This window comes from Burkholderia paludis, assembly GCF_000732615.1.
In the GTDB taxonomy this organism is placed as follows: domain Bacteria; phylum Pseudomonadota; class Gammaproteobacteria; order Burkholderiales; family Burkholderiaceae; genus Burkholderia; species Burkholderia paludis.
On the sequence record NZ_JPGL01000075.1, the window covers coordinates 1 to 49,226 of the forward strand.

42 protein-coding genes are annotated in these 49,226 nt (G+C 68.2%); 19 read left to right on the forward strand and 23 right to left on the reverse strand.

Annotated elements, in window-relative coordinates; genetic code table 11:
- The coding region (gene rsxB, locus GQ56_RS0133575; RefSeq protein ID WP_043301720.1) for an electron transport complex subunit RsxB at window positions 1–685 on the reverse strand (685 nt) is incomplete at its 3' end.
- Window positions 686–840: 155 nt separating this feature from the next.
- Between rsxB and GQ56_RS0133580 the strand changes: the two genes are divergently transcribed.
- A complete protein-coding gene (locus GQ56_RS0133580) occupies window positions 841–1,473 on the forward strand; it encodes a TetR family transcriptional regulator (RefSeq protein WP_031402828.1) in 633 nt (210 codons plus the stop codon).
- A gap of 105 nt (window positions 1,474–1,578) precedes the next feature.
- Here the strand turns inward: GQ56_RS0133580 and GQ56_RS0133585 are convergent, their stop codons facing one another.
- Window positions 1,579–3,051 carry a polyhydroxyalkanoate depolymerase gene (locus GQ56_RS0133585; RefSeq protein WP_031402829.1) on the reverse strand — a complete coding sequence of 491 codons (1,473 nt, stop codon included), beginning with the start codon at window positions 3,049–3,051 and terminating at the stop codon, window positions 1,579–1,581.
- Between the two features lie 212 nt (window positions 3,052–3,263).
- Entirely contained in the window at window positions 3,264–5,093 is a 1,830-nt protein-coding gene (locus GQ56_RS0133590) for a glycoside hydrolase family 15 protein (RefSeq protein WP_031402830.1), read from the reverse strand.
- A gap of 167 nt (window positions 5,094–5,260) precedes the next feature.
- On the opposite strand from GQ56_RS0133590, the gene GQ56_RS0133595 reads away from it, so the two are divergent.
- Window positions 5,261–6,505 carry a lactonase family protein gene (locus GQ56_RS0133595; protein ID WP_152601939.1) on the forward strand — a complete coding sequence of 415 codons (1,245 nt, stop codon included), beginning with the start codon at window positions 5,261–5,263 and terminating at the stop codon, window positions 6,503–6,505.
- A gap of 96 nt (window positions 6,506–6,601) precedes the next feature.
- On the opposite strand, the gene GQ56_RS0133600 is transcribed toward GQ56_RS0133595, so the two are convergent.
- Entirely contained in the window at window positions 6,602–11,299 is a 4,698-nt protein-coding gene (locus GQ56_RS0133600) for an FtsK/SpoIIIE family DNA translocase (RefSeq protein ID WP_031402832.1), read from the reverse strand.
- Between the two features lie 177 nt (window positions 11,300–11,476).
- On the reverse strand, window positions 11,477–12,022 hold the full coding sequence (locus GQ56_RS0133605) for an META domain-containing protein (RefSeq protein ID WP_031402833.1): 546 nt from the start codon (window positions 12,020–12,022) through the stop codon (window positions 11,477–11,479).
- 202 nt (window positions 12,023–12,224) lie between these two features.
- Between GQ56_RS0133605 and purT the strand changes: the two genes are divergently transcribed.
- The 4 genes from purT to GQ56_RS0133625 all read left to right on the forward strand — a co-directional run bounded on the left by purT (window position 12,225) and on the right by GQ56_RS0133625 (window position 16,081).
- Window positions 12,225–13,439, forward strand: coding sequence for a formate-dependent phosphoribosylglycinamide formyltransferase (gene purT, locus GQ56_RS0133610; protein ID WP_031402834.1), 1,215 nt, complete (start codon window positions 12,225–12,227; stop codon window positions 13,437–13,439).
- An 18-nt stretch (window positions 13,440–13,457) separates the two neighbouring features.
- A complete protein-coding gene (locus GQ56_RS0133615) occupies window positions 13,458–13,643 on the forward strand; it encodes a DUF6726 family protein (RefSeq protein WP_031402835.1) in 186 nt (61 codons plus the stop codon).
- 79 nt (window positions 13,644–13,722) lie between these two features.
- Window positions 13,723–14,103 (forward strand): MliC family protein, encoded by a 381-nt coding sequence (locus GQ56_RS0133620; RefSeq protein ID WP_031402836.1) that lies wholly within the window; start codon window positions 13,723–13,725, stop codon window positions 14,101–14,103.
- Window positions 14,104–14,506: 403 nt separating this feature from the next.
- The gene (locus GQ56_RS0133625) at window positions 14,507–16,081 is read left to right on the forward strand and encodes a DEAD/DEAH box helicase (RefSeq protein ID WP_043301719.1); all 1,575 of its coding nucleotides are present in this window, start codon (window positions 14,507–14,509) and stop codon (window positions 16,079–16,081) included.
- Between the two features lie 189 nt (window positions 16,082–16,270).
- Here GQ56_RS0133625 and gluQRS read toward each other — a convergent pair whose 3' ends face one another.
- Together gluQRS and GQ56_RS0133635 are read right to left on the reverse strand one after the other, a co-directional pair.
- A complete protein-coding gene (gene gluQRS / locus GQ56_RS0133630; RefSeq protein ID WP_200878017.1) occupies window positions 16,271–17,167 on the reverse strand; it encodes a tRNA glutamyl-Q(34) synthetase GluQRS in 897 nt (298 codons plus the stop codon).
- A 19-nt stretch (window positions 17,168–17,186) separates the two neighbouring features.
- Window positions 17,187–18,041: a sulfurtransferase gene (locus GQ56_RS0133635; RefSeq protein WP_031402839.1), complete on the reverse strand. Its 855-nt coding sequence runs from the start codon at window positions 18,039–18,041 to the stop codon at window positions 17,187–17,189.
- Window positions 18,042–18,257: 216 nt separating this feature from the next.
- Between GQ56_RS0133635 and dnaE the strand changes: the two genes are divergently transcribed.
- Genes dnaE through GQ56_RS0133650 form a run of 3 tightly spaced genes read left to right on the forward strand, consistent with a single transcriptional unit; the run spans window position 18,258 to window position 23,958 of the window.
- Entirely contained in the window at window positions 18,258–21,791 is a 3,534-nt protein-coding gene (dnaE, locus tag GQ56_RS0133640) for a DNA polymerase III subunit alpha (RefSeq protein WP_031402840.1), read from the forward strand.
- 57 nt (window positions 21,792–21,848) lie between these two features.
- Window positions 21,849–23,027: a glycosyltransferase family 9 protein gene (locus tag GQ56_RS0133645; RefSeq protein ID WP_031402841.1), complete on the forward strand. Its 1,179-nt coding sequence runs from the start codon at window positions 21,849–21,851 to the stop codon at window positions 23,025–23,027.
- Complete coding sequence (locus tag GQ56_RS0133650) at window positions 23,020–23,958, forward strand: glycosyltransferase family 2 protein (protein ID WP_031402842.1); 939 nt, start codon at window positions 23,020–23,022, stop codon at window positions 23,956–23,958. The genes GQ56_RS0133645 and GQ56_RS0133650 overlap by 8 nt, the downstream gene beginning before the upstream one ends.
- 18 nt (window positions 23,959–23,976) lie before the next feature.
- On the opposite strand, the gene GQ56_RS0133655 is transcribed toward GQ56_RS0133650, so the two are convergent.
- Both GQ56_RS0133655 and GQ56_RS0133660 read right to left on the reverse strand, forming a co-directional pair.
- Window positions 23,977–24,822: a glycosyltransferase family 17 protein gene (locus GQ56_RS0133655; RefSeq protein ID WP_031402843.1), complete on the reverse strand. Its 846-nt coding sequence runs from the start codon at window positions 24,820–24,822 to the stop codon at window positions 23,977–23,979.
- Window positions 24,823–24,824: 2 nt separating this feature from the next.
- Window positions 24,825–25,628 carry a glycosyltransferase family 2 protein gene (locus GQ56_RS0133660; protein ID WP_052001261.1) on the reverse strand — a complete coding sequence of 268 codons (804 nt, stop codon included), beginning with the start codon at window positions 25,626–25,628 and terminating at the stop codon, window positions 24,825–24,827.
- A 255-nt stretch (window positions 25,629–25,883) separates the two neighbouring features.
- Here GQ56_RS0133660 and GQ56_RS0133665 point away from each other — a divergent pair, with 255 nt between their 5' ends.
- The 4 genes from GQ56_RS0133665 to GQ56_RS0133680 all read left to right on the forward strand — a co-directional run bounded on the left by GQ56_RS0133665 (window position 25,884) and on the right by GQ56_RS0133680 (window position 30,508).
- A complete protein-coding gene (locus GQ56_RS0133665; protein ID WP_235212808.1) occupies window positions 25,884–27,218 on the forward strand; it encodes an O-antigen ligase family protein in 1,335 nt (444 codons plus the stop codon).
- Window positions 27,137–28,222: a hypothetical protein gene (locus GQ56_RS0133670; protein WP_235212809.1), complete on the forward strand. Its 1,086-nt coding sequence runs from the start codon at window positions 27,137–27,139 to the stop codon at window positions 28,220–28,222. The genes GQ56_RS0133665 and GQ56_RS0133670 overlap by 82 nt, the downstream gene beginning before the upstream one ends.
- Before the next feature lie 56 nt (window positions 28,223–28,278).
- A complete protein-coding gene (msbA, locus tag GQ56_RS0133675; protein WP_031402847.1) occupies window positions 28,279–30,063 on the forward strand; it encodes a lipid A export permease/ATP-binding protein MsbA in 1,785 nt (594 codons plus the stop codon).
- Between the two features lie 94 nt (window positions 30,064–30,157).
- A complete protein-coding gene (locus GQ56_RS0133680; RefSeq protein ID WP_031402848.1) occupies window positions 30,158–30,508 on the forward strand; it encodes an RcnB family protein in 351 nt (116 codons plus the stop codon).
- Window positions 30,509–30,572: 64 nt separating this feature from the next.
- Here the strand turns inward: GQ56_RS0133680 and GQ56_RS0133685 are convergent, their stop codons facing one another.
- The 13 genes from GQ56_RS0133685 to upp all read right to left on the reverse strand — a co-directional run bounded on the left by GQ56_RS0133685 (window position 30,573) and on the right by upp (window position 42,033).
- Window positions 30,573–31,139: an FUSC family protein gene (locus GQ56_RS0133685; protein WP_031402849.1), complete on the reverse strand. Its 567-nt coding sequence runs from the start codon at window positions 31,137–31,139 to the stop codon at window positions 30,573–30,575.
- 41 nt (window positions 31,140–31,180) lie between these two features.
- A complete protein-coding gene (locus GQ56_RS0133690) occupies window positions 31,181–32,449 on the reverse strand; it encodes an MFS transporter (protein WP_031402850.1) in 1,269 nt (422 codons plus the stop codon).
- On the reverse strand, window positions 32,446–33,408 hold the full coding sequence (locus tag GQ56_RS0133695) for a PRC-barrel domain-containing protein (RefSeq protein ID WP_031402851.1): 963 nt from the start codon (window positions 33,406–33,408) through the stop codon (window positions 32,446–32,448). Before GQ56_RS0133695 ends, GQ56_RS0133690 begins: the two co-directional genes overlap by 4 nt.
- A gap of 296 nt (window positions 33,409–33,704) precedes the next feature.
- A complete protein-coding gene (locus GQ56_RS0133700) occupies window positions 33,705–34,040 on the reverse strand; it encodes a YggL 50S ribosome-binding family protein (RefSeq protein WP_031402852.1) in 336 nt (111 codons plus the stop codon).
- Window positions 34,041–34,166: 126 nt separating this feature from the next.
- Window positions 34,167–35,636 (reverse strand): ribonuclease G, encoded by a 1,470-nt coding sequence (gene rng, locus GQ56_RS0133705; protein WP_031402853.1) that lies wholly within the window; start codon window positions 35,634–35,636, stop codon window positions 34,167–34,169.
- Between the two features lie 8 nt (window positions 35,637–35,644).
- Window positions 35,645–36,277 (reverse strand): Maf family protein, encoded by a 633-nt coding sequence (locus tag GQ56_RS0133710; RefSeq protein ID WP_031402854.1) that lies wholly within the window; start codon window positions 36,275–36,277, stop codon window positions 35,645–35,647.
- A gap of 51 nt (window positions 36,278–36,328) precedes the next feature.
- Window positions 36,329–36,799, reverse strand: a complete 471-nt coding sequence (rlmH, locus tag GQ56_RS0133715; RefSeq protein WP_031402855.1) for a 23S rRNA (pseudouridine(1915)-N(3))-methyltransferase RlmH — start codon at window positions 36,797–36,799, stop codon at window positions 36,329–36,331.
- Window positions 36,800–36,816: 17 nt separating this feature from the next.
- Window positions 36,817–37,269, reverse strand: coding sequence for a ribosome silencing factor (rsfS, locus tag GQ56_RS0133720; RefSeq protein WP_031402856.1), 453 nt, complete (start codon window positions 37,267–37,269; stop codon window positions 36,817–36,819).
- Window positions 37,270–37,273: 4 nt separating this feature from the next.
- A complete protein-coding gene (locus GQ56_RS0133725) occupies window positions 37,274–37,999 on the reverse strand; it encodes a nicotinate-nucleotide adenylyltransferase (protein WP_200878018.1) in 726 nt (241 codons plus the stop codon).
- 14 nt (window positions 38,000–38,013) lie between these two features.
- Window positions 38,014–38,937, reverse strand: a complete 924-nt coding sequence (gene hemF / locus GQ56_RS0133730) for an oxygen-dependent coproporphyrinogen oxidase (RefSeq protein WP_031402858.1) — start codon at window positions 38,935–38,937, stop codon at window positions 38,014–38,016.
- Between the two features lie 118 nt (window positions 38,938–39,055).
- Window positions 39,056–40,333: a phosphoribosylamine--glycine ligase gene (gene purD, locus GQ56_RS0133735; RefSeq protein WP_031402859.1), complete on the reverse strand. Its 1,278-nt coding sequence runs from the start codon at window positions 40,331–40,333 to the stop codon at window positions 39,056–39,058.
- Between the two features lie 104 nt (window positions 40,334–40,437).
- A complete protein-coding gene (locus GQ56_RS0133740; RefSeq protein WP_031402860.1) occupies window positions 40,438–41,166 on the reverse strand; it encodes a YebC/PmpR family DNA-binding transcriptional regulator in 729 nt (242 codons plus the stop codon).
- Between the two features lie 216 nt (window positions 41,167–41,382).
- On the reverse strand, window positions 41,383–42,033 hold the full coding sequence (upp, locus tag GQ56_RS0133745; RefSeq protein ID WP_011352740.1) for a uracil phosphoribosyltransferase: 651 nt from the start codon (window positions 42,031–42,033) through the stop codon (window positions 41,383–41,385).
- Between the two features lie 204 nt (window positions 42,034–42,237).
- On the opposite strand from upp, the gene GQ56_RS0133750 reads away from it, so the two are divergent.
- Window positions 42,238–43,017: an SDR family oxidoreductase gene (locus GQ56_RS0133750; protein WP_031402861.1), complete on the forward strand. Its 780-nt coding sequence runs from the start codon at window positions 42,238–42,240 to the stop codon at window positions 43,015–43,017.
- Window positions 43,018–43,063: 46 nt separating this feature from the next.
- Window positions 43,064–43,456 (forward strand): methylglyoxal synthase, encoded by a 393-nt coding sequence (locus tag GQ56_RS0133755; protein WP_031402862.1) that lies wholly within the window; start codon window positions 43,064–43,066, stop codon window positions 43,454–43,456.
- A gap of 252 nt (window positions 43,457–43,708) precedes the next feature.
- On the opposite strand, the gene GQ56_RS0133760 is transcribed toward GQ56_RS0133755, so the two are convergent.
- On the reverse strand, window positions 43,709–44,104 hold the full coding sequence (locus GQ56_RS0133760) for a Rap1a/Tai family immunity protein (RefSeq protein WP_152601940.1): 396 nt from the start codon (window positions 44,102–44,104) through the stop codon (window positions 43,709–43,711).
- Between the two features lie 464 nt (window positions 44,105–44,568).
- On the opposite strand from GQ56_RS0133760, the gene GQ56_RS0133765 reads away from it, so the two are divergent.
- From GQ56_RS0133765 to kdpB, 4 genes are all read left to right on the forward strand, one after another.
- Window positions 44,569–45,543 (forward strand): quinone oxidoreductase family protein, encoded by a 975-nt coding sequence (locus GQ56_RS0133765; RefSeq protein WP_031402864.1) that lies wholly within the window; start codon window positions 44,569–44,571, stop codon window positions 45,541–45,543.
- A 300-nt stretch (window positions 45,544–45,843) separates the two neighbouring features.
- Window positions 45,844–45,936 carry a K(+)-transporting ATPase subunit F gene (gene kdpF, locus GQ56_RS0133775; protein WP_006752209.1) on the forward strand — a complete coding sequence of 31 codons (93 nt, stop codon included), beginning with the start codon at window positions 45,844–45,846 and terminating at the stop codon, window positions 45,934–45,936.
- Window positions 45,933–47,738 carry a potassium-transporting ATPase subunit KdpA gene (gene kdpA, locus GQ56_RS0133780; protein WP_031402866.1) on the forward strand — a complete coding sequence of 602 codons (1,806 nt, stop codon included), beginning with the start codon at window positions 45,933–45,935 and terminating at the stop codon, window positions 47,736–47,738. The genes kdpF and kdpA overlap by 4 nt, the downstream gene beginning before the upstream one ends.
- 54 nt (window positions 47,739–47,792) lie before the next feature.
- The coding region (gene kdpB / locus GQ56_RS0133785) for a potassium-transporting ATPase subunit KdpB (RefSeq protein WP_043301722.1) at window positions 47,793–49,226 on the forward strand (1,434 nt) is incomplete at its 3' end.

Consider the following 49,226-nt stretch of genomic DNA (forward strand, 5'->3'; position numbering starts at 1 on the left):
GGGGGCCGGGCTGTGCGGCGGCGGCGGGCTTCGCTGCGCCGGACGCGCGGCGGGCAGCCGCGCGCGCTTCGGCGGCGTCGCGTTCGCGGCGCTGACGGGCGAGCCGCAGGTCGTGGCGTTCGCGCGCGGCATCGGCCTGTTCCTGCGACCACGCGTCCCAGCCGGTGCGCTCGCCGGTCACCGGCAGCATCGCGATGCAGTCGACGGGGCAAGGCGGCACGCACAGGTCGCAGCCCGTGCACAGCGACGCGACGATCGTGTGCATCTGCTTCGGCGCGCCGACGATTGCGTCGACCGGGCACGCCTGCATGCACAGCGTGCAACCGATGCACAGGCTTTCGTCGATGAAGGCGACGGCGCGCGGATGCTCGCTGCCGTTGACGGGGTTCAGCGGAATCACCGGTTTGCCGAGCAGACCCGCGAGGCGCGCGATGCCTTCGGCGCCGCCGGGCGGGCACTGGTTGTAGTTCGCGTCGCCGGCGGCGATGGCCTCGGCGTACGGGCGGCAGCCGTTATAGCCGCACTTCGTGCATTGCGTCTGGGGAAGCAGATCTTCGATGCGATCCGCGAGTATTTTGGAATCGGTCACGGTGACTACGGGCGCGGCAGCGCCGAATGGCTCTCGGCCACGTCGGGCGCGGCCGGAAAGGTTTGCCAAAGCTCGATTATCGCCGATTTCCCGCATTGCGCTGGACGCCGTCTGTGCGCATAATCGAACCGCTTTTTTGCAGGGGCTCAGCAGGAGGGCGGCCGCCCGCGGCGCGCCCGTTCCCGGGCGGCCGGCGCCGAGGCGGTGGGGTGCCGGTCCGGATCACGCGGCTCACATAGCAAAACGCCACCATGAATCAGCCAAAAATCAAAAGAGATCCTGAAGGTACGCGGCGCCGCATCCTGATGGCGGCAGCCGAAGAGTTCGCGAGTGGAGGGCTGTTCGGCGCGCGCGTCGACCAGATCGCGCGCCGGGCCGAAACCAACGAGCGCATGCTCTATTACTATTTCGGCAGCAAGGAGCAGCTGTTCACGGCCGTGCTCGAACACGCGTTCGCCGCGCTGACCGAAGCCGAGCGCGTGCTCGACCTCGACGGCGTCGCGCCGGTCGAAGCCGTCACGCGGCTGGCCCATTTCGTTTGGGACTACTACCGCGACCACCCGGAGTTGCTCCGGCTCATCAACAACGAGAACCTGCACGAAGCGCGCTACCTGCACAAGTCGACGCGGATCCGCGAGATGATGTCGCCGATCGTCGCGAAGCTCGGCAACGTGCTGACGCGCGGCCAGAAGGCCGGCCTGTTCCGCACCGACGTCGATCCGCTGCGCTTCTACGTGACGCTGTCGGGGCTCGGCTACTACATCGTGTCGAACCGCTTCACGCTTGCCGCGACGCTCGGCCGCGACTTCACCGACGCCGACGAGCGCGCCGAGATGGTCCGGATGAACACCGAGGTGCTGCTCGCATATCTGCTGCGGCGCTGACCGGCGTCCGTTACCGGCGTGAACCGGCGGCCCGGGCGGGCGCCGGATGCAAAAACGCCGCCGTGCGCAGGCAACGGCGGCGTTTTGTCGTCGGGGCGCGCGGCGTCAGGCGGCCTTGCGCGCGCGTACGGTCTTGGCGCGGGCGCCGCTGCCGGCGCGCTTCGTGGCCGGTGCTGCCTTGGCGGGCACGGCGGCAGCCGGCGCCTTCGCGCGCGTGCGCTTCGCCGCGGCGGCCCGCGTCGTTTCGGTCGGCGCGTCGCCGGCCGCCGGCACGGCCGCGAGCGTCGCGGTGGCCGGCGCTTCCGGGCGATCCTTCGCGGCGCCGTGCTTCGGCTCCGGCTCGTGTTCGCGGATGAAGTCGCGCAGTTGCGGGTAAATGATCGTGCGCCAGCGGCGGCCCGAGAAGATCCCGTAGTGACCGCACTTCTCGGCGGTCAGGCTGCGGCGCTGGTCTTGCGGAATGCCGGTGCACAGCTCGTGCGCGACGTGCGTCTGGCCGCTGCCCGAGATGTCGTCGAGTTCGCCCTCGACCGTCATCAGCGCGGTGTGCCGGATGTCCTGCGGGCGCACGCGCTCGCCTGCGACGTCCCACGTACCCTCGGCCAGCCGGAATTCCTGGAACACGACGCGGATCGTTTCGAGGTAATACTCGGCGGCCATGTCGAGCACCGCGTTGTATTCGTCATAGAAACGGCGGTGCGCCTCGGCGTCGTCCTCGTCGCCGCGCAGCAGGCTCTGGTAGAAATCCCAGTGCGACTGGGCATGCCGCTCCGGGTTCATCGCGACGAAACCGGTGTGCTGCAGGAAGCCCGGATACACCTGGCGGCCTTCGCCCGGATAGTTCGCCGGCACCGTGTGGATCACGTTGTTCTCGAACCACGCGGTGGAGTGTTGGGTGGCGAGCGAGTTGACCGACGTCGGGCTGCGGCGTGCGTCGATCGGGCCGCCCATCATCGTCATCGTGAGCGGCGTATCCTCGCCGCGGCTCGCCATCAGCGAGATCGCCGCGAGCACCGGCACCGTCGGCTGGCACACCGAGATCACGTGCAGGTTGCGCGCGCCGATGTGGCGGATGAATTCCTGGATGTAGGCGATGTAGTCGTGCAGGTGGAACGGGCCGACCTCGACCGGCACCATCCGCGCATCGATCCAGTCGGTGATGTAGACCTTGTGATCCTGCAGCAGCGTGCGCACGGTGTCGCGCAGCAGCGTCGAGTGGTGGCCCGACAGCGGTGCGCAGACCAGCACGACCGGCTCGTCCTTCAGTTGCGTGACGGCGTCGGCGTCGTCCGAATAGCGTTTGAAACGCAGCAGCCGGCAGAACGGCTTCTCGACGATCGTCTGCTCGACGATCGGGATGTTGTGGCCGTCCTTGACGATCTGATGAATGTTGAATTCGGGCTTCTCGTAATCCTTGCCGAGCCGGTACATCAGTTCGTAGGCGGCGGCCATCCGCGTCGCGCCCGGCATCAGCGAGAACGGGCTCGACGGATTGGCGAACGATTTGGACGCGGCCTGGGCCCAGGCCGTCAGCGGGCTCAGCATGGCCCGCTGGAATTCGTGCAGTTGGTAAAGCATGCAGGCTACTCCCGCGTGGGGGACGGTGCGCAAGGGCGGCGTGGGGCGTCGCGGCGTGCCGTATGGGTCAGCGGCCGGCCATGTTGCACTGCGGCCGGACAATCGCGACGATCATATCGGACAAAGATGGGTGGTGCAATGCAACATTTCCCCGATTTTTCATCAAAGTTTTGCGATTTGACGTTCTCTGAACAACCCGGCCGCGCACGCGTTCAGCGCCCCGTGGCGACGGCCGGCGCGGGCTGGCCTGCCGCGCGCGCCATCGCGTCCTCGTGGTGCATCAGGTTCATCGCGGTATGCACGAGCGCCACGTGGGAGAACGCCTGCGGGAAGTTGCCGACCTGCCGTCCGGCCACCGGGTCGTATTCCTCGGCGAGCAGCCCGAGGTCGTTCGACAGCGCGAGCAGCCGGCTGAACAGGCGGTGCGCGTCGTCGATGCGGCCGAGCAGCGCGTAGTTGTCGACCAGCCAGAAGCTGCACGCGAGAAACGTGCCTTCGCCGGGCGGCAGGCCGTCGTCGTAATCGGTCGTGCGGTAGCGCATCACGAGCCCGTCGTGCAGCAATTCGCGCTCGATCGCATCGACCGTGCCGGCGATGCGCGGGTCTTCCGGCGGCAGGAAGCCGAGCAGCGGCATCAGCAGCACGCTCGCGTCGAGCTCGTCGCTGCCGTAGCTCTGGGCGAACGCCTGCTTGCCCTCGTGCCACGCGTTGTCGCATACGTCGGCGTGGATCCGCTCGCGCAGCGCGCGCCAGCGGTCGAGCGAGCCGGGCAGCCGGAACATCTCCGCCGACTTGATCGCACGGTCGAACGCGACCCACGCCATCACCTTCGAGAACGTGAAATGGCGGCGCCCGCCGCGCGTTTCCCAGATGCCTTCGTCGGGTTCCTGCCAGATCTTCTCGAGGTGATCGAGCAGCGCGCATTGCACGGACCAGACGGTGTCGTCGGCCTGCAGGCCGCCCACGCGCGCGAGGTGCAGCGCGGCCATCACCTCGCCGAACACGTCGAGCTGGAGCTGGTTCGCGGCGCCGTTGCCGACCCGGACCGGCTTCGAGTCCTGGTAGCCGGGCAGCCAGTCGAGCTCCATTTCCGGCAGCCGCCGTTCCCCGGCGATTCCGTACATGATCTGGATCTGCTCGGGCGACCCGGCCATCACGCGGCCGAGCCACGTGCGCCATGCGCGCGCCTCGTCGTAGTAGCCGCCGCGCATCAGCGCGAGCAGCGTGATCGTCGCGTCGCGCAGCCAGCAGTAGCGGTAGTCCCAGTTGCGGTTGCCGCCGATCTTCTCGGGCAGCGACGTGGTCGGCGCCGCGACGATGCCGCCGGTCGGCTCGTAGGCGAGCGCCTTCAGCGTGATCAGCGAGCGGCGCACGGCGGCCGCGTAGCGGCCCTGCACCTGGCAGCGGCCCGACCATTCGAGCCAGTAGTTCTCGGTGCGCGCGAGCATCGACAGCGGGTCGCGGGCCGGCGGCAGCCGCAGGTGCGACGCCGCGTAGCCGAGCGAGAACGGCACGCGCTGGTCGGCGCTCACCGTGAATTCCGCGAGCGTATGGAGGTTTTCCCCGGTGAGCGGCACCGGCGTGCGCAGCACGACGGTGTCGGGGCCCGCGATCGCCTTCATGCCGTCCTCGCGGGTCAGTCGCGTGACCCACGGGATCGAGAAACCGTAGTCGAAGCGCAGCACGAGCTCCATGCGCATCTTCATCTTGCCGTGGCGGCCGACGACGATCCGCACCAGTTCGGACCAGCCGTTGCCGGGCGGCATGAAGTCGATCACGGTGACGGCGCCGTCGGCGCTCTCGTAATCGGTTTCGAGAATCAGCGTGTCGCCGCGATAGCGGCGGGTCGTGTGCGTGACCGCGGCGTCGGCGGCCGGCGCGAGCAGCCAGCGGCCGTGCTCGGGCGTGCCGACGAGCGCCGCGAAGCAGGCGCCCGAATCGAAGCGGGGCCAGCACAGCCAGTCGACGGAGCCGTCTTTTGCGATCAGCGCGGCCGTGTGGCCGTCGCCGACGAGGGCGTAGTCTTCGATCAGGGCGGGCATGGGCAGGCGATCCTTTGGTATTCGCGTTCACGATGCGGACGGCAGCGGCCGGGCTGAGCGCGCCGGCGTCGCGCCCCGCGTATACTCGGCCGGGCGGCGGAGCGCATGAACGGCCGGCGCTTCGTCCTATCTCAACACTTGAAGCGACTCGATGCAAGGAGGATTCAATGCCCAACCGTTTACGTGAGCGTGACGCACGCGCTTCGACACGAGGGTTCCCGCTCAGGTTCGCTCACTGGATGAAAGGTTTCGCAATCGTGCTCTCCTTGTCCGCGACCCATGCAATGGCGCAGCAGCCGGCCGCGCCGGCCGACGGCGTCTACAACCTGCTCGTCGGCACCTACACGGGCGGCGGCAGCGACGGCATCTATGTTTACCGCTTCGATACGAAAACCGGCAGCGTCGCGCCCGTGTCGTCGGCGAAGACGGTGAATCCGTCGTACCTGTTGCCGAGCCGCGACGGTCGCACCGTCTACGCGGTCAACGAACTGCCCGGCGACGACGGGCCGGCGTCGCAGCGCGGCGGCATCAGCGCATTCCGCTTCGACGCGAAGACGGGCGCGCTGAGCTTCATCGACCGCGTGTCGTCGGAAGGGAACGATCCTTGCTACCTCGCACTGTCGCCGGACGGCAAGTACCTCGTGACCGCGAACTACTCGGTCGCGGCGGATCCGGGCGGCAGCTTCGCGGTGTTCCCGCTGCGTGACGACGGCGCGGTCGGCCAGGCCGTGCTGACCGTGCACCACGAAGGCACCGGGCCCGTGAAGGGCCGCCAGGACGGTGCGCACGTCCATTCGACGGTGTTTTCGCCGGACGGCCGCTACCTGTTCGTGCAGGATCTCGGCGCGGACAAGATCTACGGCTACCGCTACACGGTGGACGGCAGCCGCGGGCTGATCGGCCCGACCGACACGCGCTACACGCCGGTGAAGGCCGGTTCGGGCCCGCGTCACATGGTGTTCGGCGCCGACGGCCGGTTCGCGTACGTGACGAGCGAGCTCAACGCGTCGGTCGAGGTGTTCGGCTACCACGACGGCAGGCTGACGCCCGTCGAGACCGTGTCGATGACCGCGCCCGGTTTCAAGGGCAAGGTCGGCGGCGGCGCGATCCACCTGTCGCCGGACGGCCGCTTCCTGTACGTGAGCAACCGCGGCGATGCGAACGACCTCGTGATCTACGCGGTCGACCAGGCCGACGGCCGGCTGAAGCAAGTCGGCCGCCAGCCGAGCCTCGGCAGGACGCCGCGCGAGTTCCTGATCGATCCGACCGGCAAGTGGCTGATCGTCGGCAACCAGGACAGCGATACGTTCTACGTGTTCCGCCGCGACGTCGCGACCGGGGAGCTCGCCTCGGATCCGCGGAAGGTGGCGGTCGGCAAGCCGGTCGACTTCAAGCTGGTGCCGGTGCAGTAAACGAACGAGGGCGCTGCGGATGCAGCGCCCTTCGGGTTTCGGGGCGGCCGGTTTCCCGGTGCGCCCGTATCAACCGGCGGCGGCCGGCCGGCGTGCTCAGTCGGCCGCGGCCGGCACGAGCACCTCGCGGCTGCCGTTGATGCCCATCGGCGAGACCAGGCCGGCGGCTTCCATCTGCTCGACGAGGCGCGCGGCGCGGTTGTAGCCGATGCGCAACTGCCGCTGCACCGACGAGATCGACGCGCGCCGCGTGCGCACCACGAACGCGACGGCTTCGTCGTACAGCGGATCGGCTTCCGCGTCCGGCGCATCGCCGAACAGATCCTGCGTCGCGCCGTCGGCGGCCGGGCCGTCGAGGATCCCCTCCTCGTATTGCGGCTCGCCGAACTGCTTCAGGTACTCGACGATCCGGTGCACTTCCTCGTCGGCGACGAACGCGCCGTGCACGCGCTGCGGATAGCCGGTGCCCGGCGGCAGGAACAGCATGTCGCCCATGCCGAGCAGCGATTCGGCGCCCATCTGGTCGAGAATCGTGCGCGAATCGATCTTCGACGACACCTGGAACGCGACCCGCGTCGGGATGTTCGCCTTGATCAGGCCGGTAATCACGTCGACGGACGGACGCTGCGTCGCGAGGATCAGGTGGATGCCGGCCGCACGCGCCTTCTGCGCGAGCCGGGCGATCAGTTCCTCGATCTTCTTGCCGGCGACCATCATCAGGTCGGCCAGCTCGTCGATCACGACGACGATCAGCGGCAGCGTCGACAGCGGCTCGGGATCGTCGGGCGTCAGCGAGAACGGGTTGCCGATCTTCTTTTCCTTCGCTTCGGCGTCGCGGATCTTCTGGTTGAAGCCCGCGAGGTTGCGCACGCCGACGGCCGACATCAGCCGGTAGCGCTTCTCCATCTCGCCGACGCACCAGTTCAGCGCGTTCGCCGCGAGCTTCATGTCGGTGACGACCGGTGCGAGCAGGTGCGGAATGCCTTCGTAGACCGACAACTCCAGCATCTTCGGGTCGATCATGATGAGCCGCACGTCCTCGGGCGTCGCCTTGTACAGCAGCGACAGGATCATCGCGTTGATCGCGACCGATTTGCCCGAGCCCGTCGTACCGGCGACTAGCATGTGCGGCGCCTTCGCGAGATCGGTGACGATCGGGTGGCCCGTGATGTCCTTGCCCATCGCGATCGTCAGCTGCGAGGCCGAGTGCTGGTACTGGCGCGATTCGAGGATCTCCGACAGGCGGATCATCTGCCGCTTCGCGTTCGGCAGTTCGAGGCCCATGCAGGTCTTGCCGGGAATCGTCTCGACGACGCGGATCGACGTGAGGCCGAGGCCGCGCGACAGATCCTTCATCAGCCCGACGATCTGGCTGCCGCGCACGCCGAGCGCGGGTTCGATCTCGAAGCGGGTGATGACCGGGCCGGCCGACGCGCCGACCACCGTCACCGGCACCTTGAATTCCTGCAGCCGCTGTTCGATCACCTGCGCGGTTTGCGCGAGGTGCTCGTCGGTGATCGTTTCGACGTCGCCGGACGCGGGCTCGAGCAGGTCGAGCGTCGGCAGTTCGACGTTGAACGACGCGGGTGCGTGGAATTCGAACGCGTTCGGGCGCGGCGGGCGCGCCGGCGTATCGGGGGCGGGCTGCGGCGGGGCTTCGGCCGGCTCGGTCGGTTCGGTTGGCTCGGTCGCCGCCATGGCGGTTGCCTCGACAAGCGGAGCGACGGGAAGCGTCGGCACGACGGTGGCAGCAGGCGGCGCGGCGAGATGCGCGCCAGGGAGCGTGGCTGCCGGCTGCGGTACCGCGGCCGGCACGGCTGCCGGTGCGGCGGAAACATTCAGTACGGACCAGCCGGCCGGCGACGGGGGCGTCGTGGGCGTGGGCGAGGCGGTGAACGTCGTGGCGGCGATGGCGGCCGGCGCGGATGCGGACGGCGGGGCCTGCGTCGCGGCGGCGGCGCCGAAGGGCGGCGGGGAGCCCGCGCCCGGACGCGCCGGAGCTGCCGCCGCCGTGGCCATTGACGCAGCGGTGCCGGGCGACGTTGCCGTCATGCCGGAAGCGGCCGGCGGCACCGGCAGGCTGGCTACCGGTTGCAGTGCGGTTGCGCCGGAGGTTTCGGATGTGCCGATTGCCGTGCCGGTCGACGAGCCTGCCGGGGTGGCCGGCAGCGTCGGTGCGGGTGCGGAGGACGGAGCGGCGACCGAACCGAACGAGAACGTCACGGGGGCGGCGGCAACCGCTGCCGGCGTGGCTGCCTGGACGGGCGCCTGCGCCGGGGAGCTGGATGATGCAGCCGGCGTGGCGGTCGCTGCTGACGCGGCTGCGGGTGCAGCGGTCGTGGCGATCGGTGACGGTGCCGATACGTTGGCGGGCGAACTGCCGGTGACGCTTGCCACGCTGGCCGGCGCAGCCGCCGCGATTGTCGCGACGGTCGACGCCGATGCAGATCCGGCCAGCTGCGAGAGCGAAGCCGGCACGATGCCGGTCAAGCCGATCGGGAATGCCGGCGCGACAGGGGCAACGGTCGATGTCGAGGCAGCCGGTCGAGCAATCGCACCGGGTGCGGCGCCGGTCGCTCGATCCGGAGAAACGGCCGGCGTGACCGGCGTGCCGCTCGACGCGAAGGCAGGTGCCGGCACGTTCGAACCCTGTGCGGAGCCGCCGATCGGCGGCGTGGCGGCGGGCGAAGCGGCTTGCGCAACGGCAAATGGCTGGGCAGCGGCCGGCGATTTCGGCAATTCCGTGAAGGCCGGCGCATGAGGCGTGGCCGGTTGCGCGGTCGGTTGAATCGACGGCGTCCGTGCCCAATCCGTCGCTTGCGCGGTGCGCTGACCGATGGCCGGCGGCGGTGCTGCGCGTTCCGCCGTATCCGGCCCGGCGGTTTCCGACGTATCGGTCGATGCGGCCGGTGCCGAGGTTGCCGCAAACGGCCTGGTTTCGGCATGGGCGCGCGACGTCGTCTCGGCGGTCGACAACGACGGGAGGGCCGCGAATGGCGCGAGGCTCGCGACGGGTTTCGCGTCGACGTCGGCACCGGCGATGTCTCGCGTCGCGCCGTCCGCTGCCGCGCGATCGATTGCAGCGGCCGGTTGTGCGTCGTATGCGTCGTCGGTATCGATGGATACGGGTGGCTCGTGTGCGGCGATGTCGTGAACCGTTCCGGCCCTGGCCGGTACGGCGGCGGCATGGGCCGGCTCCGGTCCCGTCGCGGCCGTCGACGATTCGGCGACCGGCTTCCATGCGGACGCGTCGAACGCGGAAACCGGCGCGTCGGCGACGTCTTCCCACGGAGCGAGATCGATGGGCGCGCCGAACGACGGCGCGGGCGCGATGCCCGGGGCCTGCGGGGCGTTTGCGGTATCGACGTGGCGGATCTCGTCGCCGGCGCGGTGTGCAAGCGCGGCTTCGCCGGACGAGGCGGGCGTGACGGCGGCGCCGAAGGCCGGGGTACCCGGATCGGCAACCGGCGCCAGGAAATCGGGCGCGGCCGGCATGAACGCGTCGAGCACGATCGGCGCGGTGTCGTCATGCGCAGGCGTTGCGGCGTGTTCAACGGGAACATCGGCGGCATGCGCCGCGATGCCGTGAGTCGCGGTGAAGGTCGCCGCCGTAGCCGCGGTAGCTGCCGTAGCCGACGCCATTCCGGCCGCAGCCGCTGCCATGCCGCCGCCCACGGCGGCTGCCGCGGCGTGCGTTGCGTCGGTCGGGGGCGTAGTGCCGAGCGTCGCCCATTGCGCCGTGCTCGCTTCGATCGAGCGCAGCGTATCGTGCACGCTCGGCGCCGGCGTGATCGGCGCGGCGGGCTTTTCCGTCCACGCGTAGAGCGGCGCGCGCGCCGGCGTCGGCGGCGCCGGGCGGCGTCGCGCCGCGTCGGGCGTCGGGCCGGCCGTGCCGGCTCCCGCGACCGGTCGCACGGGCGGGCGGGGCGGTTGCGCAACGGCCGGCCGCGGCGTGACCGCGGCGCGCGGCGCGCTCGGCTTCGACGCGGCGCTGGCCGGACGAGCGGCGGTCGGACGCGGGCGGACCGGCTCGAACCCGACCGGCAGCGGGGCCGGATCGGGGCGCGGCACCTGCGAGTTCGCTGCCGCGCGCGCGAGGCTGGCGGTACTGCCGGTCGTCGGCGGCGGCATTGCGCTGCCGGGCGGGTTCGGTGCGGGGGCCGCCGGCATGCGCTGCGGCGCGGCCGGCTTCAGCCAGCCCGACGGCGCGACAGGTTCCGCGTGCGGGCGCGGCGGCGTCTTGCTGCGCGGCTTCGGCCGCGCCTGCGGGTCGGGTTTCCACAGCGTCGGGCGCGAATAGCGGCCGTTCTGGCGCGGCGCCATCGAATTGACGGTATGCGCGGTGGTCGGCTGTACGACGTCGTCGTCGCGATGCAGCGCGCTGCGCGGCAGGTCGGCGATTCCGCGCGCGTCGTCGTCGCCGCCGTCGCGCGACAGCTTGACGCCGAACGACGTGTCGACCCATGCGGCGAACTGCCGCCAGCCGATTCCGATCAGCCAGGGCAATCCGGCGAAGAACAGCACGACCATCGCGACCGGCGTGCCGATCGGGCCGAGCACGTGGGCGAGGCCGGCCGAGAGCGCATGGCCGAGCGCGTCCGTGTCGGGGCCCGACAGCGGGCTTGTCAGCGTGCAGCTCGCCACGAACACCGCGACGAAGCCGAGCCACAGGCGGATCGAGCCGCGGCCGGCGAGCCCGCCGCCGCCGGGCAGCATCGCCTGCACGAGACGCCAGAAGAGAAGGAGGAACCAGACGGCGGAGATGCCGAACCAGCCGAAGACTACCGTGTGCATGCTTTGAAACAGGAGTGGGGAGGGGCGCGCAAGGCGCGACCCGCCGAGTTTAACCGGCCGGCGAACAGGACTCCAACACGACGCGAATCCGCTTCACGCCGAGCGAGGCGTGAGCACGGCATACGCGCGTGGCGCGCCACGCAAAGGCGGTCGGTCGGCCTTTGCGCGCGCCGTGCATCAGGGGCGCCGGTGCGTGAAGGTCAGCGTCGCGCCGTCGGCGGTCACGATCTGCAGTTGCTGCGGCTCGCGCATCTGCACGCCGGTCTTGTCGACGTGGGCGAGCGCGTCGAGGAACGCGGGTTCGAGCTGGCCGCCGAGCGTATTCGGGCAGGCCATCCGCGTGCCGGCGAGCGGCCCGAAGCTCAGCAGGCCGTTCTTGATCGCGTAGGTGCCCATGTAGCGGTTGCAGCCGGAGAACCCGCTGGCGCGCCGGATGCCCGATTCGGTCGACAGCGCGAGCTTGATCGGCTCGCCGTTGTCGCCGTGCGGGATCGTGCGCGGCGTGCCGTCGGCGTTCAGCCAGCCGGTGAGTTCCCAGCTCGTGTCGTCGAGCAGCTGGACGGCGGCCGGGTTGAACGGGTCGGGCGCGGGGGCGGCGGAATCGGGGTGGGTCGGCATCGCGCAGGCGGCGAGAAGCGTGGCAAGCGTCAACGCGCACAGCGGCGCGCGCAACGGGCGAAGCAGGCCGGTGCGTGCGCGTGTGGCTGCGGACAGGTGGGACATGAGCCTCGTTCCTCTTCGGATTCTGATCAAGGCGTAAGAGTAACGCACCCGCCCCGCGGCAGGCGAGCCGACACTTCGCGCGTGAAAACGTTCGCGACCCGGGCGCGGGCCGGCGTCGGCGCGGCGCAACGCCCCGGATCCGTGCCGCGTCGCGTGTTAACATCGGAGCCGTTTTCGTCCTCCACCAGAAGCGGGAATTCACATGCAGATCGGTCAGCGGCTCGGTACGCCGCTTTCACCCTCGGCCACGCGCGTCATGCTGCTCGGCGCCGGCGAGCTCGGCAAGGAAGTCATCATCGCGTTGCAGCGTCTCGGCGTCGAAGTCGTGGCGGTCGACCGCTATCCGGACGCGCCGGGCCATCAGGTCGCGCATCGCGCGCACGTGATCGACATGACGGATGCCGCCGCGCTGCGGGCGATCGTCGAAGCCGAGAAGCCGCACCTGATCGTGCCCGAGATCGAGGCGATCGCGACCGACGCGCTCGCGGCGATCGAGGCGGCCGGCCTCGCCGAGGTGATTCCGACCGCGCGCGCGACGCAGCTCACGATGAACCGCGAAGGGATCCGCCGGCTCGCGGCCGAGTCGCTCGGCCTGCCGACGTCGCCGTATGCGTTCGCGGATTCGTTCGAGGCGTTCGAGGCGGCCGTCGCGAAGATCGGCATGCCGTGCGTCGTGAAACCGGTGATGTCGTCGTCGGGCAAGGGGCAATCGGTCTTGAAGACCGGGGCCGACGTGCGGCCCGCGTGGGACTACGCGATGGCGGGCGGGCGCGTGAATCACGGCCGCGTGATCGTCGAGGGCTTCATCGATTTCGACTACGAGATCACGCAGCTGACCGTGCGCGCGATCGACCCGGCGACCGGCGATACGCGCACCTATTTCTGCGAGCCGGTCGGCCACGTGCAGGTCGCGGGCGACTACGTCGAGTCGTGGCAGCCGCAGCCGATGAGCGCGGCGGCGCTGGAGAAATCGCGCGAGATCGCGCACAAGGTGACCGAGGCGCTCGGCGGGCGCGGGCTGTTCGGCGTCGAGCTGTTCGTGCGCGGCGACGACGTGTGGTTCTCCGAGGTGAGCCCGCGGCCGCACGATACGGGCCTCGTCACGCTCGCGTCGCAGCGCCAGTCGGAATTCGAGCTGCATGCGCGCGCGATTCTCGGGCTGCCGGTCGATCCGGCGCTCGGTACGCCGGCTGCGTCGGCCGTGATCTACGGCGGGCTCGACGAGCGCGGGATCGCGTTCGAAGGCGTGCGCGACGCGCTTGCGGTGCCGGGCGCCGACCTGCGCCTGTTCGGCAAGCCGGAAAGCTTCGCGAAACGGCGCATGGGCGTGGCGCTGGCGACCGGCGCGACCGTCGACGAGGCCCGCGAACGCGCGAAGCGCGCCGCCGCGGCCGTCCGGCCCGTGTCGGCCCGCTGATTGCACCAGGAGAGAACGATGGCGCCGAAGTGGTTGCGTATCGGAAAGCTGGGCGTCGCACTGGCGCTTGTCGCGAGTCTCACGGGTTGCGGCCTCGCGGCCGCGCCGTGCCGGGTCGCATCGGCCGGGCTCAAGATCGTGCCGCTCGTCGGCCATGTCGCGGCCGCGCCGACGGATGCGTGCGCGGACGTGATCGATCCCTGAGCGAGGCCCGCGCGCTCGCCCACCATGAATGGCGCGCCCCGCGAGGGCGCGCTCCCACCCGTCTCGTGAGAGGACCCGCATGATTCGCCAGACCTTCGCCGCGCTCGCGCTGGCCGGCGCCGCCGTTTCCGTCGCGCATGCCGCGCAACTGACCGTCGAGGAAATCGACGCCGATTCGCGCCAGTTCGCCGTCTACCAGTGCGCGAACCAGAAGCAGCCGGTACGCGTGTCGTACTGGCTCGCGGGCAACGGCCAGAGCTTCGCGCTCGTGCCGGTCAACGGGCGGCAGATGCTGTTCGTCGATACCGTATCGGCGTCGGGCGCACGCTACCAGGCCGGCCGCTATTCGTGGTGGACGAAGGGCAAGGAAGCGATGCTGCGCGACGAGATTGCCGACCAGAGTGCGCCGCCGCTGCTGGGCGATTGCGTGCAGGTCGACAAGAAAAAGAAGAAGGGCTGAGCGCCGGGTACGGGCGTGGGGCGTGCCGGCCGCGGTCGGTTCGTCGCCGTCTGGCGGGCCGCCGGGCTTGCCGGGCGGGGTTGCGAGCCGGCCGCCGACGATCCGGCGCGACTTCCCTGGATCAGGCCCCTGATATTATCCGCCCGCCTATCGGGGCTGCCCGATCGGGCCGCTCGGCGGTCGTACGGGCCCGCCCCGGCCGGCTGAACGAACCGCCGTCGAGGTCGTTCGTGGCGTTGTCACGGACAGATGGCCGCGCAGTGCTACAATACGGCCCTTTCCGCCGGCATTCGCGCCGAACGGAGTCCGCACGGCCTGGCGTCCAGCGTTCGCATTGAACCGGTCCCAAGCGCCAGAGCGGCGCCGCGCGGCGCGCCGCGGCTCCGTCTATTTCCGAATTGTGATGAGCGCAGGCCCGGCTGGCCTGACGCACGATGTCCCCGCCGCGCCTTTTGAGCGAAACGCCACCATGTCCGATTCTGTCGCCAAGCCCGTCGACGCAACCTTCGATCAATTCGGCCTTGCCGCCGATATCCTGAAAGCCATTGCGGAGCAGGGCTATACGACGCCGACGCCGATCCAGGCGCAGGCCATTCCGGTCGTGCTCGCCGGCCGCGACGTCATGGGCGCCGCGCAAACGGGTACCGGCAAGACCGCGAGTTTCTCGCTGCCGATCATCCAGCGCCTGCTGCCGCAGGCCAACACGAGCGCGTCGCCCGCGCGCCACCCGGTGCGCGCGCTGATCCTCACGCCGACCCGCGAACTCGCCGACCAGGTCGCCGCGAACGTGCACGCGTATGCGAAGCACACGCCGCTGCGCAGCGCGGTCGTGTTCGGCGGCGTCGACATGAACCCGCAGATGGCCGAGCTGCGACGCGGCGTCGAGATCCTGATCGCGACGCCGGGCCGCCTGCTCGACCACGTGCAGCAGAAGACGGCCAACCTCGGCCAGGTGCAGATCCTCGTGCTCGACGAGGCCGACCGGATGCTCGACATGGGCTTCCTGCCCGATCTGCAGCGCATCCTGAACCTGCTGCCCAAGGATCGCCAGACGCTGCTGTTCTCGGCCACCTTCTCGCCGGAAATCAAGAAGCTCGCGTCGACCTACCTGCGCAATCCGCAGACGATCGAGGTCGCGCGCAGCAACTCGACCAACGCGAACGTCACGCAGATCGTCTACGACGTCGCCGAAGGCGACAAGCAGGCGGCCGTCGTGCAACTGCTGCGCGATCGCGGCCTCAAGCAGGTGATCGTGTTCTGCAACAGCAAGATCGGCGCGAGCCGGCTGGCGCGCAACCTCGAGCGCGACGGCGTGGTCGCGTCGGCGATCCACGGCGACAAGACGCAGATCGAGCGGATGCAGGCGCTCGACGCGTTCAAGCGCGGCGAGATCGAGGCGCTGGTCGCGACCGACGTGGCCGCGCGCGGCCTCGACATCGCCGAGCTGCCGGCCGTGATCAACTTCGACCTGCCGTTCAGCGCCGAAGACTACGTGCACCGGATCGGCCGTACCGGCCGCGCGGGTGCGACGGGCGATGCGCTGTCGCTGTGCAGCCCGAACGAGCGCAAGCAGCTCGCCGATATCGAGAAGCTGATCAAGCGTCCGCTCGACGTGCAGACGCTCGTGCTCGACAAGCCGGCGCGTCATCGTCACGACGACCGTGGTGAGCGTGGCGACCGTGGCGACCGCAACAGCGAGCAGCGGGGCGGCGAACGTGGCGGTGAGCGCGGCGGCCGTCGCGATCGCGACGAACATCGCGGTGCGTCGGGGCGCCGCCCGGGCAGTTCCGAGCGCGGTCATCACCGCCGCCACGAGGCGCCGGTCGACGATTTCTTCCTGAAGCCGTATGAGCCGTCGGCCTCGGCGAAACAGCCGGACGACGTGCAGCCGGCGCAGCAGCCGGAGAAGAAGGGGCCGAAGCGTCAGGTCGCCGCGCTGCTCGGCGGGTTCGGGATGCCGCGCAAGCCGTCGGCATAAGCCGGGCGGAGGGAACGGTGCGGCGCGCGAGCGCCGCGGGACAAGCGGGTGCATGCGACGAGCATGTGCCCGTTTTTCATTGGGGCCGTGGCCGGCGGGCTGGGAGGGTGCTGATTGGCGCGCCGGCGGGCGATGCATCTGTCGTGCTGCCGGCTGAGATGGCCGCCCAACCGGGCGCGCCGGCCGCCGTCAGTTCGCCTGCGGCCCGAAGCGCCGCGCCCACGCGGCCGTCGCCGCCGCGTAGAACGCATCGAGTGTCGTACCGGCGAGCGCGCCGTCGGGCGCGAGGCCCAGATGTGCGGCCGCGGCCTGCAGCGCCGGCAGCGGATCGTCGCGCTCGAGCGCGGTCGCGCCCGTCTGCTTGCTGAGTTTTTCGCCGTTCGCATCGACGACGACGGGCACATGCAGGTATTGCGGGGTCGGCACACCGAGGCAGTGCTGCAGGTAGATCTGGCGCGCGGTCGAGTCGAGCAGGTCGGCGCCGCGCACGACGTGCGTGATGTGCGCCTCGGCATCGTCGACGACGACCGCGAGCTGATAGGCCCATTGCCCGTCCGCGCGCTTCAGCACGAAATCGCCGACTTCGGTCGCGAGGTTCTGCGATTGCGTGTGTTGCCAGCGATCGTCGAACGTGACGATCGCGGCGTCTCCGTCCGGCACGCGCAGCCGCCACGCGCGCGCGGGCTTGCCATGCAGGCCGGTGCGGCAGGTGCCCGGGTAGGCGAGCGTCGTGTGGCGTTCGTGCGCGGCGCTCAGCGAATCGGCGATTTCCTTGCGCGTGCAGCCGCACGGATAGACGAACCCGGCTGCGACGAGCCGTTCGAGCGCGGCCGTATAGGCCGCATCGCGCGTGCTTTGCCAGACGGGCGGTTCGTCCGGCGTCATGCCGAAATGCGCGAGCGTCGCGAGGATGCCGTCGGCCGCGCCGGGGACCGTGCGCGGGCCGTCGAGATCCTCGATGCGCACGAGCCACGCGCCGCCGTGTGCGCGCGCGTCGAGCCAGCTCGCGAGCGCGCCGACCAGCGAGCCGAAGTGCAGCGGGCCCGTGGGCGACGGCGCGAAGCGGCCGCGATAGGCGGTCATCAGGGCGCGGGGCAGCGCGCGGTTACGCGGCGCTGGCCGCCGGTGCGCAGGCCGGGCACGACTCGCCGGGCACGTAGCTCGGCGATTGCTGCGCCTCTGGCGTGACGACCGCGCGGCACGCGAAGCACGTGACGTTCTCGGTGGGCTGGAGCTGCGGATTCAGCGCGGTGCGGTAGTCGAACACGAAGCAGTCGCCGTGATAGTGCGCGCCGCCGACTTCCTCGAAGTACTTCAGGATCCCGCCTTCGAGCTGGTACACGTTCTCGATGCCGATTTCCTTCATGTGGATCGCGGCCTTCTCGCAGCGGATGCCGCCCGTGCAGAACGACACGACCGTCTTGCCCTCGAGGTCGGCGCGGTTCGCGTCGATGACTTCCGGGAATTCGCTGAACTTGTCGATCCGGTAGTCGAGCGCGTCGTCGAACGTGCCGACGTCGACCTCGAACGCATTGCGCGTGTCGAGCATCACGACCGGGCGGCCCGTGTCGTCGTGGCCGCGGTCAAGCCATGCCTTCAGCGTGCGCGCGTCGACGAACGGCGCGCGGCCGAGTTCCGGCTTGATCGCGGGCTTCTTCATCGTGATGATCTCGCGCTTCAGGCGCACGAGCATGCGGCGGAACGGCTGCGAGTCGGACAGGCTCTCCTTGAACTGCAGCGTCGCGAACTTGCCTTCGAACAGCGGATCGTGGCGAATGTACGCGATGAACGCGTCGGCGGCTTCACGCGTACCGGCGATGAACAGGTTGATGCCTTCCGGCGCGAGCAGGATCGTGCCGCGCAGGCCGAGTTCGTTGCAGCGGGCGGTGACGAGCGGGCGCCATTGCTCGGTCGCGTCGAGCGACACGAAGTGGTAGGCGGCGAGGTTGACGATGGTCATGATGGTCCGACGGGAAAACGGCCGCACGGCGGCCCGCAAAAAAGGGTGCGAAGCCGGGGCGTGGATTCGAAAAACCGTATTATCCCGCAAACCGCGCCCGGGCCGGCATCCGGCCGTTCGGCCAGTCGCGCGACTTAGGGTCGCGCGCATCGGCCGAACGGCCGGTGCGGGGATTTTTTGGGCAGCCGTCGCGGCGGGGCGGCTACAATAGCGCCCATGTCAGATCCTCGCTTCGTCCATCTCCGCGTTCACTCCGAATTCTCGATTGCCGACGGCATCGTGCGCATTGACGACATCGTCAAGGCGGCGGCCGCCGACGGTCAGGGTGCGCTCGCGCTCACCGATCTCGGCAACGCATTCGGCCTCGTCCGTTTCTACCAGGAAGCCCGCGGCAAGGGCATCAAGCCGATCGCCGGCTGCGACGTCTGGATCGCCAATCCGGACGATCGCGACAAGCCGTCGCGGCTGCTGCTGCTCGTCAAGGACAAGACCGGCTACCTGAATCTCTGCGAGCTGCTGTCGAAGGCTTGGCTCACGAACCAGTACCGCGGCCGCGCGGAACTCGACGCGAGCTGGCTCGACGGCGAGCTCGCGCAGGGGCTGCTCGCGCTGTCGGGCGCGCAGCAGGGCGACATCGGGCTCGCGCTGGCCGCCGGCAACGAAGACGCCGCGCGCCGTCACGCCGAACGCTGGGCGAAGGTGTTCCCGGGCGGCTTCTACATCGAGCTGCAGCGTTATGGCCAGCCGGGCGCCGAGGCGTACATCCAGCAGGCCGCGACGCTCGCCGCGGCGCTGAAGCTGCCGGTCGTCGCGACGCACCCGACGCAGTTCATGACCGACGACGATTTCACCGCGCATGAAGCACGCGTGTGCATTTCGGAAGGCGACATCCTCGCGAACCCGCGGCGCCAGAAGCGCTTTACGACCGACCAGTACTTCCGCACGCAGGAAGGCATGGCCGCGCTGTTCGCCGATCTGCCGTCGGCGATCGCCAACACGGTGGAGATCGCGAAGCGCTGCAACCTGAAGCTCGAGCTCGGCAAGCCGAAACTGCCGCTGTTCCCGACGCCGGACGGCATGTCGCTCGACGACTACCTGGTCCAGCTGTCGAAGGAAGGGCTCGAGACGCGGCTCGTACAGCTGTATCCGGTCGAAGCCGAACGCGACGCGCAGCGCGACACGTACTACAAGCGCCTCGAATTCGAGTGCGGGACCATCACGAAGATGGGCTTTCCCGGCTACTTCCTGATCGTCGCGGACTTCATCAACTGGGCGAAGAACAATGGCGTGCCGGTCGGCCCGGGTCGCGGCTCCGGCGCCGGTTCGCTGGTCGCGTACGCGCTCGGCATTACCGACCTCGACCCGCTGCGCTACAACCTGCTGTTCGAGCGCTTCCTGAACCCGGAACGCGTGTCGATGCCCGACTTCGACATCGACTTCTGCCAGCACGGCCGCGATCGCGTGATCCAGTACGTGAAGGAGAAATACGGCGCGGACGCCGTATCGCAGATCGCGACCTTCGGCACGATGGCCGCGAAGGCGGCCGTGCGCGACATCGGCCGCGTGCTCGATCTCGGCTACATGTTCACCGACGGCGTCGCGAAGCTGATCCCGTTCAAGCCCGGCAAGCACGTGACGATCGCCGACGCGATGAAGGAGGAGCCGCAGCTTCAGGAGCGCTACGACCACGAGGACGAAGTCCACCAGCTGCTCGATCTCGCGCAGCGCGTCGAGGGCCTCACGCGCAACGTCGGGATGCACGCGGGCGGCGTGCTGATCGCGCCCGGCAAGCTGACCGATTTCTGCCCGCTGTACACGCAGGGCGACGACGGCGGCGTCGTCAGCCAGTACGACAAGGACGACGTCGAGGCAGTCGGCCTCGTGAAGTTCGACTTTCTGGGCCTCACGACGCTGACGATCCTCGACTGGGCCGAGCGCTACATTCGCCGCCTCGATCCGTCGAAGGCCGACTGGTCGCTCGCGCAGGTGCCGCTCGACGACGCCGCATCGTTCCAGATCCTGAAGAAGGCCAACACGGTCGCGGTGTTCCAGCTGGAAAGCCGCGGGATGCAGGGCATGCTGAAGGATGCGCAGCCCGACCGCTTCGAGGACATCATCGCGCTCGTGTCGTTGTATCGTCCGGGCCCGATGGACCTGATTCCGAGCTTCTGCGCGCGGAAGCACGGCCGCGAGAAGGTCGAGTATCCGGATCCGCGCGTCGAACCCGTCCTGAAAGAGACCTACGGCATCATGGTCTATCAGGAGCAGGTGATGCAGATGGCGCAGATCATCGGCGGCTACTCGCTCGGCGGCGCGGACTTGCTGCGCCGCGCGATGGGCAAGAAGAAGCCCGAGGAGATGGTCAAGCACCGCGAGATCTTCGCCGAGGGTGCGGCGAAGAACGGCCTCACGCGCGAGAAGTCCGACGAAATCTTCGACCTGATGGAGAAGTTCGCGGGCTACGGCTTCAACAAGTCGCACGCGGCTGCCTATGCGCTGCTCGCGTACTACACCGCGTGGCTGAAGGCGCACCATCCGGCCGAATTCATGGCGGCCAACATGACGCTCGCGATGGACGACACCGACAAGGTGAAGATCCTGTTCGACGACTGCGTCGTGAACAACCTCGCCGTGCTGCCGCCGGACATCAACCAGTCGCACTACCGGTTCGAGCCCGTCGCCGAAGCCGACGGCAAGCGTTCGCGCACGATCCGCTACGGCCTCGGCGCGGTGAAGGGCAGCGGCCAGAACGCGATCGAGGAAATCCTGCGCGCCCGCGAGGAGAAGGCGTTCACCGACCTGTTCGACTTCTGCGAGCGGATCGACCGGCGTGTCGTCAACCGCCGCACGGTCGAGGCGCTGATCCGCGCCGGTGCGTTCGATTCGCTGAACACGAACCGCGCGCAGCTGATCGCGTCGGTGCCGCTCGCGATGGAAGCGGCCGACCAGGCCGAGGCGAACGCGATGCAGGCCGGCCTGTTCGACATGGGCGCCGAATCGCCGCACGCGCATGCGCTCGTCGACGAGCCGGCGTGGGACGACAAGCGCCGCCTGCAGGAAGAAAAGGGCGCGCTCGGTTTCTACCTGTCCGGCCACCTGTTCGACGCGTATCGCGACGAGGTGCGCCGCTTCGTGCGGCAGAAGGTCGGCGATCTGAAGGAGGGGCGCGACAAGCTCGTCGCCGGCATCATCGCGTCGCTGCGCACGCAGATGACCCAGCGCGGCAAGATGCTGATCGCGCTGCTCGACGACGGCTCGGGCCAGTGCGAGATCACGATCTTCAACGAGCAGTTCGAGGCGAACAAGGCGCTGTTCAAGGAAGACGAGTTGCTGATCGTGCAGGGGCAGGCCCGCAACGACGCGTTCACGGGCGGCATCCGCTTCACGGCCGACACGGTGATGGATCTCGAGCGCGCACGCAGCCGCTATGCGCAGGCCGTGCGGCTGACGATGAACGGCAATGCCGATGCGGACGCGCTGCGCCGCGTGCTCGAGCCGCACGTATCGAAGGACGATCCGGCGGCCGCGCCGGCGGTCGAAGCGCCCGCGCCGCGCGGCGGCGGTCGCGACGGCGGGCGCCGCCCGCAGGCGCCGCTGCCGAACGGGCTCGCGGTCCAGATCCACTACAGCAACGCGCGGGCACAGGGTGAAATGCGTCTCGGCGATGCGTGGCGCGTGAAGCCGAGTGATGCGCTGCTGGCCGAGCTGCGTGCGGCGTTCGACGGCAGCGCCGTCGAGATCGCGTATTGAACGGGCTGAGCATCTCGATCCGATTGCCAACGGAGACCAACGAGGCTCAGCCGATTTATGGATCAAGTTTTGGACCTGTTTCCCACCGACCGTCCTCCGCGCACGATCCTGGTCGTCTGCACGCGCCGCATTGGCGACGTGCTGCTGACGACGCCGCTCGTGCGTTCGCTGAAGGTGCGCTGGCCCGAGGCGCAGATCGACGTGCTGGTGTTCCGCGGTACCGACGGCGTGCTCGAGAACAATCCGGATGTCCGGCGGGTGATCACGGTTGCGCAACGTGCCGGTATCGGCGAGCGTTTTGCCGATGCGGCGCGGATCTGGCGTCGCTACGATCTGGCGTGCGCCGCTATCAGTTCGGATCGTGCGCGGTTCTACTGTTGGTTCGCGGGCCGCAAGCGCATCGGTCTGTTGGCGCCGGAGCGCGTCACGCGTTTCAATCGCTGGATGCTCGATCGCCATGTTGTCGACGACAGCGATCTGCACACCGTCAATAGCGGTCTGCTGTTGGCGCGCGGGCTCGGCATCGCTCCGCTCGCCGACGTGGTGCCTCCCTCCGTCGGTAGCGGCGCTGCTGCAGTCGCGCGTTTCGAGCAGCATTTCGACGGCGCCGGCGAATTGCAGGGGCGGCCGTACGTGGTGCTGCATCCATATCCGATGTACGCGTACAAGCTGTGGCATCTGGAGGGCTGGGTTGAGCTCGCTACTTGGCTGCACGGTCAGGGATTCGCGATCGCATTGAGCGGTGGACCGGCGCCGGCCGAGCGCGACTATGCGGAGCAGATCGCCGGCCGGTTGCCGGGCGTCGTGCTGAATCGGGTCGGGCAGCTGTCGTTGGCGGAAAGCGCCGAGATGATTCGCCGCGCGCGTCTGTACGTGGGCCCGGATACGAGCGCCACGCATATCGCGGCGGCCACTGGTACGCCGACGCTTGCGCTGTTCGGACCGTCCGATCCGGTGCGTTGGGGTCCGTGGCCTCACGGATGGGCCGCGGCGGTCAATCCGTGGCAACGCAAGGGGACGGCGCGGCACGGCAACGTCTATCTGCTGCAGGGCGAAGGCGGTTGCGTCCCGTGCCTTAACGAAGGGTGCGAGCAGCGCCTGGAAAGCCTGAGCGAATGCCTGACCACGCTCAGCTCGGCCCGCGTGATCCGGGCCGCAGGCGAATTATTGAACGTGCCGGTGCCCGACGCCCTGGTACGCGTCGATGTATTAGCGAGAGAGAACAAGCATGTTTAGCATTCTGATTCCGACCTGGAACAACCTGCCGTATTTGAAGCTGTGCATCGACAGCATTAGACGGCATTCGGCCTACGAGCACGAGATCGTCGTGCACGTGAACGACGGCAGTGACGGTACCCTCGACTGGGTGCGTGAGCAAGGCATCGCGCATACGTGGAGCCGAGGCAACGTCGGCGTGTGCATCGCGCTGAACGACGTGGCAAGGCTCGCGACGCGCGACTGGATCGTATTCATGAACGATGACATGTTCTGCACGCCGGGCTGGGATCTCGCGTTCGAAAACGCGCTGCGCCGACTCGACCACTCGTGCGCATACTTGTCGTCGCACCTGATCGAGCCGACGCAGACCGGGAACGATCTGGTATCGGTCGGCGCGTTCGGCACGGACCCGCAGACCTTCGACGAAGCCGGCCTGCTGGCGCATGCGAAGCAACTGAAGACCGTCGATCGTGACGGCGTCGCATCGCAGCCAACGCTCGTGAGCCGCGAACTGTGGCACCGCGTCGGCGGCTACAGCATCGAGTTCGGACCGGGTATGAGCAGCGATGACGATTTCCTGATCAAACTGTGGCTGGTCGGTTGCCGGGTGTTCCGCATTGTCGGCGAAAGCCGCATCTATCACTTCAGCTGCCGTAGTACCGGGCGTATCAAGCGCAATCGTGGCGGCCGTGAGTTCCTGATGAAGTGGGGCATCTCGCCGCGCGAATTCAAGAATAAGTACATGCGCGATGGCGCGGACAATCCGCGCGACGCGCTGCCGAACGTGCCGGTGCCCAGTCTGAAGAGCCGCCTGAAGCGTTTGATGTACGCGTTCGGTCGTTATCCGACGCTCGACCTCGAGGCCTGGGAGCCGAACCTGCCGGCGCAACTGCAGTTTCTCCCGCTCGCCGGGCACGACGCGCGGTCCGGCGAGAAGAACAACGTTTGAGCACGCGCCCGAGGCCGCTCAAACCGGCCTCAGCCATTGCGCGTAACGTTCGCGGTGCGCGGCCAGATGGGGCGGGAAACGTTCGGCATCTGGCGTTTGCGCAACGTAATGGCTGTTCGGGTTGAGCAGGTCCCGACCCGCATGGATCTGTGCGTCGATATACGCGAGATCCTTGTACTCGTCGCGCACGAACTCCTGCTCGGCGATGCTCTCCATCTTGAGCACGATTTTCTCCGGCGACAGCACCCACGTGAAATGCCAGCCGCCTGGCGTCAGGCGCTGTACTTCGAAGCGCCGGAACCATGCGCGGCGCAGCGAACGCAACGGTCCGGACGATTTGTATGAGCGCACCGCGTTGATGTTGCCGAAAAACCGTTCGACCTGATGCATTGTCGTGATCTTGGACCCGGCCCAGATCGCGGGCCGGCCATCGTCCTGCACGAGCTGATTGTTCAGAAAATAGGCATACGCATGCTGCTGAAAATCACCGCGGCGATAGCGCGGGTCGTATGCGCGAATCGTGGCCGGATACGGAATCTCGTCGAGGTCCGACACCAGGATCCAGTCGTCAGGCCGTGCGTCGTGCAGCCCGTGGATCAGGTAGTTGCGCTGATAGTTCTCATTCCTCCACGCGCTGCGCGCGCCCGGCGGGAAATGATCAACCACCAGATAGCGAATCTTGTCGCGGTATTTCGCGAATTTCTCGATGTCGAAATTCAGCGGTTTGGGATTGCCGGTTTGGGTGTAGACCGCTTCGGAAATCACGAAATAGTCGACGTGGTCCCACAGTGTCTCGAGTCGCAGCTCGAGCAGCATGTCCTCGTTGAAATAGCAGAAGCAGTCGTAAATCTTTGGGCGGGTCATATTCAGGCTTGCGGGTGATTGCCGCGATCGTCGCCGAGCAACATCATCTTCAGGTAGCGGTAGTACGAGGTCTCGGCATTCGAAACGGCCAGGATGAATCCCATCCTGCCGTCGAGGAAGCCCAGCTTGACGACATAGGTGCGGATGAAAGTCCACAGGCCGTGCAGCACCGCGCGGCGCAAACCTCCCGATTTGCCGCGTGCGACTTTCTGTGCCGCGCCATAACTCGAATAGCTGTCGATCTTGCCGAGCACCTCCGAAAGATCGCGGTACGTGTAATGCAGCAGAGGCGTCGCCAGCCGCGCGCAACGGGCGTCGTCGTTGCCGATCACGCGTTCGTGCACGAGATCGTCGGAGAAGCGCGCCCGGCCGCGCACAAACAGGCGCCGCACATAGTCGGGACTCCAGCCGCTGTGGCGAATCCAGGTTCCGCAGTAATTGGAGCGGCGCGGGAGATCGTAGAGTTCGGCACCCGGCGATTCGATGCAAGCCAGGATTTCGTCGCGTAGCTCGGGCGGAACGCGCTCGTCGGCATCGATCGAAAGCACCCATGTGCCGCGGGCCTGGTCCAGCGCGCGCTGCTTTTGAGCGCCGAAGCCGGGCCAGTCGGTTTCATGAACAATCGCGCCATATTCGCGACAGATGGTTTGCGTGCCGTCGGTGCTGCCGGAGTCGAACACGATGATTTCGTCGACCCAGGGCCGTAGCGATGCGAGACATGCGCCAATATCGCGCGCCTCGTTCTTGGTGATTACGATGGCGGTGAGTGTGGGGGCGGCTGTGCGGGCGGCGAAACGGTCGCTCATGAGATGTGATGCTCGGGTCGATGCAGGTCTGGCAGGGGGCGGCGAAACTCATGGAAGTATAGCAAGCGCGGACGTTTGCCATGCCGGCGGCAGCCCGGCTTCGGCGAAGCGCGTGGCGATCCCCGTGCCCGTCAGCGCCCGCGCGGCGCGCGGCACGTCGGGCGCGCCGCGGCGCTACGTCGCCCCGAAGTCCGTGTGCTATTCTCCGGCTGATATTTTCATGCAATAACCTTGCGATATCCGAAATCAATGAGCATGTTGTTCGATCGTTTGCGGCCTGGCGCGTGGTGCCGGAACGGGACGCAGCACGACCTCGCACCCGGTTGCCAGCGGAGCGATCTTGTGGCGGTGCTGGCGGCGGGACTGGGGGTAGCCGGATATCTCAGCTGGCGTGGCGCGACCAATACCGCGTTATTCATTCTGGTGCTGCTGGCGTTGCTGCACGGCCCTGCATGGGGGGCACAAGCGCGCGGCCAATGGCGCCGTTTCGCGCCGTTGATGATTGCGCTCGCCGCGCCGATCACGGCGGTCGCGATCGGACAGCTGCTTCGGCACGAATGGGTGCTGAAGGCGTTTGACGCGCCCATGCGAATGCTGCTCGGGATTCCGGTCCTTCTGTATTTCCATCAGCGGCGCATTGACTTTGCGCGTATCGTCGGCTACGCCGCTCCTCTCTGCCTGTTCGCGATGCTGATCGAGGTGTGGCTGAATCCGGCTGCCTCCAGGCAGTGGGGCGGGCGCTATGCGACTTATTTCGTCGACACCGATACGTTCGGTGTTTATGGGCTGGTGCTGACCGGCTTTTGCTTGTTCAGCTTGCGCGTTGCGTCGGGCGGCAGAGGCAGGATGCTGGCGGCGTGGCAGTCGCTCGGCGTGCTGGTCGGTATCGCGCTGATTATCGGTTCCGGCACTCGCACTGCATGGTATGTGATACCGGTGGTGTTTGCGCTGTGGATGTGGCTGAACCGGCGCTCCGTCAGATTGTGGTGGCTGCTGGTCTGTGTCGCAGTACTGGCCGCCGTGGTAATTCCTGATCATGAAGTCGCAGTGCGCCTGGCCAGCGGTTATGAAGAGATTCGCCAGTGGCTCACCGGTACGCAGCGCGACACGTCGGCTGGCCTGCGTCTGACCATGTGGCACATATCGTGGGAACTGTTCAAGCACAGTCCGTGGAGTGGCTACGGTGACACCGGATATCTCGCGTCTCTGGGCCAGCCGTGGATCACGTCGATCGCGCCGCCATCGCAGGCGATCGCGATCGAGCACGGCCCGCATAACGAACTGCTGGCGAACTTGCTGCGCTCCGGCGTGGCCGGCGGAGTCGCGGTCCTGTGTCAATTCCTGATTCCGCTCGTGTTCTTCGGGCGGCGGTGCCATGCCGCCGACGATGGCGTGAAGCGGGCGAGTCAGCTCGGCTTGATTTATATCGTTTGCGTGATGGTGATGAGTGCCGGTTTTGAAATGTTCACGCTGAAATACACTGCCTCGTTCTATGGCCTGGTGATTGCGTGCCTCGGCGCTCAGGTGCTGGCGAGCGAAGGCGCGGCACGACAGACAGCATCGCGCACGACCGAGGTGGCACACGGATGAACCGATATGCCAAAGTCAAGGTCATTTGCCCTGGGGGCGCGATGACGGCTGGGCCCGAGGCGCTGCATCAGCTCGTCGCCGAACTGAACCGGCTCGGCCAGCCGGCGGCGATCGTGTATAGCCCGTTCGACCGGACCTTCGAGACCCCCGAACCGTATCGCAAGTACGCGGCCCCGGTGGAGGCGTATGCGGACGAGCACGGCGAGCTGATTGTGTTTCCGGAGATCATGCCGACCGACGCGCTGCGCGTGAAGCGCGCCGACGCGGCGATCTGGTGGATGTCGCTGAACAATTACACGTGCGTGCGGTATGGAAACCCGCTGCGCGATCGCTTCCGCTATTTCAAGGCGTGGATCAAGGGCAAGCGACCGCTGGGTGGAATCGGCGCGTTGCGGCATCTGAAGCACTTTGCCCAGAGTCACCATGCGCAGACGTATCTTGCGGCACGCGGCTTTTCGGTGCTGCCGTTGACCGATTCGATTCCGGTTTACACCGCGCTCGACTATCTGGCGGCGTTGCCGCAGCGGCTAGCGGCCGCGACGCACGACGATGTGATTCTGTACAACCCGAGCAAGGGACGATCCGTCACCGAGCGTTTGATGCGCGCCTATCCGCAATGGCAGTTCAAGCCGCTGCGCGGCCTGAACCGGGAGCAGCTTGCCGACGCGTTCTGCGCGGCGAAGGTCTACATCGATTTTGGACACCATCCGGGCCGGGACCGTCTGCCGCGCGAGGCGGCCGTGCACGGCTGCTGCGTGGTGACGGCCAGGCATGGCTCGGCCGGCAATCCGGTGGATGTGCCGATTCCGGACAGGTACAAGCTGGACCCGAAGGCGAGCGGGTTCGTCGAGCAGTTCGGCCAGGTCATCGACGCGATTTTCGGCGATTTTGCGGGCTGCTCCGCCGAATTTGAGCCGTACCGACATATGATCCATCGGGAGGCGGACGTGTTCGAAGCGCAGATCCGGCGCGCGTTCGAGCTCGGGGGGCCATCCGCCTTATAATTCGCTCCATTCACGGAGCTTCCCGGGCTCTTCGTCATTTGTATCAAAGGATCGTCTTGAGCAAGCACCAATCCGGCCTCAGAAAGCCAGTCGGCGATGGGGACACACAAACCACCGCGGTCGGCAAGCGGCTGTGGGCCTACGTTCGCCCGCTGGCCGGCGTGCTGCTGCTCGGCGTGCTGGCGATGGCGGTCAGTTCGGCGACAGACGCAGGCATCCCGGCACTCCTCAAGCCGCTCCTCGATCATGGCTTCGGCAGCAACGGCAGCCGCCAGGCCATGTGGTTCGTGCCGATCGCCGTGATTGGCCTCGCGTTCGCACGCGGCGCCGCGCAGTACATGTCACAGTATCTGCTGTCGTACGTGTCGAACCGGATCCTGCTGCAGATGCGTCTCGACATGTTTGCGCGCATGGTCAACACCGGCGCATCGTTTTTTCAGCGCGAAACCGCGAGCACGGTGATCAACGCGATCGTGTTTGAGGTCAATCAGATCCTCAGCGTGCTGGTGAGCGTGATGGTCACGCTGGTGCGCGATTCGTTGACCGTGATATTTCTGCTCGGCTACCTGTTCTATCTGAACTGGCGCCTGACGCTGATCATCGCGGTGATCCTTCCAGGCATCGGCTGGCTCGTCAGCAAGATCAATCGTCGTCTGCGCCGGCTCGGCCGCGATCAGCAGATGCTGACCAACGACCTGTCGTATGTCGTCGAGGAGGCGGTGGCCGGCTATAAGGTGGTTAAGGTGTATAACGGCGAGCCGTACGAAATCTCGCGTTTCAGCGAAATGGCCAAACGGCTGCGCGGCTATGCAATGCGGCTGTCAGTGGCCGGCGGCCTTGCACAACCCCTGACACAGTTCCTTGCGTCGATCGCGCTCGCGATCGTGATCACGATCGCTGTCGTGCAATCGAAGCACGATCAAACCACGGTGGGCGGCTTCGTCGCGTTCGTCACGTCGATGCTGCTGATCATTTCGCCGCTCAAGCATCTGATCGACGTGAACCAGCCGCTGCAGCGCGCGGTGACCGCCGCCGAGCTGATCTTCGGGCTGATCGACGAGCCGGCCGAGCCGCAGGGCGGCGGCCGGCCGCTCGCGCACGCGCGCGGCGAGATCGAGTTCCGCGGCGTGACGTTCGATTACGGCGCGGCGGAGCGGCCGACGCTCGACCGGATCTCGTTCAAGGTCGCGCCGGGCGAGATGGTTGCGCTGGCGGGGCCGTCCGGCAGCGGCAAGACGACGCTCGTGAACCTGCTGCCGCGCTTTTTTGATCCGACCGACGGTTCCGTCCTGGTCGACGGCGTGCCGATCGCCGACTACGACATTCATGCGCTGCGCAGCCAGATGGCGATGGTGAGTCAGGATGTCGTGCTGTTCAACGACACGATTGCCGCCAACGTCGCGTACGGGCAGACGCCCGACCGCGCGCGCGTGCAGGCCGCGCTCGAGGCCGCGAACCTCGCCGATGCGGTTGCCGCGATGCCCGACGGGCTCGATACGCTCGTCGGTGGCAACGGGATGCGGCTGTCCGGCGGCCAGCGCCAGCGGCTCGCGATCGCGCGCGCGATCTACAAGGACGCGCCGATCCTGATTCTCGACGAGGCGACCTCGGCGCTCGATTCGGAATCGGAGCGGCACGTGCAGGCGGCACTCGAGCGGCTGATGGAAGGCCGCACGACGCTCGTGATCGCGCACCGGCTGTCGACGATCGAGCGCGCGGACCGCATTCTCGTGCTCGAGGCCGGCAAGATCGCCGAGGAGGGCAGCCACGAAGAACTGCTGCGCCACGGCGGTCTGTACGCACACCTGCACCGGATCCAGTACCAGCAGCAGACGGCGTAATGCGCGGTCACGCGGTTGCGGGATGCCGTGTGCTAGTCTTCGCCGGGTAGTCCGAGTGGTTTCGTTCGACGTGACAACACGGAGGGAAGGCACGATGAAGAAGATGCACGGGATGATGCTGGCCGCCTTGGTCGCGGCGGGTTTCGCCGCACCGGCCGCGATGGCGCAGGATCATGACAACCACTACGACCAGGGCATGCAGCACGGCCGCGGCCAGATGCGCCACGAGCCGGACGTGCCGCCGCGCTGGGCCGACCAGCCGCGTCGCGAGTGGCACCGGGGCGACCGGCTGCCGCCCGAGTTCCGCGATCGCCAGTACGTGATCGACGACTGGCGCGGCTATCACCTGAGCCCGCCGCCGCGCGGCTATCAATGGGTCGGCATCGGCGGCGATCACCTGCTGGTGCAGATCGGTTCCGGCATCGTGCTGCGGATCGGCGACTGACCTTGCCGGTCGCCCCACCCGTATCGCCACGCGGCGATGCGGGCCGGGCGATCGAACCACTGCGTCACTTCGCCGCTGCGCGGCGGAACCAGCGACGCTCGATTCCCGACATCACCCAGCACACGCCCAGCGCGCACACGGTGCCGAGCGTCACCTCGCCGAGCCGCATCAGCGGAATGTCCCACAGCGGGCCGTTGCCCGGAAACAGCAGCACGATCGTCGCGGTCACGCCGCCGAGCCGTGCCGCACTGCCCACGTTCAGACACCAGCAGCAGACGATCACGACCGCGACGGTGATCGCGTACGCGACGAGGCGATCGCCGCCGAGCGCCGCGCCGGCGAAGCCCAGCACGCCGCCGACCATCGCGCCGATGAACTGGTCGCGCGACAGCGACATCGTGTCCGAATAGTTGTGCTGCGTGACGGCGATCGCGGTGATCGCGGCCCACACGGCCTGCTCGGTGTGCAGCGCGCGCCCGATCGCGTACGCGAGGCATGCGCCGCACACGGCCTGGAGCGCCATCAGCCCGCCTTGCGCGAGCCGTTCGCTGAATGACAGCCCCTTGAACAGATCGAAGATCGACTGCTGGATCTGCTGGCGGGCTTCGTTGAGTGTCCTGATCGTATCCATCATGCGTTGGCCAAGAAACGGGTAACGGCGGCGTGCCGGCCTCAGTGCGCCTGTTCGGGCGAGGCGGCGGCTGCTTCGCCGGCGGTCGCGTCGCCGTTCCCGACGCGCGTTTCGGGCATCACGAGCCAGACCAGCAGCACCGCGAGCGCACCCGCGCCCGCGAGCCCGAAGAAGCTGACCGCGTTACCGAAGTGATCGGCGACGTAGCCCGCCGCGGCGGTGCTCAGCGTCGCGCCGATGCCGGCCGCGAGCCCGAACAGCCCGATGCACAGGTTGTAGCGGCCCTTGCCGCCCGCGACGTCGGCCGCGATCAGCGGCAGCATCACGCCGAACACGGCCGCGCTGATGCCGTCGAGCATCTGCACGGGCACGAGCAGGTACGGGCTGCTCACGCCGGCGAACAGCAGCGCGCGCACCGGCAGTGCTGAGAAGCCGAGCAGCAGGATCGGCCGGCGCCCCCAGCGCTGCGCGGAGCGGCCGACCCACGGCGACAGCATCGCGACGATCGCCTGCGGCACGATGATGCACGCGGCGATCACGAGCTGCACGTTCTCGCCCATCCCGGCCGTGACCTCGCCGGCCGCGAGGTTCAGCATCGCCGCGTTCGACAGGTGGAACAGCACGACGCACGCCGCGAAGATCAGCATCCTGCGGTCGCGCAGCAGTTCGAGCAGCGTTTCGCGCTCGCCCGCTTCGTCGTGCTCGCCGCGCTCGTCCGGCTTCGACGACTGCGGGATCACCTCGTGCGTCGGCTGGATCATCGCGAGCGCGACCAGCGCGGGCAGCGCCAGCACGGCGGTCAGCCAGAACACCGCGCGCGCGGAGAAGTATTCGCCGGTCAGCCCCATCAGGCCCGCCGCGACCGCGCTGCCGATCGACGCCCAGCGGGCGTTGCGGCCGAGCCGGTCGCCGAGGTCGGCGCGGCCGACGAGCGAGAACGAGATCGCGGCCATCGCCGGCACGAGCATGCAGCTCGCGAAGCCGTGGAACACCTCGGCGGCGATCACCGGCACGATGGTCGGGCTCGACGCGAGCAATACCGCGGACAGGATGATGGCCGCGATCGCCCACGCGGCCGCGCCCTTCTTGTTCTTCAGCGCATCGACGGCCGCGCCGCCCGGCACCTGGCTGACCATTGCGCTGATCGTGCCGATCGACAGCACCATGCCGATCTCGCCCTGGGTCCACTTGTGCGACGCGAGGTAGGACGCGATGAACGGACCGAACCCGGTTTGAACGTTTGCAACGAAGAAGTTGAGCCAGTCGAGGGACCGCAGACTGCGAACGCTGACGGAATGCTTGATCGTCATCGGGTCGCACTCGCAGACGAAGCCGGTGCCGGGGCAACGGGCGGGTAGACCGCGACGATCGGCTTGTCGGCCGCGTAGGGCGGCGACGCCTTGATCTGTGCGTCGTTCAGGTCGAGCTGCGGGTGCAGCGCCTTGTCGCGCGTGACGAAACGCAGCGCGCCCCAGCTCGCGGCGATCGAACGGCGGTCGGTATTGACGAGCCCGCCGAGGTCGAGCACGACGGCCTGCGGCTGCGACGCGCGGTCGATCAGCACGTCGACGACGCGGCCGATCTTCGTGCCGTTCGGGCGCTCGACGTCGCTGTCGAGCATCGACAGCCGCGTCGCGGGCGAGGCCGCGGCCGAACCCGACAGCGGCACGGCCTTGGGCCGCGCGGCCGGCGGCAGGTCGCCCGACGGCATGTCGAGCACGATCGGCTCCTGCTTGCCGCCCGGCGTGAAGCGGAACACGTTCCACGGGAAGATGACCTTGCGGTCGCCGACGCCCATGAAGCCCTGCAGGTTGACGACCATCTCGCGCGGCTTGCCGCTCGCGTCGGTCACCATGTCGACCGCGCGGCCGATCACCCTGCCGTTGCGGCGCGCGACTTCGCTGTCGAGCAGCGCATGGATCTGGGTCCGGTCGAGCGGGCGCGTCGCGACGAGCGGCGCGGGCGGAGGCGGCGGCGGTGTCGGCGATTCGGGGCGCTGCACGGGCTTCGGCCGCGTGACTTCGCGATGCGGCTTCTTCGGCGCTTCCGGTTCCTCCGGGTGTGTCGGCGCCGGCATGGGCGGCATCGTCAGCGGTTCGCCGGCGGTTTCCTTGACGGGCTCGACGAGCGCCTCGCTGATCGGTGCGGGCGGATTCTGGACCGGCAGCAGCCCGCAACCGGACAGCAGCGCGGCGGCGGAGAGAATCAGGACGGCCGTCGACGACGGAAACGACTTGCGGGATGCGGGAAACGGAAGTCCGCCGCTCATTGACACTCACTCCATGGGTCGGGGGCGGCCCGAGGGCACGCGGCTGGCGATGGATGGCGGGTGCGGGCGGCGCACCACGCGAGGGGAGATTTTAACGTGTCTTGCTTTCACGGCCGATTTCGATGGCTTGCCGGAGGCTGACCGTCGGGAAAAGGTAGGGATCGGCGGGGGTGGTCGCGTCGCTGTCAGGCGAGGGCGACGGGAGGCGGAAGACGGGCGGTGCACGCCGGCTCCGGCCCGCCGCCGTCATGGCGGGCAGGCGCGGGCGCTGCATGAAGCAGGGAAAAACCGGAACGTCAGGCGTCCGGGTACCACGCATCGGTGAATTCGCTGACCTTGACGTCGGTCAGTTCCGGCCGGGCGGCCAGCCAGCCGCGCACGCGTTCGCGATCGGCATCGGTCGTCGTGCCGCGCGGCGCGCCGGAAATCACGTATGCGCCGATGCCTTCGTCCGCCGATGCGACGGTCAGCAGCCCGTTCGCTTCGACGAAGTCGATGAACGCGTCGATCAACTGGCCGCGTTCGAGGTCGGACAATTCGTTGCGATAGTGCGCGGTGGCGTTGAACGCGAGTTCCTGGAATTCGCCGATGTGGAGTTTCTTGCGCTGGCGGCGGTTGTGGCCTTGGCTCATGGTGTGTCGTGAATGCGAAAAGGGTGGATGAAAAGGCGGCGGCGGGGGCCGGCGCGGCATGCGCGGGCGGCCCGGGCGCCGCATCAAAGCGCCGCGCGGCGACGCCGGCGGCGAAAAGGCGGAACGTTACATCAGCACGATATCGTACTGCTCCTGGCTCAGGTTCGACTCGACCTGCAGCGACACCGGCTTGCCGATGAAATCGATCAGCATCGCGAGGTGCTGCGATTCCTCGTCGAGGAACAGGTCGATCACCTGTTGCGCGGCGATCACGCGGAATTCGCGCGGGTTGAACTGCCGCGATTCACGCAGGATCTCGCGCAGGATGTCATAGCACACGGTGCGCGACGTCTTCACCTGGCCCTTGCCCTGGCAGGTCGGGCACGGTTCGCACAGCACGTGCGCGAGCGATTCGCGGGTGCGCTTGCGCGTCATCTCGACGAGCCCGAGCTGCGAGAAGCCGTTGACCGTCACGCGCGTACGGTCGCGCGACAGCGCCTTCTTCAGCTCGGACAGCACCGCGTCGCGATGCTCGGCGTTCTCCATGTCGATGAAGTCGATGATGATGATCCCGCCGAGGTTGCGCAGCCGCAGCTGCCGCGCGATCGTGTGCGCGGCCTCGAGGTTGGTCTTGAAGATCGTGTCGTCGAAGTTGCGCGCGCCGACGTAGCCGCCCGTGTTCACGTCGATCGTCGTCATCGCCTCGGTCTGGTCGATCATCAGGTAGCCGCCCGACTTCAGGTCGACCCGGCGCGACAGCGCGCGCTGGATTTCCGTCTCGATGTTGTACAGGTCGAACAGCGGCCGCTCGCCCGTGTAGTGGTGCAGCTTCGGGCTCACGGCCGGCGTGAACTCGGCCGCGAATTCCGCAAGGCGCTGGTAGGTTTCGCGCGAGTCGACCTGGATGCGCGTCGTGTCGTCGTTCGCGAAATCGCGCAGCACACGCTGCGCGAGATCGAGATCCTGGTACAGCAGGCTCGTTGCCGGCAGCCGCTGCGCCTGCGCGACGATCGTCGCCCACGTCTTGCGCAGGTAGGTCACGTCGCCGGCCAGCTCGTCGGACGTCGCATCCTCGGCGATCGTGCGCACGATGTAGCCGCCTTTCTCGTCCGGCGGAATCACGGCGGTCAGGCGCGCGCGCACGGCCTCGCGCTCGGCTTCGCTCTCGATCTTCTGCGAGATGCCGATGTGCGGCTCCTGCGGCAGGTAGACGAGCGTGCGGCCCGCGATGCTGACCTGCGTCGACAGCCGCGCGCCCTTCGTGCCGATCGGATCCTTGATCACCTGCACCATCAGCGTCTGGCCTTCGAACACGGTCTTCTCGATCGGCTGGTGCGGCGCGCTCGACTGCGGTTCGCCCGCGACGCGCGGTTGCCAGATGTCGGCGACGTGCAGGAAGGCCGCGCGCTCGAGGCCGATGTCGATGAACGCCGACTGCATGCCGGGCAGCACGCGCACGACCTTGCCGAGATAGATGTTGCCGACCCGCCCGCGCGACAGCGTGCGCTCGACGTGAAGCTCCTGCACCGAGCCTTGCTGGACGAGTGCGACCCGCGTTTCCTGCGGCGTGAGGTTGATCAGGATTTCTTCGTTCATGGTGGGGTTCAGAAGGCGACGCGCGCGGTGCGCAGCAGCGCCGCAGTCTCAAAAAGGGGCAGACCCATGATACCTGAATGGGAACCGTCGATTCGCTCGACGAATTCGGCCGCGCGCCCCTGGATCGCGTACGCGCCGGCCTTGCCGAACGGCTCGCCGGTTGCGACGTAGCGCGCGTATGCGTCGTGCGACGCGGCCGCGAAGCGCACCGACGAGCGCGACAGCGCGGGCGGCAGCAGTTCGCCGCTGGCGTCGATCACGGCGACGGCGGTCAGTACCGCATGTTCGCGGCCCGCGAGACGGGTCAGCATCGCGAGCGCGTCGTCGGCGTCGGCCGGCTTGCCGAGGATCGCGCCGTCGATCGTGACGGTCGTATCGGCGACCAGCACCGGCGCGGCCGGCTTGCCGCTCGCGACAAGCCGCGCCCGCGCGGCCGCAGCCTTCGCGACGGTCACGCGTCGCACGTAGGCATCGGCGGCCTCGCCGGGCAGCTCGGCTTCGAGCGCCTCGGCGTCTTCGTCGGGCCGCGGCAGCAGCAGCTCGAAACTCACGCCGATCTGCTGCAGCAGCTCCTGGCGGCGCGGGCTTTGCGAGGCGAGATAAAGGGTCGGAAAAAGCGCGGTGGGCGTGCTGGACGGCATGGTGTCGTTATCTCGGTGGGCGCGCGCGGCGCGCGTCGCGAGGACGACGCGTCATGCGCGGTGGTAGGGGTGATTCTGCGTGATGCTCCACGCCCGGTAAAGCTGTTCGGCGAGCAGCACGCGCACCATCCCGTGCGGCAGCGTCATGCTGGAGATGCGCAGCAGCACGTCGGCGCGCGCTTTCAGTTCCGGATCGAGCCCGTCGGCGCCGCCGATCACGAACGCGACGTCGCGGCCGTCCTGCTGCCAGCCGGGCAGCGCCTGCGCGAGCTGCATCGTGGTCCAGTCGCGGCCGCGCTCGTCGAGCGCGACGAGGCGCGCGCCTTTCGGCAGCGCGGCCTCGATCTTCTGCCGCTCGGCCGCCATCACGCTCTCGCCGCTGCGGCCGCCCGAACGCAGTTCGGGCTTGATCTCGCGCAACTCGATGCGCAGTTCGGGCGGCATCCGCTTCGTGTATTCGTCGAAGCCGGACGCGATCCAGCCCGGCATCTTGTGGCCGACGGCGAGGATGAAAAGCTTCATCGGGACAGCCGGGCGACTCAGCGGCGACGGGCGGCCGTCTTGCGTGCCGGGCGCGCCGGTGCGGCTTCTTCTTCCTCGTCCTCGTCGTCTTCGCTGGCCGTGGCAAAGCCGTTCGGGCCCTTGCCGCCGCCGAGCTTCATCCGCACGGGCTTGTCGCCCCAGATTTCCTCGAGGTTGTAGTACTGGCGCAGCGCCGGTTGCAGGATGTGCACGACCGCGTCGCCGCAGTCGACCAGCACCCATTCGCCGGTGTCCTCGCCTTCGGAGCTGACGATGTCGCCGCCAGCCTCCTTGACCTTGTCGCGTACGTTCGACGCGAGGGCCTTGGTCTGGCGATTGGAGGTGCCCGACGCGACGACCACGCGGTCGAACAGTTCGGTCAGGTGGCTGGTGTTGAACACCTTGATGTCTTGCGCCTTGACGTCTTCGAGGGCGTCGACGATCACGCGCTGCAGTTTGCGGATATCCATGGATTCAGGAATGGTAGAGACGATGTTGAAGAATATAGGCCCATACGGCGGCCGGCACATGCTCGGCCGATGCGTCGGGCATTTGCGCATGGCGCGCGATGCATTCGCGCAGGTGCGCGCGGATGTCGGTCGCGGCGATGTCGAAGGCGAGCGTCGTGTCGATCAGCAGGCGGCCGGCCGGCACGGCTTTCAGCACGTCGGCGCCCGCCTGCCGCACGGCGATTTCCCGTGCGACGTCCGGCGGCGCCGCGCCGAGCTCGAAGCCCGGGCGCGTCGACACGCAGACGTGCGCATGGTCGAACAACCGGCGCCAGTCGCGCCACGTGTCGAGGCGCACGAGCTGGTCGGCGCCGATCAGCAGCGACAGCGACGCGTCGGGGCCGATCCGCTCGCGCCAGCGCGCGAGCGTCTCGACCGTGTAGGTCGGGCCGGCGTGCTCGATCTCGTCGGTCGCGACGGTCACGGCCGTGCCCGGCAAGGACAGCGAGCCGGCGGCGGCGCGCGTCATCGCGAGCCGATGCTCGGCGGCCGACACGTCGCGCTTCTGGTACGGCTGCCCGGCGGGCAGCAACACGAGCTCGGTCAGGTCGAGCAGTTCGGCGAACCGGCGCGCGAGCGCCAGGTGGCCGTCGTGGATCGGGTCGAAAGTGCCGCCCAGCAGGCCGATACGACGCGGCAGCGGGGCGGGGCGGGCGATGGTGTCCAGAGACGCGTCCTTTCGTTGGGGCAGCGGGGCGCGCGGGCTCACACCCAGTCGCGCGGCACGAGGAAGTCGCTGGTCAGGCGCGCTTCGGGCGAACCCGGCTCGGGCTGCCAGTTGTAGCGCCAGTTCGCGACCGGCGGCATCGACATCAGGATCGACTCGGTCCGCCCGCCGCTCTGGAGGCCGAACAGCGTGCCGCGGTCGAACACGAGGTTGAATTCGACGTAGCGGCCGCGCCGATACGCCTGGAACTCGCGTTCGCGCTCGCCGTACGGCGTGTCGGCGCGGCGTTCGACGATCGGCAGGTAGGCCTGCAGGAACGCATCGCCGACCCGCTGCATCATGTCAAACGAGCGTTCGAAACCGGGCTCGGCGTAATCGTCGAAGAAGATCCCGCCGATGCCGCGCGTCTCGTTGCGGTGTTTCAGGAAGAAATACTCGTCGCACCACGTCTTGAAGCGCGGGTACAGCTCGGCGCCGAACGGGTCGAGCGCATCCTTGCAGGTCTGGTGGAAATGCCGCGCGTCGTCCTCGAAACCGTAAACCGGTGTCAGATCCATGCCGCCGCCGAACCAGAACACGGGATCTTCGCCCGGCTTCGTCGCGATCAGCATCCGCACGTTCATGTGGACGGTCGGGCAGTACGGATTGCGCGGGTGCAGCACCAGCGACACGCCGAGCGCCTCGAAGCCGCGGCCCGCGAGCTGCGGGCGCGCCGCGCTCGCCGACGGCGGCAGCGCGTCGCCCGCGACATCGGAAAAACCGATTCCCGCGCGCTCGAACACGCGCCCGCCTTCGAGGATGCGCGTGCAGCCGCCGCCGCGCAGGCGTTCGGCCGGCCCGCGCTGCCAGGCGTCGGTCGCGAGCGGCGTGCCGTCGAGCGCGCCGAGCGCGTCGGCGATACGTGTCTGCAGGCCCTGGAGGTACGTGCGCACGCGCGTCACGTCGTAGGTCGAATCGGTCATGTCTGAACTGGCTGCCCCCGCCCGAAGCGGGGGCCGTAAAAAAAGCATCTGCCGGGCATTCTATCGAACCCCGGCAGAGGAGGCGGCGCCTGGGTCGGGCCAGGCGTCCGGACCCGCGTCACGCGTTCTTGCGGTTGAGCGCGCGGAAACCGATGTCGCGGCGGTACTGCATGCCTTCGAAGTTGATCTGGTTGATCGTGTCGTAGGCATGCTGCTGCGCTTCGCGCACCGAATCGGCGAGGCCGACCACGCACAGGACGCGGCCGCCGGACGTCGTCAGCTTGTCGCCGTCGAGCGTCGTGCCCGCGTGGAACGTGACCGTCTGTTCGGTCTCGGCCGGGATGCCGTTGATGCGGTCGCCCTTGCGCGGCGCGTCCGGATAGCCGTGTGCGGCCAGCACGACGCCCAGCGCGGTGCGACGGTCCCAGTCGAGCTCGACCGTATCGAGCGTGCCCGCGATCGCGTGCTCGACGACCTTCGAGAAATCGCTCTTCAGGCGCGCCATGATCGGCTGCGTTTCCGGGTCGCCCATCCGGCAGTTGAACTCCAGCGTGCGCGGATGGCCTTCCTTGTCGATCATCAGGCCCGCATACAGGAAGCCCGTGAAGCGGATGCCGTCCTTCTCCATCCCGCGCACGGTCGGCATGATGATCTCGCGCATCACGCGCGCGTGCATCTGCGGCGTGACGATCGGCGCGGGCGAATATGCGCCCATGCCGCCCGTGTTCGGGCCGCGGTCCTCGTCGAGCAGGCGCTTGTGATCCTGGCTCGAAGCCAGCGCCAGCGCATGCTTGCCGTCGACCATCACGATGAAGCTGGCTTCCTCGCCGTCGAGGAATTCCTCGATCACGACGCGTGCGCCCGCATCGCCGAGCTTGTTGCCCGACAGCATCATGTCGACGGCTGCGTGCGCCTCTTCCAGCGTCATCGCGACGACGACGCCCTTGCCGGCCGCGAGGCCGTCGGCCTTCACGACGATCGGCGCACCCTTCGCGTCGATGTACGCATGCGCGGCGGCCACGTCGGAGAAGGTTTCGTACTCGGCGGTCGGGATGCCGTGGCGCTTCATGAACGCCTTCGCGAAATCCTTCGAGCTTTCGAGCTGCGCGGCTTCGCGGGTCGGGCCGAAGACCTTCAGGCCGCGTGCGCGAAACAGGTTGACGATGCCGGCCGCGAGCGGCGCTTCCGGCCCGACGAGCGTGAACGCAACGCCTTCGCGTTCCGCGAAATCGGCGAGTTCGTCGAGCGCCGTGATGTCGACGTTCTTCAGACGCTCGTCCTGCGCCGTGCCGCCATTGCCGGGCGCGACGTAGACCATCTGGACGCGCGGCGACTGCGCGAGCTTCCACGCCAGCGCATGTTCGCGGCCGCCGGAACCGACGACGAGTAGTTTCATGGGATTCCCCGCAGACTAGAAAACAGGGCGGCCGGCACGCTCAGGCGCGCCGGCCGCGGATTCGATCGGGCCGCCGCCGCAACGGGCGCACGGCGGCCGGCATCTCATTCCTCGACGATGACGGCGTTCGTATACACGTCCTGCACGTCGTCGAGGTTCTCGAGCGCGTCCAGGAGCTTCTGCATCTTCGCCGCGTCGTCGCCGGTGAACTCGACTTCGTTCTGCGGCTTCATCGTCACTTCGGCGAGCTCGGCCTTGAAGCCGGCGGTTTCGAGCGCGTCCTTCACTGCCGAGAAGGCCTGCCAGTCGCACAGCACCTCGATCGAGCCGTCGTCGTTCGTGTTCACGTCGTTCGCGCCGGCTTCGAGCGCGGCTTCCATCAGCGCGTCTTCCGACGTGCCCGGGGCGAACAGGAACTGGCCGACGTGATCGAACATGAAGGCGACCGAGCCGTCGGTGCCCATGTTGCCGCCGAACTTCGAGAACGCATGGCGGACTTCCGCGACCGTGCGGGTGCGGTTGTCGGTCAGCGTGTCGACGATGATCGCCGCGCCGCTGATGCCGTAGCCTTCGTACCGGATTTCCTCGTAGTTCGCGCCGTCCGCGCCGCCGACGCCGCGATCGATCGCGCGCTTGACGTTGTCCTTCGGCATGTTCGCGTCGGCCGCCTTGTCGACCGCGAGACGCAGGCGCGGGTTCGAGTTGACGTCGCCGCCGCCGAGGCGTGCCGCGACCTGGATTTCCTTGATCAGGCGGGTCCAGATCTTGCCGCGCTTCGCGTCGGCCGCTGCCTTCTTATGCTTGATGTTGGCCCATTTCGAATGACCAGCCATACCTTTCTCCGTGCCCGGGCGCGCAGCGCGGGCGATTGTGCCAATGTGTCGTTGAATCGGCGGCCGTGTCGGCGGGCATGAAGCCGCGGGGCCGCGTGTCGAGTGGATCGGGATTTTATCACGCGGCGACCGTCGTTTCGGGGCCGCCGCGCATGGCCGAACGGCCGGGTGGGCCGCCGCCGGGCCGGGCCGCGCGCCGCGCGGGCGCGCCGGAACTCAGTTTTTGGTGCCGAACAGGCGGTCGCCCGCGTCGCCGAGGCCCGGCACGATGTATGCGTGCTCGTTCAGGTGCGAGTCGAGCGACGCGACGAACAGTTTCACGTCCGGGTGGGCGTCCTGGAACACCTGCACGCCCTCGGGCGCGGCGACGAGGGCGACGAACATGATGTTCGCGGCCGGCACGTTGCGGCGCTTGAGCACGTCGACCGCATGGACGGCCGAATAGCCGGTCGCGACCATCGGGTCGCACAGGATGAAGATGCGGTCTTCCAGATCCGGCAGGCGCACCAGGTACTCGACCGGGCGGTGGTCGTCGGCGCGGTACACGCCGATATGGCCGACGCGCGCGGACGGAACCAGGTCGAGCAGGCCGTCCGACATCCCGATGCCTGCGCGCAGCACCGGCACGATCGCCAGTTTCTTGCCCGCGATCACCGGCGCGTCGACCTCGACCAGCGGGGTTTCGACCCGCTTGGTCGTGATCGGCAGGTTGCGGGTGATCTCGTAGCCCATCAGCAGCGTGATCTCGCGCAGCAGCTCGCGGAACGTGCGCGTCGACGTGTCCTTGTCGCGCATGTGCGTGAGCTTGTGCTGGATCAGCGGGTGATCGGTGATGAAGAGATTGGGGAAACGGCTGTCCTGTTTCATGACGGGGGTGCCTTGGCGGCAAAAGGTGATCGGGGCGGCGCGCCCGGGCCGGCCGCCGCTTATGGCCGCAATTTTACCAAGGCGCGCCGCGCGATCCGGATATTATCGACGTCTCACGACAATCCGCGCGCCGCGCGCGCCCGTTCGCCCGTCCGGCGGCGCAACGGCGCCGCGCCGGCGCGCGTCGCCACCAAGGAATCGACGATGGATCTCGGCATCGCAGGAAAGACCGCGCTCGTGTGCGCGGCAAGCAAGGGGCTCGGTCGCGGCTGCGCGGAAGCGCTGGCCGCCGAGGGCGTGAACCTCGTGATCGTCGCGCGCACGCGCGACACGCTGGAGGAAACCGCGGAGGAGATCCGCGCCGGCGCGAACGTGTCCGTCACGGCGGTCGCCTGCGACATTACGACGCCGCACGGGCGTGCGGCCGCGCTCGCCGCGTGCCCGCAGCCGGACATTCTCGTGACGAATGCCGGCGGCCCGCCGCCCGGCGATTTCCGCGACTTCTCGCACGACGACTGGATCCGCGCGCTCGAGTCGAACATGCTGACGCCGATCGAACTGATCCGCGCGACCCTCGACGGGATGATCGCGCGCGGCTTCGGCCGGGTCGTCAACATCACCAGCTCGGCCGTGAAGGCGCCGATCGACGTGCTCGCGCTGTCGAACGGCGCGCGCTCGGGGCTGACCGGTTTCGTCGCGGGGCTGTCGCGCAAGGTTGCCGGGCAGGGCGTGACGATCAACAACCTGCTGCCGGGGCTGTTCGACACCGACCGGATCGCGACGACGCTCACCGCGTCGGCGAAGGCGCAGGGCGTCACGGTCGACGAGATGCGCGCGCGGCGCACCCGGGAGATCCCGGCCGGCCGCCTCGGCACGCGCGCGGAATTCGGCGCGGCATGTGCGTTCCTGTGCAGCGTGCATGCCGGCTACATCACCGGGCAGAACTGGCTGCTCGACGGCGGCGCGTATCCGGGCACGTTCTGACGCGCACCGCCATTCACGACCACCACCGACAACGAAGGATCCGGAGATGAGCAAACCCCGCATCGCCTTGATTGCGCACGACGCGAAGAAGAACGAGATCGTCGCGCTCGCGGGCGAATACCGCGCGACGCTCGCGCAATGCCGCCTGGTCGCGACCGGCACGACGGGCGGCCGCATTGCGGCCGCGCACGGGCTCGAGGTCGAGCGCAAGCTGTCGGGGCCGCTCGGCGGCGATTTGCAGATCGGCGCGGAACTGGCCGACGGCCGCGTCGACATCGTCGTGTTCCTGCGCGATCCGATGACCGCGCAACCGCACGATCCGGACATCACCGCGCTCGTGCGCGCGTGCGACGTGCACGACGTGCCGGTTGCGACCAACGTCGCAACCGCGCGGATGCTGCTCGACGATCTGGCGCGCAACATGCAGGACGTCTGCTAGCCGGGCGGCCGGAACGGCGGCGTCAGGTCGAGGGCGACCTTGGGCGCTGACGCTGCCGTGACGAAGGGGCGCGAACGGGGGCCGCGAACGACGGCAGATCGGGTGCGGATCGTCACCGTAGCGGCCAGAACCACACCTCGGATGCCTCCCAATAGCCATCCGAACCGCAGACGGCCCGTGCGCCGTCATCCTGTTGCCCGGATAGTGGCTGAGTAGCAGGAAAAAGGCGGCTTCAACCCGGATCTCCGCCGATCAGCGACACGGATACTTGTGCCGAAGGATGCCGACGACGAGGCTCGTCGCGCTGGCCTTCAGCGCTTCTCGCGGCAGCTTGCGGAGCGTGTCGAGTACGTCCAAACCGACTTCTCCCGGCTTGATGCGCGCGTTGCCGCACCAGTCCTTGCCGGCTGTGGCGTCGGCCACGCCAGCCAGATACCCGGTCGCGGCGTGGCGCTCGGCGTCGGCGTATGGCGTGATATCGGTGCGGCTCATGCCGTCGAGCAGCCGGACGCCGTCGACGCGCGGCACCGTGGTCGCGCTTGCGACCGCGGCACTCGCCGACAACGACACGAAAACAAACATGTGCCGGAGGGAAAGGACGCCCACGGGGTGACGCTCGCAAATTCGACGGAAGCGCAAACCTGGCATGGCTCCCGTCTCGGAAATCGGTAAGGTGGCGGCGTGTTTCGGCGAACCGATCCCGGCCGGAGTCGCCGACGTCGGCGCCCGGTGTGAAGAAGTTGCGCGGGGGTTGCGTGGCGTGCGGGGATGCTCGCCGCTGATTCGCGGGACCGTCAGGCTCCGCTGTCCCCGACCGGGCGGGGTGCCGTCCGGTGCGCAGCGCATGATTGGAACGTGGCGAAGTGTTGCTGGCGCGGTTTGCGCGGGCAATGCCGGGCTGACGGGCATCGAGCGGGCCGCAGGCCCGGTCGGCGTCGCGATACCCCTGCGTCGGCAAAGGGTTTGCGGCGGCGCGCTGCGCGACGCCGCGCGTTGCGCGAGAATCGTGCGTCGCGATGCGCGCCCGCCGCCCGGTTCCCGCAAGAATCGGCCGGCCCGCCCATCGGCGATCCGGATTTTTCCTGACCGATTGACAGACGAGGAGCGAAACGATGCCGAAAGCAATCCGATACGACCAGCCGGGCGGCCCGGACGTGATGAAGTGGGTCGATGTCGAGGTCGGCGAGCCGGGCGCGGGCGAAGTCCGCATCCGGCAGCATGCGGTCGGGCTCAACTACATCGACGTGTATTTTCGTACGGGCCTCTATCCGCAGCCGCTGCCCGGCGGCCTCGGGATGGAGGCGGCGGGCGAGGTGACGGCCGTCGGCGAAGGCGTGACCGCGTTCAAGGCGGGCGACCGCGTCGCGTACGTCGGGCAGCCGCCGGGCGCCTACGCGCAGGAGCGCGTGATGCCGGCCGCGAAGCTCGTGAAGTTGCCGGACGGCATCGGCTACGACGACGCGGCGTCGGTGATGCTGCAGGGCCTGACCGCCCACTACCTGCTGCGCCGTACCTACCCGGTGAAGGCCGGCGACACGATCCTGATCCACGCGGCGGCCGGCGGCGTCGGCCTGCTCGTGTGCCAGTGGGCGAAGGCGCTCGGCGCGACCGTGATCGGCACGGTCGGCTCCGACGCGAAGGCCGAACTTGCGAAGGCGCACGGTTGCGACCACCCGATCGTCTATACGCGCGAGAACTTCACGCAGCGCGTGAAGGACATCACGAACGGCGCGGGCGTGCCGGTCGTCTACGATTCGATCGGCAAGGACACCTATGTCGGCTCGCTCGACAGCCTCGCGCCGCTCGGCTACTTCGTCAGCTTCGGCAACGCGTCGGGCCCGCTGCCGCCGATCGACTCGAAGGAATTCTCGTCGCGCGGCTCGCTGTTCTTCACGCGTCCGACGCTGTTCTCGTACATCGCGAAGCGCGCGGATCTCGAATCCGCGGCCGCCGAGCTGTTCGACGCGATCCTGTCGGGCAAGGTGAAGACCAGCATCAACCAGCGCTACCCGCTCGCGGAAGTCGGCCGCGCGCATGCCGATCTCGAGTCGCGCAACACCACCGGCTCGACGATCCTCGTTCCCTGACCCGTCCCCGCCGTGCCGGCACCCCGCCGGCACGCGTCCCCGCGGGCGGCGCCGAGGCGCCGTCCGTCCCGCCTCCCGGTTGCGCCCGTCTGCGCGTTTACGCGTTTTTTACACCGGCCCCGATACCTTTGACCCGTCCTTTACGTGCGTTCCCATAAGGTTCTAGTCGTCTGATTTCGATGACGGAGAACACAAAATGGATGGGGTTTTCATCGGCGCACTGGTGCTTTTCACCGCGCTGATCCTCGGTTTGGTTGCCGGTTGCGAGAAGCTCGTGCAATACGGTCGCGGGGGGCGAGCATGACCTGGATGCTTTGGCTGGCGGGCGCATCGACGGCCCTGCTGTTCGCGTATCTCGTGTTTGCGCTGCTGCGCGCGGAGGACATCGAATGAACGCGAACAATCTCTTGCAGACGGCGCTCTTCATCGTCGTGCTGCTGGCGGCGGCCGTGCCGGTCGCGCGCTACCTGTCGGCGGTGATGGACGGCAGCTCGCGCGTCGTGCGCGTGTTCGGGCCGCTCGAGCGCGCGCTGTACCGCATCGCCGGCGTCGACGCCGGCAGCGAGATGAACTGGAAGCAGTATGCGATCGCGACGATCGCGTTCAATGCGCTTGGCGCGCTGTTCCTCTACGGCCTGCTGCGCCTGCAGGGCTTCCTGCCCGGCAATCCGCAGCAGTTCGGCGCGATGACGGTCGACGGTGCGTTCAACACCGCCGTGAGCTTCGTCACCAATACGAACTGGCAGGACTACACGCCGGAGCAGACCGTCAGCTACCTGACGCAGATGCTCGGCCTGACCGTGCAGAACTTCCTGTCGGCGGCAACCGGCATCGTCGTCGTGATCGCGCTGATCCGCGGTTTCGCGCGCCACACGGCAGCCACCATCGGCAACTTCTGGGTCGACCTCACGCGGGTGACGATGTACGTGCTCGTGCCGATGTCGGTGCTGATCGCCGGGCTGCTGATGAGCCAGGGCGTGATCCAGAACATGAAGGCCTACGAGGACGTGCCGGTGCTGCAGGCGAGCACGTACGCGGCGCCGAAGCTCGACGCGCAGGGCAACCCGGTGAAGGACGACAAGGGTAATCCGGTCACGGTGTCGACGCCGTTGACGAAGCAGACGCTCGCAATGGGCCCGGTCGCGTCGCAGGAAGCGATCAAGATGCTCGGCACCAACGGCGGCGGCTTCTTCAATGCGAACTCCGCACACCCGTACGAGAACCCGACGCCGTTCGCGAACTTCATCCAGATCTTCGCGATCCTGATCATCCCGGCCGCGCTGTGCCTGGTGTTCGGCCGCGTGATCGGCGATCGCCGGCAGGGTATCGCGGTGCTGGCGGCGATGACGGTCGCGTTCGTGATCGCGATCGGCGTCGAGGTGAACGCCGAGCAGGGCGGCAACCCGACGCTCGCCGCGCTGCACGTCGACCAGTCGGCGAGCGCGCTGCAGCCGGGCGGCAACATGGAAGGCAAGGAAACGCGCTTCGGCATCGCGCAGACCGGCATCTTCACGGTCGCGACCACGGCCGCGTCGTGCGGGGCGGTCGACACGATGCACGATTCGCTGACGCCGCTCGGCGGCCTCGTGCCGATGCTGCTGATGCAGCTGGGCGAGGTGATTTTCGGCGGGGTCGGTTCGGGCCTGTACGGGATGCTCGTGTTCGCGCTGCTCGCGGTGTTCGTCGCCGGCCTGATGATCGGGCGCACGCCGGAATACGTCGGCAAGAAGATCGAATCGTACGAGATGAAGATGGTGTCGATCGTCGTGCTGCTCACGCCGCTGCTCGTGCTGGTCGGTACGTCGATCGCCGTGCTCGCCGATGCGGGCAAGGCCGGCATCGCGAACCCGGGCCCGCACGGCTTCTCGGAAATCCTGTACGCGTTCAGCTCGGCCGCCAACAACAACGGCAGCGCGTTCGCGGGCCTGACCGTCGGTACGCCGTTCTACAACTGGATGACCGCGATCGCGATGTGGTTCGGCCGCTTCGGCACGATCGTGCCGGTGCTGGCGATCGCCGGCTCGCTGGCCGCGAAGAAGCGCATCGCGGTGACGAGCGGCACGCTGCCGACGCATGGCCCGCTGTTCGTCGTGCTGCTGCTCGGCACCGTGCTGCTGGTGGGCGCGCTGACCTACGTGCCGGCGCTTGCGCTCGGCCCGGGCGTCGAGCACCTGATGATGTGGCTGGGCGCGTGATGCGCGTCCGCACGGCGACACATTGAAAAGACTGAAGAGATTGAAGAGATCGCAATGACTCAACATTCCGCAACACGGTCCATGTTCGACCCGGCGCTGCTGCGCCCGGCGATCGTGGATTCGTTCAAGAAACTCACGCCGCGCACGCAGTTCCGCAACCCGGTGATGTTCTGCGTGTACGTCGGCAGCATCCTGACGACGATCCTGTGGATCGCGGCGCTTTCCGGCCAGGCCGAGGCGCCGTCGGGCTTCATCCTCGCGATCGCGCTGTGGCTGTGGTTCACGGTGCTGTTCGCGAACTTCGCCGAAGCGCTCGCGGAAGGGCGCTCGAAGGCGCAGGCCGCATCGCTGCGCAGCGCGAAGAAGGACGTGACGGCGAAGAAGCTCAACGAGCCCCATCCGAAGTCGCCGATCCGCATCACGAACGCGACCGAGCTCCGCAAGGGCGACGTCGTGCTCGTCGAGGCCGGCGACGTGATCCCGGCCGACGGCGAGGTGGTCGACGGCGTCGCGTCCGTCGACGAGTCGGCGATCACCGGCGAATCCGCGCCGGTGATCCGCGAATCGGGCGGCGATTTCTCGTCGGTGACGGGCGGCACGCGCGTGCTGTCCGACTGGATCGTCGTCAAGGTCACCGCGAACCCCGGCGAGGCGTTCCTCGACCGGATGATCGCGATGGTCGAAGGCGCGAAGCGCAAGAAGACCCCGAACGAGATCGCGCTGACGATCCTGCTGGTGGCGCTGACGATCGTGATGCTGCTCGCGACCGCGACGCTGCTGCCGTTCTCGATGTTCTCGGTCGAAGCGATGAAGGCCGGCCACGTGGTGACGATCACCGCACTGGTCGCGCTGCTCGTGTGCCTGATCCCGACGACGATCGGCGGCCTGCTGTCCGCGATCGGCGTGGCCGGCATGAGCCGGATGATGCAGGCGAACGTGATCGCGACGTCGGGGCGCGCGGTGGAAGCGGCCGGCGACGTCGACGTGCTGCTGCTCGACAAGACCGGCACGATCACGCTCGGCAACCGCCAGGCATCGATGTTCGTGCCGGCGCCGGGCGTGGCCGAGGAAGCGCTGGCCGATGCTGCGCAGCTGTCGTCGCTCGCCGACGAAACGCCGGAAGGCCGCAGCATCGTCGTGCTCGCGAAGGAGCGCTTCAACATTCGCCAGCGCGACATGGCGCAGCTGCATGCGACGTTCATCGGCTTTTCCGCGCAGACGCGGATGAGCGGCGTCGATCTGCCCGGCCGCGAGATCCGCAAGGGAGCGGCCGACGCGATCCGCGGCTACGTCGAGGCGCACGGCAGCCGTTTCCCCGAGGAAGTGCGCCGCGCGGTCGACGAGGTCGCGCGCCGCGGCAGCACGCCGCTCGTCGTGGCCGACCTGCATGACGGCGCGGCGCGCGTGCTCGGCGTGATCGAGCTGAAGGACATCGTGAAGGGCGGCATCAAGGAGCGCTTCGCGGAACTGCGCAAGATGGGCATCAAG

What these genes read in the sequence shown, in the direction of transcription:
- kdpF (WP_006752209.1), top strand. Translation starts at nt 45,844, where the DNA reads ATGACCTGGATGCTTTGGCTGGCGGGCGCATCGACGGCCCTGCTGTTC.
- upp (WP_011352740.1), bottom strand. Translation starts at nt 42,033, where the DNA reads ATGAAACAGGACAGCCGTTTCCCCAATCTCTTCATCACCGATCACCCG.
- GQ56_RS0133645 (WP_031402841.1), top strand. Translation starts at nt 21,849, where the DNA reads ATGGATCAAGTTTTGGACCTGTTTCCCACCGACCGTCCTCCGCGCACG.
- GQ56_RS0133650 (WP_031402842.1), top strand. Translation starts at nt 23,020, where the DNA reads ATGTTTAGCATTCTGATTCCGACCTGGAACAACCTGCCGTATTTGAAG.
- GQ56_RS0133710 (WP_031402854.1), bottom strand. Translation starts at nt 36,277, where the DNA reads ATGCCGTCCAGCACGCCCACCGCGCTTTTTCCGACCCTTTATCTCGCC.
- GQ56_RS0133635 (WP_031402839.1), bottom strand. Translation starts at nt 18,041, where the DNA reads ATGACCATCGTCAACCTCGCCGCCTACCACTTCGTGTCGCTCGACGCG.
- GQ56_RS0133590 (WP_031402830.1), bottom strand. Translation starts at nt 5,093, where the DNA reads ATGCCCGCCCTGATCGAAGACTACGCCCTCGTCGGCGACGGCCACACG.
- GQ56_RS0133605 (WP_031402833.1), bottom strand. Translation starts at nt 12,022, where the DNA reads ATGTCCCACCTGTCCGCAGCCACACGCGCACGCACCGGCCTGCTTCGC.
- GQ56_RS0133760 (WP_152601940.1), bottom strand. Translation starts at nt 44,104, where the DNA reads ATGCCAGGTTTGCGCTTCCGTCGAATTTGCGAGCGTCACCCCGTGGGC.
- GQ56_RS0133690 (WP_031402850.1), bottom strand. Translation starts at nt 32,449, where the DNA reads ATGACGATCAAGCATTCCGTCAGCGTTCGCAGTCTGCGGTCCCTCGAC.
- purT (WP_031402834.1), top strand. Translation starts at nt 12,225, where the DNA reads ATGCAGATCGGTCAGCGGCTCGGTACGCCGCTTTCACCCTCGGCCACG.
- rlmH (WP_031402855.1), bottom strand. Translation starts at nt 36,799, where the DNA reads ATGAAGCTTTTCATCCTCGCCGTCGGCCACAAGATGCCGGGCTGGATC.
- rng (WP_031402853.1), bottom strand. Translation starts at nt 35,636, where the DNA reads ATGAACGAAGAAATCCTGATCAACCTCACGCCGCAGGAAACGCGGGTC.
- kdpA (WP_031402866.1), top strand. Translation starts at nt 45,933, where the DNA reads ATGAACGCGAACAATCTCTTGCAGACGGCGCTCTTCATCGTCGTGCTG.
- dnaE (WP_031402840.1), top strand. Translation starts at nt 18,258, where the DNA reads ATGTCAGATCCTCGCTTCGTCCATCTCCGCGTTCACTCCGAATTCTCG.
- GQ56_RS0133685 (WP_031402849.1), bottom strand. Translation starts at nt 31,139, where the DNA reads ATGGATACGATCAGGACACTCAACGAAGCCCGCCAGCAGATCCAGCAG.
- GQ56_RS0133750 (WP_031402861.1), top strand. Translation starts at nt 42,238, where the DNA reads ATGGATCTCGGCATCGCAGGAAAGACCGCGCTCGTGTGCGCGGCAAGC.
- GQ56_RS0133615 (WP_031402835.1), top strand. Translation starts at nt 13,458, where the DNA reads ATGGCGCCGAAGTGGTTGCGTATCGGAAAGCTGGGCGTCGCACTGGCG.
- purD (WP_031402859.1), bottom strand. Translation starts at nt 40,333, where the DNA reads ATGAAACTACTCGTCGTCGGTTCCGGCGGCCGCGAACATGCGCTGGCG.
- rsfS (WP_031402856.1), bottom strand. Translation starts at nt 37,269, where the DNA reads ATGGATATCCGCAAACTGCAGCGCGTGATCGTCGACGCCCTCGAAGAC.
- GQ56_RS0133665 (WP_235212808.1), top strand. Translation starts at nt 25,884, where the DNA reads ATGTTGTTCGATCGTTTGCGGCCTGGCGCGTGGTGCCGGAACGGGACG.
- GQ56_RS0133620 (WP_031402836.1), top strand. Translation starts at nt 13,723, where the DNA reads ATGATTCGCCAGACCTTCGCCGCGCTCGCGCTGGCCGGCGCCGCCGTT.
- GQ56_RS0133595 (WP_152601939.1), top strand. Translation starts at nt 5,261, where the DNA reads ATGCCCAACCGTTTACGTGAGCGTGACGCACGCGCTTCGACACGAGGG.
- GQ56_RS0133755 (WP_031402862.1), top strand. Translation starts at nt 43,064, where the DNA reads ATGAGCAAACCCCGCATCGCCTTGATTGCGCACGACGCGAAGAAGAAC.
- GQ56_RS0133625 (WP_043301719.1), top strand. Translation starts at nt 14,507, where the DNA reads ATGAGCGCAGGCCCGGCTGGCCTGACGCACGATGTCCCCGCCGCGCCT.
- GQ56_RS0133655 (WP_031402843.1), bottom strand. Translation starts at nt 24,822, where the DNA reads ATGACCCGCCCAAAGATTTACGACTGCTTCTGCTATTTCAACGAGGAC.
- GQ56_RS0133600 (WP_031402832.1), bottom strand. Translation starts at nt 11,299, where the DNA reads ATGCACACGGTAGTCTTCGGCTGGTTCGGCATCTCCGCCGTCTGGTTC.
- GQ56_RS0133680 (WP_031402848.1), top strand. Translation starts at nt 30,158, where the DNA reads ATGAAGAAGATGCACGGGATGATGCTGGCCGCCTTGGTCGCGGCGGGT.
- GQ56_RS0133700 (WP_031402852.1), bottom strand. Translation starts at nt 34,040, where the DNA reads ATGAGCCAAGGCCACAACCGCCGCCAGCGCAAGAAACTCCACATCGGC.
- GQ56_RS0133580 (WP_031402828.1), top strand. Translation starts at nt 841, where the DNA reads ATGAATCAGCCAAAAATCAAAAGAGATCCTGAAGGTACGCGGCGCCGC.
- GQ56_RS0133585 (WP_031402829.1), bottom strand. Translation starts at nt 3,051, where the DNA reads ATGCTTTACCAACTGCACGAATTCCAGCGGGCCATGCTGAGCCCGCTG.
- GQ56_RS0133695 (WP_031402851.1), bottom strand. Translation starts at nt 33,408, where the DNA reads ATGAGCGGCGGACTTCCGTTTCCCGCATCCCGCAAGTCGTTTCCGTCG.
- GQ56_RS0133765 (WP_031402864.1), top strand. Translation starts at nt 44,569, where the DNA reads ATGCCGAAAGCAATCCGATACGACCAGCCGGGCGGCCCGGACGTGATG.
- hemF (WP_031402858.1), bottom strand. Translation starts at nt 38,937, where the DNA reads ATGACCGATTCGACCTACGACGTGACGCGCGTGCGCACGTACCTCCAG.
- GQ56_RS0133740 (WP_031402860.1), bottom strand. Translation starts at nt 41,166, where the DNA reads ATGGCTGGTCATTCGAAATGGGCCAACATCAAGCATAAGAAGGCAGCG.
- GQ56_RS0133660 (WP_052001261.1), bottom strand. Translation starts at nt 25,628, where the DNA reads ATGAGCGACCGTTTCGCCGCCCGCACAGCCGCCCCCACACTCACCGCC.